Raw genomic sequence first — 40,514 nt, forward strand, 5'->3', positions numbered from 1 at the left:
CCGCGGGCAAGTGCGCTCATGAGGATGACAGTATTGGAACGGCAGTCGGTAAGCGCAGATCGGCGTGCTGACGGCGCCCACTCACCCCGCAGCTGCAGACTGTCTGCATGAAACCAGGCGAGCGCATTCCCCTGATTACCGCGTCGGCAGACGCTTTGCTTCCGAGGCTCGACGACGACGCTGCAATTGTTCTTCACCAGTTCGGAGCGGACCTCGGCGGCAGCTATACGAGCGAGCCGAGTACCAGGAAGGCCTGGCTGCGGTGGACTATCGGAGAACTTGATGACGAGAGTCTGCATGCTCTGCATGACTTTCTCGTCGGACGCGACCAGGCGCCGGTCTCAGTCTCAGTCGATGATGACCCCTGGGGCGACCAGCCGCTGCGAGTCTTCCTCTCGCACAAATGGGAGGACGCCGAGTGGGTCGCAAGCCTCCGGGATGTGCTCGCGAAGTACGGGACGACCGCCTTCGTGGCGCACAAAGACATCACGCCTTCAAGGCAGTGGCGCGAAGTCATCAAGGCAGGGCTCCGCTCGTGCCACATGCTCGTTGCAGTTCTTCACGAGGACTTCCATAAGAGTCAGTGGTGCGACCAGGAGGTGGGCTGGGCTCTCGGAAGAGGAATCCCCGTCGCGACCATCCGACGGACTCTGGATTTCGAGCGTGGCATCGATGGATTCATGGAGGAGGTGCAAGATATTCAACTCGACCCAAGCAAGGGAACGGGCGAGTGGCGCGCGGCACAGGAAGTGTTTCGTGCCGCCGTGCGCTCAGTCAAACCACCCGAGCTTGTGCGTCGCGCTCTGGCGGAAGCAATGGTGACCTCGCCCAACTTCGAGAACTCCCGTAACCTCTGGCCAAGGATTCAGCGGCAGGAGCAATGGGAGCAGGAAAGCCTAGATCGACTCAAGTTCGCCGTCCAAACCAATCGTCAAGTCTATGAAGCGAAGGTCGCCGAGCGTCGTCTCCCCGAACTAATAGCAGAGCTGGTCGAGCAGTTCGAGCCCCAGCCGACGACATGGAACTCAGACGATACCCCGTTCTAGCCGCACATCAGTGAAGGCTGTGGGACGACGCTCTCGGAGCGATGCCTCAGCTCGCGACCCGCAATGCGCGTCCTGCCTTGCAGTGCGCGTGCCTCTTACCCGCGCTCAGTCCAACACCGAGAAGAACTCGCTCGCGCTCACCCCGAGGGCACGAGCAATGCGCACCCACGTGGCCACCGTGCCCATCCGTTCCGCCCTTTCGAGCGAGATGACACCTCGTCGGCTGAGCCCGGAGGCCTCGGCCAGTTGCTCGTACGTGAGCCCGCGTTCCGCGCGAAGCCGCTTCATGTTTGCTGGAAGACGCGAGAGGTCGGGATCGGCTGTGGACACAGCCATCTACTCCACTAAAGTGATCCCCAAAGCACAGTGCACAGCTGTGCACTGTGGGAGATTCATGAAACGCTACGCAACGGCCAGCATTTCCATCGCTATCGTCGGCTCGATATCGCTCACGGGGTGCGGCGTGGTTCAACTGCGCGACGTGGAGGGTCAGGCGCCTACAACGTCCTCCCCTACGCCCACCGCCCAGGTGAGCCTGGACCCAAACGCACCCGTCTGCTACGCATTCACGGAACTCTCCGAGCAGCTAGAACCGGCGATCATGGCTGGAACAATGACGCAGGCCCAATGGAGCGACTTCGGTGCGGAGGTAGACCGCATCGGTCTCCTTGCCGAAGGCACTGTACGCGATCGCATCCTCGCCCTCACTGAGGATTGGCCGTCGCTTGGAGATCTGATCTACGGCGACAAAGCGACCGAATTCCTCGATGACTGGGCAGGGGCTCTACGTGCGTGTTCGGCTGATCTGGGCATCTGATCCCCGTCTGCCGCCCGAGCGCTTCGCCCGCACGGGCCGCCTCAACGATTCCGGAGCCTTTGTGCGGCGAGCGCGTCGGCTACGGTCGATTCGTGGCCGAGCCCAACGACTGGATACCTCTTCCCGATGCTGTCGCCGCATTGCTCGGTCGCGTCGTCTTCTACGCCACCTGGCTCGATGACATCCTCGGGGAAGCAGTTGTGCTCGCAACCCCGGACGCCGACCACCTCGCCGAGTCCACGCCAGATTGGGCAGCCAGCGGAGACCGCCTTGTGCGCGCGGTGCGGTCGATGCCCATTCCGGGGGATCTCACCGAGAAGATGGCCGACTACCTGGAAAGCCTGAACGGCTGGAGAAACCTTCTCGTGCATGGCGTCTGGCTGTGGCAGGACGATCACGTCATGGTCATGAAGCGCGCTCTCGGGAAGGGAGAGCGGCACGTCGATTACGGGACCCTCAGCTATGACCAAATCGAGAAGGTGGTATCGGACTACCAGCACATAGGCGGCATTGCAGATCGACTGGTGACAATCCTGAGGCGTCGGCAGCCGCCCTACCCGGAGCGCTACCGGTGTCCAGACGACGGCACCGTGTACGGAGCCACCATCGTGGACGACGAAATCATGCAGTTGTGTCCGGCGTGTGGACGTACGGCGAGTGCACGCCCGCCAACTAGCTGACCGTGTCCATTTCGTGTCCAACTCCATGGACACGAGGTAGCCTAAGCGACGAGGAAGCCGCCCCATTTTCTTGAAAGATCAGGCTCTCCCGGCGAAAACCGGGAACGAGTCTGATTCTCGCTTCCGGGACGTGTGTCAGAGCGCCGACAACAGCGGCGCGAGGGCGATGAACGCTTGGGCGCGGTGCGACGCTGCGGTCTTCTCCTCGGGGCTCCACTGGCCTACCGTGCGCTCCGCGCCCGCTTCCTGGCCGTCGGGGATGAAGATCGGGTCGTAACCGAACCCGCCGTCGCCGCGCGGTTCGGTGGCAAGGCGCCCGTGCCAGCGCCCCTCCACCACATGCTCCATGGCGAAGGCGGTCGACCCCGGTTCGGGGACGACCAGCGCGATGGTCGACACGAAGGATGCCTTCCGGTGCGGGTCCGCGATGTCGGAGAGCTGATCCAGCAGCAGACGCATGTTCGCGACGGCATCCTTCTTGTGGCCCGCCCAGTACGCCGAGAAAATCCCCGGCGCGCCGCCCATCACGCTGACGGCAATGCCGGAGTCATCGGCGAGCGCTGCAAGCCCGGTGTGGCGGGCAGCTGCCCGCGCCTTGATCAGGGCGTTCTCGGCGAAGTTGACGCCATCCTCGACGGGCTCGGGTCCGTCGTAGCCGATGACGTGCAGGTCGGGGCGGGTCGCCGCGACGATCCGGCCGAACTCGGCGACCTTGTGGGGATTGTGGGTTGCCAGGACGATCTGCTGCGGCATCCGGTCACTCACCCGAAGCGAGGGTGTCGGTCTGAATGTCACGCAGGGTCGCGCAGCCTGACAGCCCCAGCTCGAGAAGCGCATCGAGCTCCCGCTTGTCGAAGGGCGCACCCTCGGCAGTGCCCTGCACCTCGACGAACAACCCGCGCCCCGTCACCACGACGTTCATGTCGGTCTCGGCGCGGACGTCCTCGACGTAGGCCAGGTCGAGCATCGGCTCACCGTCGATGATGCCGACCGAGACGGCAGCCACCGAGTCGAGCAGCACCTGCGATTTCTGACCGATGAACTTCTTGCGCCGCCCCCATTCGATGGCATCGGCGAGCGCCACGTAGGCCCCCGTGATGGCGGCGGTTCGGGTTCCTCCGTCGGCCTGCAGCACGTCGCAGTCGATCACGATCGTGTTCTCACCGAGCGCCTTCGTATCGACCACTGCCCGCAGCGCCCGGCCGATCAGGCGAGAGATCTCGTGTGTGCGGCCACCGATCTTGCCCTTGACGCTTTCGCGGTCGTTGCGATCGTTGGTGGCCCGAGGCAGCATCGCGTACTCGGCGGTAACCCAGCCCTTGCCCTTGCCGGTGAGCCAGCGCGGCACACCGTTGGTGAAGGATGCCGTGCACAGCACGCGGGTTCCGCCGAAGCTGATCAGCGCTGATCCCTCTGCCTGGGCGGACCAGCCTCGTTCGATCGTGACAGGACGCAACTGGTCGATGGTGCGACCGTCAGCGCGGGTGATCTCGCTCATGCGGGTTCTCTTTCCGGGTCGGTGCTCCGCGTCGGGCGAAGCGGCGGTCAGTGCGGCAGGTCAGGGCCGCAGGTCGATGGCTCCGGTCTGCACGAGGCGCACGTCTCGCACCTCGCGGCCCATGAGCCGGTGGGCAAGGCGCACGAACTCGTCAGCCGAATCACCGGTTGCTTCGTACGTGTGGGTTGCAGCAGCATCCGTTGCCGCCAACAGATCCCGACTCACGAGCTGCCGGTACACGTCGTTGGCCGTCTCGGTGTCGCTGGAGACGAGTGAGACATCCGGTCCCATCACATAGCTGATGGCACCCTTCAGGAACGGGTAGTGCGTGCAACCGAGCACGAGCGTGTCGACGCCGGAGTGCCGCAGCGGCGCAAGGTATTCCTCGGCGACGGCCAGCACCTCGGGCGTGTCGGTTTCGCCAGCCTCGACGAACTCGACGAAGCGCGGACACGCCTGCGCGAACACCGTGAGGCGGTCATTTACCTCGAGCATGTCTTGGTACGCGCGCGAGCCGATCGTGCCGCTGGTGCCGATGACCCCGATCCGCCCCGACCGGGTCGTCGACATCGCCGTCCGGACGGCAGGCCCGATCACCTCGACGACGGGGACGTCGTAGCGTTCGCGCGCATCGCGCAGTACCGCGGCGGACGCGGTGTTGCAGGCGATCACGAGCATCTTCACGCCCTGCGCGACGAGGGTGTCGAGCACCTCGAGCGAGTACCGACGCACATCGGCGATGGGCTTGGGTCCGTAGGGCGAATGGGCAGTGTCACCGATGTATAGCAGCGACTCGCGAGGCAGCTGATCGGAGATGGCCCGTGCCACGGTGAGCCCGCCGACACCGGAGTCGAAGATCCCGATCGGCGCGTTGTTCACGGTGCACCAGCCTACGCCAGCGCTCGTCTCCCAGCCGCCGGGCGGCGGAGTGGGATGGATGCCGCGGCGGCCGCTTCACTAGGCTGACGCGCATGACAGCATCCGTCAGCACGGCACTGCTCACCGACCGGTACGAACTGACGATGCTCGATGCGGCCCTCCACGACGGCACCGCCTCGCGCCGCTGCGTGTTCGACGTCTTCGCGCGACGCCTGCCCGGCGGCCGCCGGTTCGGCGTCGTGGCGGGCACTGGGCGGCTGCTGAGCCTGTTGCGCGACTTCCGGTTCGGCGACGACGAGCTGCGTTTCCTGCGCGACGAGCGGGTCGTGGATGCCCAGACCCTGCGCTTTCTCGAGGAGTACCGCTTCACGGGGTCGATTCACGGGTACCGGGAGGGCGAGCTGTACTTCCCGGGGTCGCCGTTGCTGACGATCGAGGGCACCTTTGCTGAGGCGGTCATTCTGGAGACCCTTGCCCTGAGCGTCCTGAACTACGACTCCGCGGTAGCTGCCGCGGCGGCACGCATGAGCATCGCCGCCGGTGACCGGCCCCTCGCCGAGATGGGCTCACGGCGCACCGGCGAATGGTCGGCCGTCGCTGCCGCGCGGGCGGCATTCATTGCGGGATTCGGCGCGACGAGCAATCTGGAGGCCGGGCACCGGTGGGGCATCCCGACCATGGGTACTGCAGCGCACAGCTGGACGCTGCTCCACGACACCGAAGCCGACGCGTTCGCGGCGCAACTGCGGGCCCTCGGCGACCAGACCACACTTCTCATCGATACGTACGACATCGAGACGGGCGTGGACACAGCGATCAGGGTCGCCGGAACGGGGCTGGGCGGGGTACGGATCGATTCGGGGGACCTTCCGATCGTCGCGGCGCAGGTCCGGCGGCAACTCGATTCCCTGGGTGCTCACGACACGCGCATCACCGTCACAAGCGACCTTGACGAGTTTGCGATCGCCGCGCTGGCGGCATCCCCGGTGGACGCGTACGGCGTCGGTACGGCGCTGGCCACCGGTTCGGGCTCGCCGACGGCGGGCCTGGTCTACAAGCTCGTGGCACGCCAGGATGCCGGCGGTGCGTGGATCCCGGTGGCGAAGACCTCGACCGCCAAGGCGTCGCTGGGCGGGCGGAAGACGGCTTTCCGAATCCTCGAGCACGGAATCGCCCGCGAGGAACTCATCGTCGTCACCGAAGGCTTCGAGCACACCGAAACGCCGACGCCGCCGTCGAACGCCCGCGCCCTGCAGGTTCCGCTCGTCGCCCACGGCGAGATCGATGCAGCAGCCGAGGGACCCGGCGGAGTCAGCGCCGCCCGTGAACACCACGCACGCGTACGGGCCGAACTCCCTCTGACGGCTCTCGCGCTCAGCCGCTCGGAGCCCGCCCTCGAGACCGCCTACCAGACGGGCTGACTGCGTGAGCGGGTGGGCTCAGTTCTTCATCCGCTCGTAGATCTCTTTGCACGTCGGGCACACCGGAAACTTCTCGGGGTCGCGCCCGGGGGTCCACTTTTTGCCGCAGAGCGCCTTGACCGGCTTGCCGGTCAGAGCCGACTCGAGGATCTTGTCCTTCTTGACGTAGTGCGAGAACCGCTCGTGGTCCCCGGGTTCGACGGTCTCTTCGCGAAGGAGCTCTTCGAGCTCGCGATCGAGGGTCGCAAGTCCGCCCTGGTCGGGGCTGTCCAGCGGAGTGCTCATGGACAGTCAGTGTAGTCCGGGCATCCGGCCGCGGCTCGGGTTCTCGCGGCTCGAATGCCGCAGGAACAGCCGTTCAGAAGAGCCGTCAGGATGCCTCGGCGAACTCCATGATCCGCCCGGTTCGTCGGGTAAAGACCGCTGCCCCGATGGCGACGCCCAACACGAGCACGACAAGACCGGTAGCAACCCCCACCCACAGGGCAAGCGAGGCAGCCTCGATCGTGCGCGTGAGCGCGAGCCAGGTCCACCACAGGCTCGGTGCTGACACGGCGAGCGCGCCGATCATCACGAGGGCTTGGGGCACAGCTCCACTCGACCCGGTGCGCTGCGGCTGCTGGAACGGGCTCTCGCCCGGAGGTGTGACGGGGTAAGGCGACGCCGCCGAGGCGATACTCGACAGGCCGAGCCCCGAGAAGAACAGCGACGCGCACACGCCGACGATCGCCGGCGCGATCGCCCATCGCCCATGGAGGGCGACAGAGATCGGGATGCCGATGGCCAGCACGGGGATGGCGATGACCAGGATCGGAACGAGGCGCCCGACGCGGTCGGGCAAGCCCCGCAGGCCGCTCGCTACATGCATCCAGATCGCCGTCGAGTCGTACGCGAGATCGTTGTGGGGCAACCAGCCGAAGAAGAGCGCGACGAACAGGATCGGCACGAGCGCCGCGACGTTCGCGGGGACCCCCGCGATCAGGAGCGGCACGACAGTGGCCACCGCTGCGACGGGGATCACGAGTGTGTTCACGAGGTAGCGCCTGTCGCGCAGCCAATACACCAGGCTCCGAGCTGCGACGGCTCCCCCGGGGGTCCCCGGGACGACGCTGAACCAACCGAGTCCGCCCCGCTCGCGCGTGGTCAGGGGCTTTTCGATGCTCGAGAGGAAGTGACGCACTAGCGCGAGCCACGCAAACCCCAGCGCGACAACGGTTGCCAGAGCGATGATCAGGGCGAGAACGCCGGATGCGTCGCCCCGCGTGAACAACAGTGGGAACGCCCACGCAGCGCCGATGGGAGTGAAGCTCAGGATGTCGACGACCTGCTGCAACGGGCCAGGAACGGTGCCGCGCCAATCGAGGGACGCCAGGAAGACGCCCACCGGGACGACGATGACCAGTACCGCGACCAGAAGAAGGCCGGAAAGTTCTCGCGAGCGGCGATCACCGAAGATGATGCCGGCAACCCCGAGCGCGACGCGGGCAAACAGTACGCACGTCGCCACCCCAATCACAACGGCGATGATCGCCGCACCGACGGTGGCTCCGGCGGCGACCCAGACAACAGCCGCACACACCGCGAGGGCGGCCAGGCCCAGGACGGGGACGCTGAACAGCCCCGCGAGCGCGAGCGCTCCCGCGAGAGGCTCGGGAGCCAGGGCGAAGACACGGAATCGACGCGGATCGAGCGGATCGGTCACCGCGGAAACGATGGGCGCCACGGCGAAGGCGAGCGTGAGGGTCGCACCGCAGAAGATGGTGATGGCCCCGACAGCTGCGGTCGAGGACTCTTGTACGCGCAGCAGCGACCAGCAGGCGGCAACCGTCGCCGCCAGCAACAGCAGCGCACCGACGATTCCTCGCGTGACCTTCTGCGGATCTCCCCGGAAAGCACCCAGCAGCAGCGCGATCCTCAGTCGGAGAACGTGTGCAACCACTCGAGGCCCTCCAGCTCGCCCGCCCCGCCGACGAGTTCGACGAACCGCTCTTCCAAGCTGGCCTCGCCACGCACCTCGTCGATCGTGCCCTCTGCCACCAGGGAACCGGCGACGATCACGGCGACGCGCGAGCACACCCGCTCGACGAGCTCCATCCCGTGGCTGGAGAGGATCACTGTCCCGCCGTGCGCGACGTACGCCTGCAAGATGTCGAGAATCGCCGCGCTCGAGACCGGATCGACGGCTTCGAACGGTTCGTCGAGCACCAGGACGCGGGGCGAGTGGATGAGAGCACCGGCGAGCATGATCTTCTTGGACATGCCCGCCGAGTAATCCGACACGACCCGGCCGAGCGACTCTGTCAGATCGAACGCGCGGGCAAGGTCGATGGTGCGCCGCTCGACCTCGGCCGGCGGGAGGCCCCGCAGTGCGCCGTAGTAGTAGAGCAGCTGGCGGCCGGTCAGCCGGTCGAAGGTGCGGAACCGGTCAGGAAGCACACCCATGAGGCGCTTGGCTGCGACGGGCTTGGCCGCGGCATCCACGCCCGCGATCGTGATGTCGCCCGAATCGGCGCGGAGCAGGCCCGCGATGATCGACAGGGTCGTCGTTTTCCCCGCCCCGTTGGGCCCCACGATCCCATAGAAGCTGCCGACGGGGACCTCGAGGCTGATCCCGTCCAGCGCCTGCAGATCTCCGAATGACTTCCGGATGCCGCGCAGCACCAGCGCCGGCACCGGCGCCGCATCGTCTGCTTCGACGGGCACAAGGTCTGTCGACCCGGTGATCGTGGCTACTGCCTGCTCGGCAGCATCCACGGGGTCATCCGCCACAGCGTCATCTTCCGGGGCGGGCTCGTCTGCTGGGGCAGGCTCGTCTTGTTCCAGGGCTGCCTCGTCGGCGTCCGAACTGGAGATCTGGTCGACCTCATCCCGGGTCTCGCTCGCTGCGATGGATTCCAGCGCAGCCTCGAGCGCAGGATCGACCGGCGTGCCATCGACCGCGGCGTCCTCGGGCGCAGGGGGCGGCGTGCCCTCCGACTCAGAGGGCTTCGGTGCTGCGGCGGGGCGCTTCCGCGCAGTCGCGGGTCGCTGCGCCGCAGGGCGCCGTGGCGCGCGGGGACTGGAGCCCGACGTCTTCGAAGCGGGCGCGCGTGAACTGGAGGTCTTTCGCGGGGCGCGTGGCGCGCGCGGCGACGCGGGCTTCTTCGCGGATCCCTCCCCCGGGGTCTCGCCGGACTCGCCGGAGGACTCGTCGGGAAGATCCGTCGCCTCAGTCACCGCTCCAAACTATCAATCGACCTCCGCCTCAGCCCCCCGATGACACTCGATGCCAGGCGGATGCCCAGCCGGAGCGCTTAAGATCGCCCCATGGCCGACAAGGTCCATCAGATCCATTCGCTACCGGATGACGCCCCCTGGTCGGGTGGGCTCCCTCCGGAAGGGTCGGACGAGCACCCGATGTTCATCCGAGCGCTTGATCGCGTGCTGGCAATTCAGCGGCCCGTTGTTCTGGCTCATTTGCGCAGCATCCGCCTTCGCCAACCGAACGCGACCTCCGCGCAGATCATCCGCACTCTTGAGCGCCGGTACCTGGCCGCCGTGACCACCGGAGGCGCGGCAGTGGGGGCCACGGCTGTGGTTCCGGGCATCGGTACCGGCGTCACTCTCGCCCTCAGCGGGGTCGAGACCATCGGGTTCCTCGAGGCGACCACCCTCTTCGCGCAGTCAGTTGCGGAAGTGCACGGCATCCCGGTGTCCGATCCCAACCGCGCCCGTGCGCTCGTGCTGACACTGATGCTCGGCCAGGAAGGCGTCGACCTCGTCTCGCAGTTGGCGAACCAGGCGACCGGTCGCGGACCGACGCGCTCGACCTACTGGGGCGAGATGGTCACCAAGACGATCCCGAAGGCAGCGATGGGGCCGATCGTCGATCGCCTCAAGACCACCTTCGTCCGCCAGTTCGCCGCCCGGGGCGGCGCGTCCTGGATTGGCAAGGCTCTCCCGTTCGGCATCGGCGCGGCAATCGGCGGCGCCGGCAACCACATTCTCGGCCGGCGGGTCCTCACGGGATCCCGCCGAGCCTTCGGTATTCCGCCGCAAGCGTTACCCCCAGAAACCGAGCCGCTGCCGGGCGCCCGCCGTATCGAGCACTCGGCAGTTTCGGTCGCGCGCCGCGCCGGTTCTGCGGTGGGCACAGGCGTGGGGCGGGGCGCGAGCGCGATCGGCAGCAGTGTCTCGAAAGGAACGACAGCTATCGGCGGTGCAGCTCGAAGCATCACGCGTCGTCCCCGGAAAGGCGAAGACACACAAGCGACCGACGCCGCCCCGGAGTAGTCTGGGGCGGCGTCGGTCGGGCTCGCCAGGTCTGACGTGACCGAGCCTTAGGCCGTGCTCACGAACCGAGCTGTCCGAGCGTCACGTCCACCGTGCGGGTCTGACCGTCGCGAACGAAAGTCACTGTCGCGTCGCTTCCGGCCGCTGCAGCACGCACCTGGGCGGTGAGATCGGTCGCGTCCGAAATCGGCACACCGTTGAAGCCCGTCACGATGTCGCCGGCCTGCAGGCCGCCGCGCTGGGCCGCGCCACCGTCGGTCACGTCGGCGACGTAGGCACCGGTGATGGTGGAGCCCTGAATCATCGCGGCGTTCTGCACGCTCGCACCGAGCAGTCCGTGCGTTGCCGAACCGGTGTCGATGATCTCTTGCGTCACACGCTCGACGACGTTCGAGGGGATCGAGAAGCCGACGCCGATGGAGCCGGCCTGGCCCGAGGATCCGCCCGCGGAAGCGATCGCAACGTTGATGCCGATGAGCTTGCCGTCGGAATCGACCAGGGCGCCACCCGAGTTTCCGGGGTTGATGGCGGCATCCGTCTGAATCACCGCGATCGAAATCGTCTCGTTCGATCCCGTGCTGCCCTGGCGGCCCTGACCGAAGTCGAAGTAGAACGGCCCCTCGCCGCCCTGATCCTCGGAGTTGGGGTCGCTCTGGTCGGTGTCGGGCGCAGCAGCCGAGGAGATCTGGATCGAGCGGTTGAGTGCGCTCACGATACCCGTGGTCACCGTGTTCGACAGCCCCAGCGGAGCACCGATCGCGACGGTCTGGTCACCAACGTTCAGATTCGAGGAGTCGGCGAAATCAATCGGCGTCAGATCCTCGGCGCCCACGAGCTTGATGACGGCGAGGTCGTAGATGGGGTCGGTGCCGACGACGTCAGCATCGTAGACGCGCCCGTCTGACGTGGTGACGCGAACCGTCGCGTCTGCCGTCGCGCCGTCAAGGGTGACGACGTGCGTGTTCGTGACGACGTAGCCGTCAGAGGTCAGGACGACCCCGGAGCCCGTTCCGCCGCCGCTGGAGGAGCTGGCCTCGATGGTGACAACGCTCGGAAGCACCTTGGCCGCGATCCCGGTCGTCTGCGTCACAGAGGACGTGTCGTTCACCGTGACACTTGCAGGTCCGGATGCTGTCGTCACGGTGTCGGGAGCAAACAGCGAAACGCCGGCGTAGGCACCCCCCAGGCCGGCGGCACCGCCCACGAGGGCGGCGGCGATGATGATCCCGGCAACCTTGCCCGCGCCGACCTTTGCGCGCGGCGCCGCCGTCGTGGCGGGAGCGAAGGCGTAGTTCGGGGCAGCTGCAGGGGAAGTGTAGGGAGCCTGCGCGTAGGGGGACTGCGGGTGGTGGGTTCCAGCCGCGGGGGGAGCCCACGTCGGTGAGGCACTCGCAGCCGGGGACACCCCGGGGGTCGGCGGCAGCGGTTCCGTCGGCTGTGTGGACTGCGTCGACTCAACCGGTGTGGCGGCGGGGGCGGTCGCGTGCGCGGAGGCGTCAGCGCCCTGCGCGGCTTCCCTGTTCGCGGTCTCGGCGGCGCCCTGCGGGTCGACGGAATCTGCGGTGTTCTCGGTGCTCATGGATGCTCCTTCCAAGCACCATCAACGGTGCCGCCGGATGCTGTGTGAATCCTATGGCTCAGTCGGGAGCGAACTATGCAGTCGTGATGCTCTCGTTCGACGCCGCCCCGCGACACCGGTCACGGGCGCGGGATCACGTCGAACCGCCGCAGCCGAAGCGCCGGATTGACGCGCCGCACGCGATCTATGACATCCGGATCCACGTAGCCCACAGCGACATCCGTACCTGTGCCGACACCCGCGATCGCCACACCTTGGGGGTCGAGCACGACCGAGGCCCCGACCCCGAGCGGTGGCGGATGGTCGGCAGCCGCAACGAACACCGTGTTCTCGATCGCGCGGGCCGCCAACAGCGTCTGCCATTGGAACTCTTTGAGCGGACCTCGCACCCAGGCTGCGGGGACGACCATCCCCTCCGCCCCGGCATCCACCAGGGTTCGGGCGACCTCCGGAAACCGCAGGTCGTAACAGGTCATGAGACCCCAGCGCAGTCCGCCCACGTCGAAAGTCTGGGGTGGCACGAGCTCGCCGGCCTCGACCCAATCAGACTCCCGCTGCCCGAACGCATCGTAGAGATGAAGCTTGCGGTACACAGCGAGAACTCCCTCAGAGCCCACCGCAACTACCGCGTTGCGCACCTTCGCGGGGTTGGTCGCCGTTTCGATGAGTCCTGCCACGACCACCGTGCCGGTTCGCTGCGCTGACTGCTGAAGAGCCGCGATGAACGGTCCATCCACGGGCTGCGCGTGCCGGGCGAGCGTCTGGTCGAACGGGTCGACGAAGTAGCTGGAGTACTCGGGGAACACGACGAGGCTCGCACCGCGGTCAGCTGCCACATCGACCATTCGATCGATCTGACGCGCATTGGCCTCGCTGTCGGCAGACGGCGCGAACTGCGCAATTGCCACGGGGACTGCCGGTGCCGGCATCCGGGTCATGAGCGGTCCGCCTTTCGAGAATGGTGCCTGCGCAGATACCCCGGCACGACGAGCCACAGGATGACGACGGCGGCACCGAGGGCGGCCGCTGCGATCCAGGCCGGGTCGAAACCGAGCACGACGTCGAACACGAAAGCCACGACACCCACGAGAAGGAGACCGACGGTCCCCAGGGCACCGACGAGCGCGCGGTGTCCGAAGATCACGACGTCGGGCTTGGCGAGCCTGCGGAACAGGCTGCGGTGCATCGCGACCGGCGCCAACGCGATGATCGCGCTCAGAGCCGCGAGCACCAGAAGGCCGAGGTAGAAAGCGCGTTGCGGATCGGTGAGGTCACCGAATGCCGGCTGGAATGCGACGGCGAGGAGAAATCCCGTGAGGATCTGCGTGCCGGTCTGGAGCACGCGCAACTCCTGGAGCACATCATCCCAGTTGCGGTCGGCGCGCTCACTGGGCGTCTCGGATCGCCCGTCGGGCCCGGCGTCGGCGCCGGGCGCCGTCCGTAGGTCGCCTCGGGATGTCGTCATGCGGCAATCCTCCCCGGCCGGCATGAGTCGAGGCAACCGGGGCCCCACCTCGCTAACCCAAAGATGCGAGGCCGTGGGAACCGTGCTAAGGTTGATCCTTGTGCCGCGGGGTGGAGCAGTTCGGTAGCTCGCTGGGCTCATAACCCAGAGGTCGTAGGTTCAAATCCTGCCCCCGCAACCAAGAGAAGGTCCCGGATCGACAAGATCCGGGACCTTCTGCATTGCCAGAGACCCCCACCGCAGTGAGCTCAGGCGGGGTCGATCGCCTGGCTCACATCGGTCAAATACCGGCCGATGAGCCTCAGCTCATCCTCCGTGTACGGCTCGGTCACCCGACGCATCTGCTCGAGGTGCTCGGAGAAGTGTTTGAAGAAGGTCGCCCGCGAGTGCGCCGTCAACGTCAGGATGAGTGCACGGCGATCCCTCGGATGCGGGTGGCGCTCGATATAGCCGGCTCCCTCAAGTCGGTCCAGCAGTTTCGTCGTCGATGCCGTCGATATCCGCAGGTGCTTCGCGATGTCGTGCGGACTGACGGACTCGCCCCGCTGCTCTCGCACGATCATCATGCGCAGGGCCGCGAGATCCGTCGCGTTCATGTCCATGTCGTCTTTCATGCCGCCGTTCATGCGGTCCATGGCATCATTGAGCGCACGGATGCTCAGCAGAACGTCCAGCACAGCCTGCTGGTGTGGAGTCTGCGGAACCCACGGCGTGGTCATGATGGACACCCCTTTCCACTCCTTGTTATCATCGGACGGGAGATATTGCTAGCTAAGCTAGCGATATAGGAGGAGGAATAATGACGGATGGTGACCATGTGGTGTTGCTGGATGACGATGGCAACCCGGTAGGCACCGCCCCGAAGAGCAGTGTGCATGGCACCGAAACCGCACTCCATCTCGCTTTCTCGTGCCACATCCTCAACGCCGAGGGGCAGGTGCTCGTTACCCGACGAGCACTCGACAAGAAAACCTGGCCCGGCGTCTGGACCAATTCCTTCTGCGGTCACCCGAGGCCCGCAGAGCCACTCCTGTCGGCAGTGCAGCGACGCGGTGAGTTCGAGCTCGGCATCCACCTGACCGACATCGAGCTCGCGCTTCCGCTTTTCCGCTACCGCGCCGTCGACGCAGGCGGAATCGTCGAAAACGAGATCTGCCCGGTCTACATCGCACGCACCGATGACGAGGTCGCTCCGAATCCCCTCGAAGTCGTCGAAGCCCGCTGGGTAGACCCCGAAGAGCTCGGCTCGTCGCTGGCAACCACGCCCTGGGCCTTCAGCCCCTGGCTCGTGCTGCAGTCCCAGCAACTCCGCATCTTCGAATCCCCGCAACTGCAGCGACGAGCCTCATGATCCCAGACGCCGCCCGATTCGCCGTCGACACCGCGATCGACGAGGCACTGGCGCGACTGGCAGCCCGGGCGACGAAACAGGGAGAGTCGATGTCGGCGCTCACCGCCGCGGTGAGCACCGCGACAGCCGGCGGAAAGCGACTGAGACCACAGCTGGTCGTGGCATCCTTTCTCGCCGTCGGCGGTGACCTCGAGCGTGCCCCCGGCCTGTCGTCTGTGGCCGCAGCATTCGAGTTGCTACATAGCGCGTTCGTCATCCACGACGATGTCATCGACCACGACGTGACCAGGCGCGGCGTGCCCAACGTGGCGGGCCGTTTCCGCATCAGAGCAAAAACCCAGGGCGCAGATGCGAAAGGCGCGGCGCTGCTGGGGGATGCGGCCGCAATTCTCGCCGGTGACCTCCTTCTCCACGAGGCGACCCGGATGGTCGCGCTTGCCGACGTGCCCGACATGCAACGCACACGACTGCTCGACCTCCTGGACGATGCCGTCTTCGTCTCGGCGGCTGGTGAACTCGCCGACGTCGAAAACAGCGTGACGCCCGATCTCGCGGAACAGGCAGAGATCCTCGCCGCCACTTACAACAAGACAGCGGTGTACTCGTTCACCGCGCCGCTCTGCGCGGGCGCGATTCTGGCCGGCGCGCCCTCGACGTGGATAGCCGACCTTGAACGCATCGGCGGCTCACTCGGTCTCGCGTTTCAGCTTGTGGACGATCTCATCGGCGCGTTCGGCACGGCAGAGCAAGCTGGCAAGGATGCCGGAAGCGACCTGCGCGAGTCCAAGCGCACGCCTCTCATTGCGCTAGCCCGCGAGAGCGCGCAGTGGCCGCTGGTCACCAGCACCCTCGCCGTGGCACACACCGGACCGATCGCGGTGCGGCACGCCCAATCCGCACTCGAAGCCAGCGGAGCCCGCGAGCGACTGCATCAGCTCATCGCCGAGAACCTGTCGGATGTGCGCCGACGCGCCTCCCGTTCGACTCTCCCTCCCCGCGCGGTGACCTTGGCAGATACGCTCGCTGCGGCAGTGGAGGAGCGCATTCCGTGAGTCATCAGCCGACGGGCATCGCCCTGTACGACACGGCAGCCGACGACGCCGCGGCGGCCGTGATCGCGGCGTACTCGACCTCGTTCGGCATGGCCACACGCCTGCTCGGGCCGCGGGTGCGCACGCACGTGCGCAACATCTACGCCCTCGTCCGCGTCGCTGACGAGATCGTCGACGGCCCAGCCATCGAAGCGGGTTTGGATGCCGCATCCGCCGAGACGCTTCTCGATGAACTCCAACAAGAGACGATGACAGCGATCGGTCGCGGCTTCAGCAGCAACCTCATCGTGCACGCCTTTGCGCGAACAGCCCGCGAATGTCTCATCGGAGCAGACCTCACCGATCCGTTCTTCGCCTCGATGCGAACCGACCTCACGGTTGCCTCACACGACGACGCCTCCCACGACTCGTACGTCTACGGATCGGCCGAAGTCGTGGGGCTCATGTGTCTGCAGGTGTTCGTCAACGCCGGCCAAGCTTCCCCTTCGGGCCCCACTCCCGAACTGGTCGACGGAGCCCGGCGCCTCGGCGCTGCCTTTCAAGACGTGAACTTCCTACGCGATCTCGACCACGACGAGGCCGCGCTCGGACGCGACTACCTCGGAATCACGACCGGCGCCCACGACCGGGTCGCAATCCTCGACCGCATCGATGGGGATCTGGCCGCGGCAGCAGCCGTCATCCCCCATCTGCCCCCGGATTGCCGCCGAGCCGTGACCGCAGCGCACGACCTGTTCGCCGAGCTCTCGAGACGGCTCCGCGCCGACCCCGCACCGACCGCGCGGGTGCGGGTGCCCAATATCGTCAAGGCCGGACTCATCGCCCGCGCCCTCGTCGGAGTAGCACCACGCCGAACCAGCCCGTGAGCGCGGCCTTCCCGGTCACGTCGCCCCTGAATCCGCCCGCCCGAGGAATGAGGACTCCGCATGAGCGAAACAGCTAGCGCACGACCCGCAGCCCCCCGAACGGATGCCGACCGCGCGGTCGTCATCGGGGGTGGCATCGCGGGCCTGGCCACCGCGGCCCTCCTCGCGCGCGAGGGCTGGGCGGTAAGCCTGTTCGAGGCTCGCGAGCAGGTCGGCGGGCGCGCCGGCGTCTGGGAGGCTGACGGATTCCGTTTCGACACCGGACCGAGCTGGTACCTCATGCCCGAAGTGTTCGACCACTTCTTCCGGCTGATGGGCACGACCACCGCCGAACAGCTCAACCTCGTGCGCCTTGACCCCGCCTACCGCGTCTACAGCGAGCCGCCGGCCGGCACCGCAAGCGATCCGATTGACATCCGCTCGGGTCGGGAGCTTTCCACCCAGCTGTTCGAGAGCATCGAACCGGGTGCGGGCGCTGCCCTTGCCGAGTACCTCGACTCGGCGAAGGATGCCTACGATTTGGCGGTCACCCGGTTTCTGTACGACACGTATGAGACGACGGCGGGTCTTCGCGACCCGGCGCTGCTGCGCCGCGTGCCGCAGCTCGCTCCGCTCTTGACCACGACGCTTTCGCGTCACGTCGAACGCCGCTTCAGCGATAAGCGCCTCCAGCAGGTCCTCGGGTATCCCGCAGTGTTCCTCGGCGGGTCTCCGTACGGAGTGCCGAGCCTTTATCACCTCATGAGCCACCTCGACCTCGCGGACGGCGTGCTCTACCCGCAGGGAGGGCTCTATGAGGTCATCCGTGCCGTCGAGCGAGTCGCGCGAGGGGCAGGCGTGTCCATCGAAACGGGTGCCGAGGTCACCTCGATCGTCACGACGCCCACCGCAGGCGGACGCGCGCAGGCGACCGGAATCACGCTTGCCGATGGACGCCGCGTGGATGCCGACCTCGTCGTCTCGTCGGCAGATCTGCACTTCACGGAAACCCAGCTGCTTCCCGAGCCGCTCCGCACCTACCCCGAGCAGTGGTGGGAGAAGCGCACTCCCAGTCCCGGTGCACTCCTCCTGCTGTTGGGAGTCGAGGGCGACCTTCCGCAGCTCGCCCACCACACGCTGTTGTTCACCGAAGACTGGCGCTCGAATTTCGATGACATCTTCGGGGAGCACACCCGCATCCCCGACCCGGCATCGATCTACGTCTGCAAGCCCTCCGCGACCGACCCGACAGTCGCCCCCGAGGGCAGCGAGAACCTCTTCGTCCTGGTTCCCATTCCCGCGGACCCGAGCCTCGGACACGGCGGTGTCGACCGCGGGGGTTCGCCGCGGATCGAAGCCGCCGCCGATCGTGTCATCGCACAGATCTCCCAGTGGTGCAACATCCCCGATCTTGCCGAACGGATCACGGTCCGGCGCACTATCGCACCGGGCGACTTCGAACACGACTTCCACGCGTGGCGCGGTAACGCGTTGGGCCTTGCCCACACTCTGCGCCAGAGTGCGGTCTTCCGCCCGCGGAATGCATCCAAGAAGGTCGACTCCCTCGCTTACGCCGGGGCCTCGGCCCTGCCGGGGATCGGGCTGCCGATGTGTTTGATCTCAGCCGAGCTCGTCGTCAAGCGCCTCCGCGGTGACCGCTCCCCCGGGCCGATCGCTGAGCCGGCGGCTGTCTGAGATGCCGGGTCTGTATCTCCTGGCGATCCTGGTTTCTGCGGCGGGGATTGCGGTGATCGACGCGCGATGGCGGCTGGCAGCCTTCGCGGCGCCGGTACGGACGCTCGCGGCCGTCGGGATCGGAGTGATGTTCTTCCTCGCGTGGGATGCCGTCGGCATCCTCACCCGCGCGTTCATCAAGGGCGACAGCGGCCTGTTCATCGGGATTGATCTCGCACCCGAGCTTCCCCTGGAAGAGCCGTTCTTCCTCGCGTTCCTGTGTTACCTCGGGCTCGTGATCTATGCCGGTGCGCTCCGCTTTATCGACTCCCGCGCCACGCGGTCGAGCAAGGACAGGGCGGTGAACGAGCGATGACGTACGCACTCATCATCATTCCGTTCGCGCTGTTCACTCTTGTGGTGACGCTGCTGTCGGCGACCCAGCCCGGCATGAAACGGCGGATGCTGGCATCGACGATCAGCGCTGCTGTCCTCGTGGTCCTTACCGCAATCTTCGACAACGTGATCATCTCTGCCGGGCTGGTCGCCTATCCCGAGGGCACCTCGAGCGGCATCCGCATCGGGGTCGCACCGATCGAGGACTTCTCGTACGCGATCTGCGCCGCGTACCTCGTGCCTGCCGTCTACGTCCTGTTGCCCAAGGCTCGCGCGGGGGTCGACCGTGAACACCGCTGAACCGGCGCTCGGGCCCGGCAGAGTGATCCGCGAGCTCTTCGTCTCGTCGCGGCCGGTGAGCTGGATCAACACGGCCTATCCCTTCGCGGCGGCCTACCTCCTCACGACCCGCCAGGTCGACGCGACGTTCGTCATCGGCACCCTGTTCTTCCTCATCCCCTACAACCTGGCGATGTACGGGATCAACGACGTCTTCGACTACGAATCGGACCTTCGCAATCCACGCAAGGGCGGCGCGCACGGGGCAGTCCTCGATCGGCGGATGCACCCCATCACCCTGTGGGCTGCTGGGCTCTCGTGCGCCCCGTTCGTGGTCTACCTGGCCATCGTCGGGTCACCGCTGTCGTGGGTGATCCTCACGCTGAGCCTGTTCTTCGTGGTGTTCTACAGCGCTCCACCGCTGCGCCTGAAGGAGCGACCCTTCGCCGACTCGATCACCAGCAGCATCCACTTCTTCTCGCCCGCCGTCTACGGTCTCGTGCTCGCCGGAGCTACCTGGACGTGGCAGCTCGGACTCATCATCGTGGCTTTCGGCCTGTGGGGAGTCGCCTCACACGCCTTCGGTGCAGTGCAGGATGTCGTCGCCGATCGGGAGGCGGGGATTTCGTCGATCGCCACAGCCCGAGGTGCGCGATGGACGGTCTGGTTCGCTCTCGTCTGCTACGCCCTGTCGGGACTGGTCATGCTCGGCACGGCCTGGCCCGGCCCGCTGGCAGCGATCGCAGCAATCCCTTACCTCGTCGCAGTGTGGCCCTACCGGTCGATCCGTGACGCCGACGCCGAACGCGCAACCATCGGATGGCGCCGATTCCTGTGGATCAACCAGTTCGCCGGCTTCGTAGTGACGCTGCTGCTGATCTGGTGGTGGATTCTCACCGCCTGAGCGGGGCTTACTGCCCGCCCAGGGCGATGAGCTGCTCCACTGCCGCCGTCAACCGGGCGTCAGCCTCGGCGAATGCCGTGAGGTCACCGGCCTTCAGCGCCGCATCCCGGTCCAGCATGGCCTGCTGGGCCTCCTGCAGCGCCGCCTGGTAGGCGTCGGTCGGCTCGGTCGGCGTGCTCGGCGTCGTTTCAGTCGGCGTCGGCTCGGGCGTCGGCTGCGTTGTGGCGCCCGGCGTGGGCGTCACGTCGCTGTCGCCGCCGGTGGCACCGGCGTCACCGCCGAACAGGGCATCGAGAGCCTCAGACAGGGTGTCTTCGAACGCGATGTCGTTACCGAACGAGACGAGAACCTTCTGCAGGGTCGGAAGCTTTGTCGCTCCCGAGGACTGCACGAACACCGGCTGGACGTAGAGCAAACCGCCACCCACCGGCAGGGTGAGCAGGTTACCGTTCAGGACGTCGGACTGCCCCTGCTTCAGCAGGTTGATCTGCGACGAAACCAGCGGGTCGGCGTTGAACGTGTTCTGCACCTGGCCGGGGCCTGGCACCGTGGTATCGGCGGAGATGACCAGCATCCGCAGCTTTCCGTAGTCATCCCGCGGAGTCCCTGCGGCGTCGCCGGCGTTCGAATCCACGGCGAGGTATCCCATGAGCACGTTTCGTGCGTTGCCAGCCTCGGACGAGGGAATGAACGTCGTGAACATCGAGTATGTCGGAGAGGTCTGACCCGGCATCTGCATCGACAGGTAGTACGGGGGCTGGAGCTCGGAGTCGTTTTGCGGGTCGTTCGGCGTCTCCCAGGCGTTGTCGCGCTGGTAGAAGGACTGCGCATCACCGACGTGGTACACCCCGAGGATCGCGCGCTGCACCTTGAACAGATCGGTCGGGTACCGCACGTGGCTCATGAGATCTGCCGACATGTCGGAGACCGGCTTGAGCGTCGAGGGGTAGACCTTCTGCCACGTCTGCAGCACCGGATCTGTCTCGTCCCAGGCGTACAGCGTCACCTTTCCGTCGTAGGCATCGACGGTGGCCTTCACAGAGTTGCGAATGTAGTTGATGTTGTCGAGACCGAAGCGCTGCTGCGCCGTGTTGGAGTCCGAGATCGCCTCCTGCAGGCTCACCGTCGAGGAGTACGGGTAGTTCGCGCTGCGCGTGTAGCCGTCGATGATCCACACGATGCGACCGTCGACGACGCTCGGGTACGGGTCGGAGTCCAGCTGCAGATAGGGCGCGACCTTCTGAACGCGCGTCGCCGGGTCCCTGTCGTACAGGATCTGCGATTCCTCGTTGATGTCGTCCGAGAAGAGGATCTGCTCGGATTGGAACTTCAGCGCGTAGATCAGGCGGCTAAAGACGCTCCCGACGCTCGGGCCGCCGTTGCCTTCGAACGTTGTCTTGACGTCGCCAGAGCCTTCCGAGGAGCCCGTCGGATAGTCGAGCTCGATCGGCGCTGTGCCCTCCGGCGCACCGACGATCGAGTACTGCGGCGACATCTCACCGAAGTACACGCGCGGCTCGAAGTCTTCCTGGTCGGAGAGGAACCCCGAGGCAGGGATGCCGCGCTCGAGGAAGACCGGCTCGCCCTCGGTGGTGCGGTCGTTGCCCTTGGCGACGACGAGCCCGTACCCGTGCGTGTAGATGAGGCTGGTGTTCTGCCAGGTTTGTGCCGCGGCATCCAGCTGATCGACATCGAGCTCGCGCACCGAGACGATCGTGTCCTGGGATTGTCCGTCGATCTCGTACCGGTCGACGTCGAGCGGATTGTGGAACTGGTAGTACGCCCGGTACTGCTCGAGCTGTCGCACGGTCGGCGGGATGATGGCGGGATCCATGATCCGGATCTGCGCCGTCGTGGCGGCATCCGAACGCAACTGTCCGGCTTCGGCGTCAGTTGCCGCCGAGAACTCCATCTGCTCGAGACCACTGACACCGTACGCGGCCTTCGTGGCGTCGATGTTGTACTGGTAGTACTGCGCCTCGTAATTGATCTTGTTCGGGGTCACCTGGAACGTGTTGACCACCCAGGGATAGCCGATACCGACAACGACGGTGGCGACCACGAGCACCGCGGTGGCCACCAGCGGATAGCGCCACCGGCCGATGATGGCTGTCACGAAGAAGAGGATCGCGACGACGATCGCACTGATCGCGAGGATCGACAGACCCGGGATGACGGCGTTGGCGCTGGTATACGCGGGGCCGGTAATGCGGTCATCGTTCTGCACCATCAGCAGGTAGCGATCCAGCCACAGGCTCACGCCCTGCACCAAGACGTAGAGTCCCGCGATCACGGCGATCTGAATGCGGGCGGACTTCGAGATGCGCAGCTCGCGCTGCCCGACCCGGACGGCACCGTAGAGGTAGGACACGACGACGGTGACGAGCAGGCTCACCAGCAGGACCGCCGAAACGAAGCCCAGCAGTGCGCTGTAGAACGGCATCGCGAACATGTAGAAGCCGGTGTCGAGATTGAAGATCGGATCCGTCACGTCGGTAGTGACGCCGTTGAGCCACAACCACGTCGTCTGCCATTGCGTGGAAGCGGCGAAACCAGCGAAGAACCCGAAGAAGACAGGGATACCCCACATCGCCAGGCGACGCAGCGGCTCGACGACCTCCTGGTAGCGATCCAGCTGCGAACTCAATCGCACGTAGACCGGTCGCAACCGGTAGGCCAGCTGAATGGTGACCCACAGCGGAACGGCCATCCCGAGGAAACCGACGACGAACATGATCACGCGGGCCACCCACTGGGTGAGCAAGACTTCCTGGAATCCGAGCTGGTCGTACCACAGCCAGTCTGCGTAGAGGCTCGCAAAGATGAAGAAGCCGACGACGAGCGCGGCGATGATCGCGAGCGATATGGCGAGGATGCGGCGGGACGGCGAAGGCGTGGCCCTGTTCGGCGCTGAGGTCGTGGTCACCGTTTCATCCTAGGCGGCCGCTTCTGAGCGATCGCCGTACAGATGCCCTGATCCTGTTCGCTCTCAGCGACCCCGCCGACCGGTTCCCCGACTCACTGGCACGTCGGAAGCTGCGACAGGTCGCCGTCCGAGCTGATCGCGTCGAGGACGCTGAGCGCGTCATCGAGGGTCGCCACCGAGAAAACCTGCAGGTCACCGGGAATCTCATCGACGACCTCCGGACAGTTGGCAGCCGGAGCGAGGAAGTAGTCGGCATCGGCGCGCAACGCCCCCCACATCTTCTGTTGGATGCCGCCGATCGGTCCAACGGTCCCGTCAGCGGTGATCGTGCCGGTGCCCGCAATGTTCTGGCCACCGTTGAGGTTTCCCGGCGTCAGCATGTCCATGATCCCGAGCGCGAACATCATCCCGGCGCTCGGGCCACCGACATTGTTCAGCTGGATCGTCACGTCGATCGGGAAGTCGTAATCGGTGATGAGCGTGATCCCGATGATCCACACTGTCTCGTCGTTGACCGTGGTTGCAGCCGGCGTGACCTCGACCGTCAGTGGTTCACCATCCCTCAGGATGTCCAGGCTCAGCGGCGCCCCGCCGTCCTGCTGCACCTGCTCGCGCAAGGCAGCGGCGTCAGTCACGGGCTCACCGTCGGCGCGCAGCACGACATCGCCCTCTTCCAGGATGCCGTCCGCTGCAGCATCCTCGCCGACCGAGACGACAGTGACCTGCGTGCCGATGTCGTAGCCGAGCTCGGTCAGTGCCGCAGCCGTGGCTTCCTCTTGGGAGTCGACCATGAGAGCGGCTGATTGCTCGCTGCGCTGCTCGCTGGTTTGGCCCTCGGGAAAGACAGCCTCGATCGGGACGACGGCGCGGGAGGGGTCGAACCACGCAACAGCAAGGTCGAACCATGACGGCCGACGCTCCCGGCTTCCCGCGATCTGCACGGTCAGCAGGTCCAGGGCGCCGGAGGTCGGGTACGTCTCGGCTCCCGAGATCTCGATGAGCGGAACCTCTTCGCCGTCGCTCGTGCTGACGGTGCCGAGCGTGTTGTACACCGGACCGGGAAGCTCGATGACGTAGGCGGTGGGCAGGAACGACATCGCCAGCAGTGCCAGCAGCGCGACTACCAGCGCCCACAGTCCCACCCGCGTCCGGCGACTGATGGGTGCCCGCCGGGCAGGCGTCACCGATACGTTCTCGTCGAACAGCGCCACGTCATCCTCTCGGCCGTCGTTCGCGACCGGCGTAAGGCGATTCAGGTGGGGCCCGCGGGTGCGATCATTCGTGCGACTAGCGTAGATGCCATCCTCAAGAACCGGCTGAAAGGCGGCACCCGTGGCTGACGACGACCGGAACCCCGACGACGACCTTCCCGAGCTCTTCCGGCAGCTGTTCGGTCAGGCCGGCATGGGCGGCGACCAACTCGCCGAACTGCAGAAGATGGGGTTCGACCCCGCGATGATCCAGCGGGCCATGCAGCAATTGCAGGGCGCGATGGCCTCGGCCGGCGAGGGCGGGATCTCGTGGGATGCCGCGACCACGCAGGCGCTGCACATCGCGAACAAGGACGGCGCGGGCATCACAGCTGCCGACCGGTCGGCAGCCGACGATGCCTTCACCCTGGCATCCCTCTGGCTCGGCGAAGCGACGACGATCTCCGATCTCCCGGGTCCGGGAGTGACCATGACTCGCGGCGGATGGGTGGAAGCCACCCTGCCGGTGTGGCAGGAGCTGGCTGAGCCGGTAGCCACGAGCATCGCGGATGCCTTCACTGCTGCGCTGCAAGAGCAGTCCCCTCCCGAGATGCAGCAGATGATCGCCGGCGCGGGTCGCGTGATGCGCACGATCGGTGGTTCTCTGTTCGCCGCGCAGCTGGGGACCGTGGTCGGGAACCTTTCGACCGAGGTCGTCAGCGGCGGCGATGTCGGCATTCCGCTCCTGCCCGACGGTCAGGCCGCGGTGGTGCCCCAGAACTACGCTCAGCTCGCGAAGGATCTCGAGATCCCCGACGACCAGTTCGCGCTCTACATCGCCACCCGTGAGCTCGCGCACGCGCGGTTGTTCCGCCACGCCCGGTGGCTGCGACTGCACGTGCTCTCACAGGTATCGGACTTCGCGCGCGGCGTGCGCGTCGACACGGAGGCGCTGGAAGACCTCGCTGGCCGGTTCGACCCGCAGCACCCCGAGGAGCTGCGCGAGGCGCTGGAGAGCGGGGCGTTGCTGCCGGAGCGGTCCGAGTCGCAGCAGGCTGCCCTTGCGCGCCTGGAGACGATGCTGGCGACGATCGAGGGTTGGGTTGACGTCGTGACCGCGCAGGCCACGACGCGTCTTCCGGCTGCCGATCGTATCGCCGAGACCGTGCGACGCCGCCGTGCCGTGGGCGGTCCGGCCGAGCAGGCCCTCGGGACTCTGGTGGGACTCGAGCTCCGCCCCCGCCGCATCCGTGAAGCCGCCAGCATGTGGCGCGCGATCACGGATGCCGTCGGCATCGAGGCGCGAGACGAACTGTGGGACTCGCCCGACCTGGTTCCGACGGCAGCCGACATCGACGACCCGAGCGCCCTGATTACGCGGCTCGAGGCACGCGCGCGCGGTGAGGAGCCCACCCCCGACGAGTTCGACGACGCGCTGGCACGGCTGCTCTCCGGCGAAGACGGCAGCGGGTCCGCGGCGGACGAGAACTCCGATGAGAGCGGTCCGGCAGACGACGGTCCCGACGAGCGACCCGTCTGAGCCTGCGCCGCTCCTCCCCAGCGGCGCTGCCAGACGCGCGCGGAGATTTCTGTGGACAGCGACACCGCCGTGGCGAGCTCAGCCCAGACAATCGGGGAATGCTGCGCATCGACCCCGCCTATCCGCCCCTGTGGCGCACGCCGACGATGCTCCAGTTCGGAAGGAGCGATCGCGCACGGCTGGACGAGCCGGCGCTGTGGCAACTCCAGGTGATCCGCGAGCTGGGCAAGGGCATACCGGAGGTCGGAGTGAGCGCGCTCGCCCGATCCCTCGGGGTCGCGGCCGCCGATGTCGACACACTGCTCGATCGCTTGAGCTCGGTCATCGTGAGCACCGGCACCGCCCTGCGCGTCGGGGTGGAGCTCGCCGATGATCCGGCTGCCCAATACGGGCCGCAGATCCGCGACGGACTGCAGGACCTCGGAATCGACGCGGCGCTCGGCACCTCGCGGGAGCAGGATGCCGTCGTGATGGTAGCTGCGCACGGCCTGCATCCTCGGCGAGCCGCCGCCTGGATGCGCGAGGACATCCCGCATGTCGCGATCGTGCTGGGTGCTGGAGAGGCAGAGGTCGGCCCGCTCGTTCTGCCGGGCCAGAGCGCGTGCCTGGGCTGTGTGTCAGCTCACGAACGAGACCGAGATCCTGCGTGGCCACTGGTGGCTGCGCAGCTGATCGGACGCGGCGATCCGGCGGGCCCGGCAACGCTCGCCGCCGAGGCGACGCTCCACACGGGCAGGATGCTGCTGGCAGGTCGCAGCGGGCTCAGTCTGCGGCTGACGCTTGCTGCCGACGCCGAGCACCGGCTGTGGGAGCAGCATCCCGAGTGCTCGTGCGAATCTCCTGGAGAAATCGCGACGGTGAACGCCCCCGTGAGCCGGCCGGCCACGAGAGCGAGAGCGATCGCCGTGCCCGCGTGATGCCGACGTAGGCAAGGCGTCGCTCCTCGTCGATCTGATCGAAGTGGGTAGCGTATGCGATCGGTAGCAATCCTTCGGCAAGACCGACCAGGTACACGTGGTCCCATTCCAGGCCCTTCGCGGCGTGCAGGGTCGCGAGGGTTACGGCGCGAAGGGTGGGCTCGTCCTGTGCCCGGGCTCGGGACATCAGGTCGTCGGTGAAGGAGCGCATGGTAGTTCCGGCTGGCGCCTCTTCAGCCAGACGCAGGATCGCTGTGCGCGCCTCCCATGATTCGCGCACGGCGCCGCCCGCGGGGGGCGCCTCGTCGGTCATGCCCAGTGAGCGGAGGATGTCACGGACTGCGTCGACGAAACCTCTCTCCAGCGGAGCCACTGAGGCGCCGCGTAACGCCAGCACAGCCTGGCGCACCTCGGGGAGGTCGAAGAACCGCCGACCTCCCAGCACCGTCGTGGCGATCCCCGCGTCTGCCAGCGCCGCCGCGAGCTCCGCTGACTGCGCTCCGGTTCGATAGAGGACGGCGATGGATGCCGGGTCGGCGCCCGCCCGGAGCCGATCGGCGATACGGCCAGCCACGCCGCGCGCTTCGTCGGCCTCGTCGCGATACGCAGACACGGTCGGCGGCGATGGCGGTACTGTTTCCGCCGCCGCGGCAGTCAGGTGCACGGCCCCCGGGCGTTCTCGCATCAGCTCGTTCGCGACGGCCAGGACCGCGGCATCCGACCGATAGTTGCGATGCAGTTCGACGACGCGGGCACCCTCCCAGCGCCGCGGGAAATCGATGAGAAACCGCGGGTCCGCGCCCGCGAACGAATAGATGGTCTGGCTCGCGTCGCCGACCACGCAGAGATCGCGTCTGTCCCCTACCCACAGTTCGAGCAGGTGCTGTTGGAGAGGAGACACGTCCTGATACTCGTCGACGGTGAAGTGCCGGTACTGCTCCCGGACGGCGGCTACCACGTGAGCCTCGGTCTCGAGCATCCCGGCGCACGCGAGGAGCACGTCCTCGAAATCCATCTGTCGACGCTCGTCCTTGAGCGCCTCGTAGGCGCGGTGAAGCTCAACTGCCGTCGAGGCCGGCAGTCTCCCAACGGTGCCTCCCGCGCGGACGCGCGCGTAGTCGTCGATCGTGCGCAACGTGACCTTGCGCCACTCGATGTCGGCGGCGACGTCGCGCAGCGTCGGTGTGTCGAGCTCCAGCCCGATGCCATCGGCGGCGTGCGCGAGAACCCGCACCTTGTTGTCGATGATCGCCGGTGGCCGGTCGCCGGCGAGGGTAGGCCAGAAATAGTTGAGCTGGGCCAGCGCCGCGCTATGGAAGGTGCGGGCGGCCACCCCGTCGACACCGAGCGTCCGCAGTCTGCCCCGCAACTCACCGGCGGCCTTGCTGGTGAAGGTGAGCGCCATGACACGACCCGGCGAATAGGCGCCGGTGTCGACGCCGTGCGCGATCCGCCGGGTGATCACCCGGGTCTTACCGGTACCAGCTCCGGCGAGCACGCATACCGGCCCCCGCAGCGCCGTCACCGCCTCGCGCTGCTGCTCGTCTAGACCGTCGAGCGCGTTCACTGCCGCGCCGATCGGTACCACTGCTCGATGAGGGCCCGCGCGATGGAACTGGGCCCGGGAAGCTGCACATCAGACTCCCCGGCCAAGGCTGCGCCGATCTCGGCCCGATCAAACCAGCGGACCTCGACGATCTCCTCCCCATCGGCAACGGGGATCTCGGTGCTGGTCACCGCGCTGAAGCCCACCATGAGAGAGCGCGGATAGGGCCACGCTTGCGACGCCACGTACGTCATGTCCTCGATATGAACGCCGGCCTCCTCGAGAATCTCGCGCGTGACCGTGGCCTCGAGAGACTCGCCGGCCTCGACGAACCCGGCAAAGCACGAAAACCTCCCCATCCCCCAGGCCACGTGGGATCCGAGCAACAGCCGGGTTCCAGCGGGATCAGTCACAGCGACGATCACGGCGGGGTCGGTGCGGGGAAAAAGATCCTGTTCACAGAAGGAGCACCGCCTCGACCACCCGCCGGACTGCAGAGCGCTCAGCGAGCCGCAGCGGGGGCAATGGGCAGAGTCCAATAACCAGCGCCCGAGGCTCACCGCCGCCACGAAAGCTCCGCCGTCGGCGTCGCCGAGCTCTCCGCCGATGACTCGCAGCGGCGCCCACGAAACCCCGTCATCGAGGCTTGCCGGAACCTCGCGGAGGGCGAGAACCCAGCGGTCCGTGCCGTCGGGTCCGGCGCCGAGGAAGCCGTACTCGCCGTCGGCTTCTGCCAGCGCGGGGTCGGTGCTCGGCCACCAGTGCAAGGCGGTGCCGGATCCGGCCTCAGCTGTCACCGGAGCGCTGTCGCGGTGCACCGGAAGCACGAGGGCGGCGTCATCCGGCGCGGAGCCGATCGTCGTTCTGCGGTGCTCAGCACGGTCGAAACCGCTCCGGGCCAGCGGCGGGACGGCGGAGGAGCGCATGGGAACGAGGACCTCCCTCAAGGGCGTGGCGCGACGGCTGCGGCGCTTGCCAGACCTACCCTGGGCACATGGCGCGCACCCTGTTCACTCTAGCCGCGGCGGTCTCAGCCGTCGCGCCGGATGCCGACATCGTCGCCGTCGCCCCGCTGACCGAGAACTCGACGGGTCGCGTGGATGCCGTGCAGGCGACGCTCGACACCGGGGCTCAGGTCGTCATCCGTGTGGCAACGGACCCGGAGGCGGGCGACGACCTTCGCGCCGACGCGAGGGCCTTGCGCGCGCTCACGCCCGGCGTGCGCGCGTTGCTGCCGTACTCGGCACCGGAGCTGCTCGGCGAAGTGCCCCTGGCAGATGACACGGCCGTGATCACGAGCTTCATCGCCGGCTACCGCGTCGACCCTGGCGAGGTACCCGCCGGCCCGGGCGTGGCTCCGGCACTTGCCGAAGCTCTGGCCGCAACGCATGCCCTCCCCGTGTCCTGGGCTCGCGAGGCGGGACTGGTGGTCCGGTCTGCGGAGCAGGTCAGAGACGAAGCGTCGCGTCTTGTCGACCGGGCAGAGCACACCAAACGGATGCCGCGCGCTCTCGTGTCGCGGTGGCGTCGCGCAATCGCCGACGATGACCTTTGGCGCTTCGAACCGACAGTGGTCTTGGGCGGCGCTTCCTCCTCGAGTTTCTTTCTGGACGACCACGGCGGGGTTCCCACCGTTGTCGGCGTCGTCGATTGGCACGCCGTTGCGGTCGGCGACCCGGCAGTAGACCTGCAATGGCTGGCTTCGGCACCCGCCGCCGCAGGCGATGTCCTGAACGCATACGTCGCCGCGAGCAGCCGAGCCCCCGACGGGCTGCTGCGGTCCCGAGCTCGACTGCACGCCGAGCTCGAGTTCGCGGCCTGGCTGGTGCACGGTCACGACGCTGACGATCGCTCGATCGTTGCCGACGCCGAAGTGCTGCTCTCGTCGCTCGCGGACACCGTGGGCGCCGACGATCTGGTCGTTCGTACGTCCTCGGGCATGGACGATGCCATGGCGGTACTGGGGAGCGTGCCCGATACCTCTGCTGCGCTCGCTGATGCCGATGCGCAGCCGGCGGACACCTCGATGCACACAGACGCCTACGATCCTGAAGAGTTGGCGATGTGGCTCCCCGCCCAGGACGATGGTCAGCTCGACGAGTCGTCTGATACACCCGACGCAGAAGACGACTCTCCCGCTGCGGATGACGAGGCAGTGCCCGCGCCGGAGAGCGAGGGCGAGAGTGCCGCCGCCTCCGAGCTCGTCACGGCCCCCATCATCCTTCCTGCATCGAGTTCTCCGGCACTGTTCACGTCAGAGGACGGTTCTGACGCGGACGAGCCCGCGCGAGCCGCACGCGCGGCATTCCAGAGGTGGGCAAGCTCCGCTTCGGAGTAAACCCGGTCGGAGCGGATCGTGAGGTCGTCGGCGACGTAGTAGAGCACGACATCGATGTCTTCCAGGGGCACGCCAGAGCGCTTGTGATAGGCGAGACGATACAGCGCGAGCTGCAGCATCCGATTGCTCCGATCGGCCGCCGTTCGCGGCGGGGCGCCGGTCTTCCAGTCGACGATCTCGATCCTTCCGCCCCGATCCTCGCGTCGGTAGACGGCATCGAGCTTGCAGATGATCTGCTCCACACCCGCCGCGCCGCGCAATGACATATCGATCTCGGTTTCGACCTCGATCGGAGCGAGCTCGGCCCATTCAGATCGCAGGAACGTCTCCTGCAGTCGCCGCAGGGCGGCGTCCTCCGACTCTCCCGTCGCGGCCCCTGCATCCCCGCCGAGGTCGGCGCCGTCGTCGTCGCCGAGGTCGAGCTCCCACAGCGCATCATCCAGGGATGATCCGCGGCCGGTCCGACCCGACCGGGACTCGACCCACGCGTGGAAGCGTGTCCCGAGGGTCGTCGCGCGGTAAGGCCGCTCGGGCATGGGGCGGACGAACTCGTCGAGCGCCGCGCCGGTGTCGACGACGAAGTCCTTGAATCGTGAGGCAGCAACCCGGCGGGGGCCGTCGCCGACGGCACGGCGCAGCGCGGCACGCTCGTCGCGTTCTGCCAGCAGCTGCACGATCTCGGGATCGATGTCCGGCTCGACGGGCGGCTCTGTCTGCCACCGATCCAGAATGTGTCGCACCTGCCGCGCCGCGCGATGAACCCGGTCGGCGCGTGTCCCGAGCGGGTCCATGGGCCAGATCACGGCGGGTCCACGGCGGTCCTCATAGGGATTCGCACTGTCGTCAGTCGAGCCGGTGGATTCCCACCCCAGGGCAGCACCGATCTCGTCGAGGAAGACGCTGGGCGCGCGCTGGTCGCGCTGCCCTCCCCACCGCGAACCGGTCAACAGCAGGTCGCTGCGCGCCCGGGTGACTGCGACGTAGGCGAGCCGCCGCTCTTCACCGGCAAGGTGCTCTTTGACGGATGCCTTGAACTGCGTGATCGCGCTCCGTAGCGCCTTGCGGTCGGTCGCTTCCTCCCACGCAAGCACCGGAAGCGCCGCCCGGTCACCGCGGAACCGGTAGGGCAACGTGCCATACCCCATCCAGCCCTGCGTCGACCGAGGCCTTGCCGGCAGTTCGTCCTGCACCATCCGCACAACCGCGACGGCGTCCCACTCCAGCCCCTTGGCTCCGTGGATGGTGAGCAGCTGAACGACGCCCGGTTCGGGTGGCTCGGTCCGCGGCATGAGCTCGTCTGTCTCTTCGGCGTGGTCCAGCCAAGCGAGCAGGCTCGACAGCGACCCACGCTCGTCGACGGCGAGGAACCCCTGGATCTCGTCGAGGAACGATCGCAGCTGCGCGGCGGCGAGACCTGCCGGGCCTCGGGTTTCGTTGGCCGCGAGCTCGATATCGAGCAGCAGTTCGCGCTCGATTGCTCGGATGACTTCGGGTATGGGGCCTCCGAGCACCCCGCGCAAGCGGTGGAACATGCCGGACGCGCCCCGAAGCCGCTCGACGCCGTCAGGACTGAAATCCGAGAGCAGTCCGCTGTCGGGTCGCAGCGAACGGATCCTGTCGAGCGCGTCGACGATCGATGGCTGCTCGTCGGGTCCGACCGAATCCCGCATCCGTGCCAGAACCTCCGGTGCCAGCGGAGTGAGGTCGGCCCCGCGCCGCGCGAGGGTGTCGGCAAGCCGGCGCAGCGCCGCAAGGTCCGACAGCCCGACCCCGAAGCGCGGACCCGAGAGGATGCGGATCAGCGCGGATCCTTGGCGCGGGTCATCGAGCACGCGGAGGACGGCGACGACATCGACGACCTCGGGGGTCCAAAGCAGTCCACCGAGTCCCAGGATGCGGTGAGGGATCCCCCGCTCGGCAAGCGCGTCAGCGAAGACCGTCATATGGCGCTTGGTGCGGAAGAGAATCGCACCCGAATGCGCAGCGCCGCCGCCGTGCGCCGACTCATGCTCAGAACGCAACCGCGCGAAGAAAGCGGCGACCTCTGCAGCTTCGTCATCAATCGTGTTCGCGTACACGTGCCCCACGTGACCGGCGGGGGCCCCCGGCCTGGACTCGAGGGGCGGGATGTGAATGCCGCGAGCGCCGTGGTCGGCAATAAGCGCGTTGGCGGCATCCAGAATGAGGGAGTCATTGCGCCAACTGGTCATGAGTGCCACGTGCGTGCAGGCGCTGGTGCGGGCGAAGGCTGCAGGGAAGGACGCGAGGTTGTCTGCGCTGGCGCCTCGCCATCCATAGATCGACTGATGCGGGTCGCCTACCGCCATGACCGCACCGTCGGCGAACAGCTCGGCCAGGAGTTGGGTCTGCTGGACCGAGGTGTCTTGATATTCATCGAGCAGCACCACTCGGTACTGACCGCGAACCTCGTCGGCGACCGATGGTGCGGCCGTCACGATCTGGAGCGCGCCCGATACCTGGTCTGCGAAGTCCACGGTTCCCTGGGCAGCCTTTGCCCGCGTGTAGTCGCGAACGAGCTCGGCAAGAAGCGGAAGCGCGCTCATCGCGGTGTGGAACTTCTCGATGTCGCCGGGGGATGCCAGCGCCGGGTTGCAGGCAGGTTCGATGCTGCGCGCGAGGCGGTCGCCGAACGCCGAGAGCTCGTCGAGGTCGACGCCGTGGTCCAAGACCTCGCCGGCGAGGCGCTGCAGGCTGTCGACGACAGTTCCGAACCGGTCCTCGCGGTGTGCGAGCCGAGGATCGCGCGAGGAGATCACGATCCGCCGCGCAAGCAGCCAGGATGCTGACGGGCTCAGCAGCGCCGCATCAGGGTCGCGTCCGATCCTGGCGCTGTGCTCGCGCACGAGCGAGTCGGCGAACGCGTTGTAGGTCGATACGCGCGGGCGCAGGAGTAGATGCTCCGCATCGGTTTGGGCAATCGCCTCGATCCGGCCCTCGCGGGTCAGGGCATCGATGCGGGCGAGGCGCCGGTCGATCCGCTCGGCAAGCTCGCCGGCGGCCTTACGCGTGAAGGTCAGACCCAGGATCTCGTCGCGGCGGACGATGCCGTTGACGACGAGCCACACGACCCGTGCCGCCATCGTCTCGGTCTTGCCGCTGCCGGCCCCCGCCACCACCAGGACAGGAGACAGCGGCGCCTCGATGACGCGCTGCTGCGGCTCGGTGGGCGCGGGCAGCTCGAGAAGGTCGGCGATCTGCAGCGACGACAACCGCGCCACGGGAAGCGGGCCGCCCGATCCAGGTCCAGTCACGGCGCGCTCACCGGTTTGACCGTATGCAGCCGGCACACCGCGAAGTGATCATCGTTGCAATGAACGTCGGGGTATGCCGTGAAGCTGTGGGCAGCCATCGCCTCGGCATCCGCGACGATGCGCTCAAGCAGCGCGGACCGGGTGTCGGCATCTAGCGGCATCTGTTGCGCCATCCGGTAATCCGTGCCCTTGAGAGTTTTCGAGAGCACCAGCAGGCGGGCCCCCACGAGCTGCCCCTGCTCAGCGCCGGGTACCGCTCCCGCTCCCACCGCGAGTTGATACGCCGCCAGCTGCGCATCAGTGGCCACCTTGTCATCGGACACGCGGGCCTCGGATCTCCCCGTCTTCAAATCGATCACGGCAACCCGTGGGTCGGCGTTCTCCACCCACCGCTCGACCCGATCGATCGACCCACTGATGATCGCCACAGTGCCGGCCGGGGGCGATCCGGGCGCGGTGATCGCAACGACGTTCGGGCCGTCGCTACCGGCAACGATCGCGATGCGAAAACGCGCTTCGGCGCCGGCCACCTCTCCCCCGCGGGCGGCGAACTCGCGCAGGTAGCTCGCCAGCCGGCGCGTGAGGGTCGTGGCCCACTGGCGTTCCTGCTTGGAAAGCCAGTCAGCTTCGAAGTCGAGCTCACCCCATCGCTCTTCGACGATGGCATCGAGCAGCTCGAACGTTCCGTCGGGAGCCGTCTCCATTGCGGCGTGCAAGATCGTCCCGAGGCCCGCCGAGAAGGTGCGGGAATCGCCGCCGAGCTCGCGGATCGCCCAGTCCAGCCCGCACTCCTCGAAAGCCTCTACGCGCGACGGCGAGATCGACACCGGCGCGCGATGCAAATCGTGGATGCCGCCCTCACCCGTGCGCTCTCTCACGCCGTACCACGAGGCCGGATCGGCGCCCGGCACGCCCGCCCGAGCGAGCGCGGCAAGCTGCGTGGCGGCGTGCTCGGCAACAGCGGGGTCTGCCGTCTCGGTAAGTTTTCTGCGGTAACCGGCAACGGCGCCGCGCAGCGTGAGCGGATGCCGGTCCGAGCGACGTGGCGGCGGCTCGGGGAGATAGGAGAACAGCGCACTGGGCGACTGATCCTCGTCGTCAACGGCCGTAACGAGGAGGCGCGTACCGGCCCGCGTCAGCGCACGCTCGAACAACCGCAGCTCCTCGTGCAAGACGCTCCGTCGGCGATCGAGAACATCGAGGGCGACGGGGGTCCCACCGTGGCGCCATGCTTCAGCCTCGTCTGCCAGCCGCCAGCCATCGAGGAGGCTCCCGCGCAGCCGCGTGTTCGGCCAGACGCCCTCCTGGACACCGGCGATCACGACTGCCTCGAACTCGCGACCCAGCGACCCCGCCGGGGTGAGAATCTCGACCACATCGCGACGCTGCGCCGCCGCGAGAGAGTCCTCCGGCACCTCACTGCCAAGGATGTCGGCAAGGAAGCGGGCCGGATCCTCATCCTCACGCTCAGCCGATCGCTTGGCTGCGGCGAAGAGGGCGACCAAGGCATCCAGAGATCGAGTGGCCTCCGCCCCCTCCGCCCCACCCAGGCGCGCCCGCTCCCGCCACGGACCCGCCACCTGCGACCTGTCCCACGCCAGCCAGAGCAGCTCGTGGGCGGAGTCGCCATGGGCTGCGCCGGCACGGATCTGCGCGAGCGTCTGCGCGAGCCGATAGGCAGTTCGCGCCTGTGGCGTGTCTATCAGCAGCAGCGCCGCCGGTTCAGCCATCGCCTCGGTGAGCAGCTCCGAGGCCGCACGTCGGGTCTCCCCCTCGAACTCCTGCGTCCGCAGCACGGCGCGCAGACGGCGCAGTCCGATCGCATCGAGGCCGCCAAAGGGCGAAGTCAGCGCCGCCGCCAGCTCCTCCGCGGGGCGCTCGACGGCCGGCATCATCCCCAGGCGCACCAGGTGCAGCAAGCCCCGCACCGCGGGCTCTTCCCCGAGCGGTCTTGCCGCACTGGCTGCGCGCGTCGGAACCTCGCGCGCAGCCAGCTCAGCCGTCAGCCTCGCGACCTGGCGCGTGTCATGCGCAATGACGGCGATCTCGCGCCACGGCAGGCCCTCGGCGACGTGCCAGGAGCGCAGCGTCCGCGCAATCCCGTCGAGCTCTTCGTGCGGCGACGCTGCCCACATCGTCGTGATCTCGCCGGCTCCGCCCGAGGCGACGGGTTCAGCAGCAGGCTCGACCGGGGCAGGTTCGGCATCCGGAGCAAGGCGGTGCTCTACCGCGCCCGCGGTTCCGATCGATCCGGCGACAGTGCGGGCAACCCGCACGAGGGCGGGACGGGCGCGGTACGGATGCCGCAGCACGAACCGATCGGTGAACATCGATGCCAGCCGTGCGAAGGTTTCGGGACCGGCACCGCGGAATGCGCCGGAGCCGACGTCGGGATCCCCGAACGCGAGCACGGCGATTCCCCGCACGCGCGCAGCTTCCAGGAGCGCCACCGCACCCCAGCTGAGCTCCTGCGCATCATCGACCATGAGGAGGCTCGGCATCGTGGTGACACCATCGAGCAGCAACGCCTCGGTGGCCTCACGGAGCACCTCAGCGGGGTCGCGATGGGCCGGGCGCAGTCGGTCGAGCACGTATCGGTACTCACGCCAGAACGAGCCAGCCGCTGACCACACCGGGTTGGCGCGGTCGGCTCCCAGGCGTTCGAGGTCTTGCGGCGCGAGCCCCAGTTCGGTGGCGAGCGCGAACAGAGCTCGAAGCTCCGACCGAAACCCCCGGGACCGTCGCACCGCCGTGCCCAAAGACTCGGGCCACCGGGATGCCCCCTCAGCGGCATCCGCTTCGTCGCCCTCCAGAAGATCGGCGATGACGGCATCCTGATCGGGAGCGGTGAGAAGCTGCGGAAGCGGATCGCCCGCCGTGACGGCGCGTGATCGCACGATCTGGAAGGCGAACGACGCGACCGAGCGCGCCAAGGGTCCCGGGGTCGCGATATCCAGGTCGGCGGTGACCCGGTCGCGCAGGTCGGTCGCGGTCTGGCGCGTGGGCGTCAGGATCAGCACGTCGTCGGCGCGAACATCGCCAGCGCGCAAGAGGCGGGCCGTTCGCGCGAGGATCGCCGATGTCTTGCCGGTGCCGGCCGCGCCGACGACCAAGCCGCTCGCATCTGCGGGCAGCGCGACGACCTGTGCCTGCGAGCGATCCATAACGACGACGCTACCCAGCCCCGACGACATCACTGTGTCGTAGAGTTGCCATGCACCTACGGCACCGGCCGCACGGCGGCATGAGAAAGGCAGGAACGTGGAGATTCGCATCGGCATCACGAATTCGGGTCGCGAGCTGAACTTCGAGACGAACGATTCCGCCGCTGACGTTCGCCAGTCCGTCGCCCAGGCGCTGGATTCCGGCGCAACGCACGTCACCTTCACCGACGTCCGCGGAAACGCCTACATCGTCCCGACTGCAGGACTTGCCTACGTCGAGGTCGGCACCGAAGAGGCGCGTCGCGTCGGGTTCGTCGCCTGATCTGAGCCGCGCCGATTAGGCAGCCAGTCCCAGGTCGTCCATCCGGCGCGAGTGCGCTGCCATCAGCTGCGTGAAGACCGGCTCGACCTTCTGCTCGTCCTGCAGCTGAAGGTGCTTGGGTCGAAGGGCTGCGCGCGCAACCAGGAGCGTGTCGCCCACCAAGCGTCGCCCCCACATCGCCAGCAGTGAGCGCCACTCGTCGTCGCTGTCGATCGTTTCGGTCAGGATCTCCACGACCGCCTGGCGATCGGCATCCGCACCGAGGATGCGCGCCACACGACGACCGGTGTCTCCGTAGCTGGCAGCCAGCGCAAGGTAGAAGTCATCGAGCATGCCGGCGATGATGTGCACCGAGAGCATCGTCTCTTGCGGACGCACGCCGTGGGTGGCGCGGCGGAAATGATCGAGCGGTTCCCGGAAGGGCAGCATCAGCGCCGTCGGGTCGTCTCCGCGATCACGGATGACGCCAACGAGAGCCTCGTGCTTGGTCAGCGCCGCGCCCGCAGCCCGCGACAGCGCTTCCTTCTTCTCGAGCGACGGCGTCATAGCGATGAGTTCACTCAGCGTCTCGAAGAACCCGAGCTGCAGATAGGCGGCCTGCCCGAGGAAGACATCGATGTCGGGGGCGAGCTCTTCGAAATCAACGCGGTGGGCGTCGCCGAAATCGCCCCGGGACCGCAACGACAGCGTCGCGGCCAGCGGACGGCTCTTGCGCCAGAACTTCCAGTCGACCACGCACACAGCCTAGGGCCAGCATGGGCCGACCCGCCGAGCGAGGCCGCTCCGAGGGGTCATCCAGCGCCCGCCGGTAGACTGGGGCGGTCTCCGGCGTAGGCCCGGAGCCCCGCGCCTGCGGCTGAGTGAAGGGCGTGGATCCGACACCAGCGGCAGCACAGGCTGCCAGACAGGCTTCTATCGTGACGACTTTCGCCGATCTCGGCGTGGATCAAGACATCGTCGATGCGCTCGCCGAGCGCGGCATCGTGGATGCGTTTCCGATCCAGGAACAGACCATTCCGCTGGGGCTTCCCGGCCAGGACATCATCGGCCAGGCGAAGACCGGAACCGGCAAGACCTTCGGATTCGGCATCCCTGTGGTGCAGCGCCTCGGGCTCCATCCCGAGCCCGGCGTGAAGGCGCTGATCGTCGTCCCCACCCGCGAACTTGCGGTTCAGGTCTACGAAGACATCGACATGCTGACCAAGAACCGGCCGACCTCGGTCGTCGCCATCTACGGCGGAAAGGCCTACGAGGGTCAGATCGAGCAGCTCAAGGCCGGCGCGCAGATCGTCGTCGGTACCCCGGGTCGACTCATCGACCTGGCCGGCCAGCGCCTCCTGGATCTCTCGAACGCGACCGAGGTCGTGCTCGACGAGGCCGACAAGATGCTCGACCTCGGGTTCCTTCCCGACATCGAGAAGATCTTCCAGCGCGTTCCCGCCGTTCGCCATACACAGCTGTTCTCGGCGACGATGCCCGGGCAGATCGTGACCCTCGCGCGCCGGTTCATGAGCAACCCGATCCACATCCGGGCAAGCGACCCGGATGAGGGACTCACGCAGGCCAACATCCGGCACCTGGTCTACCGCGCCCATTCGCTTGACAAGGACGAGGTCATCGCCCGCATCCTGCAGGCCGAGGGGCGCGGCAAGACGGTGATCTTCACGCGGACCAAGCGAGCGGCGCAGAAGCTCGTCGACGAGCTGCAAGACCGCGGCTTCTCAGCCGCCTCCGTGCACGGCGACATGAGCCAGGAAGCGCGCGAGCGCTCGATGGCAGCGTTCAAGGCCGGCAAGAAGGATGTGCTGATCGCCACGGATGTCGCGGCGCGCGGCATCGACGTCGACGACGTGACACACGTGATCAACCACACCATCCCGGATGACGAGAAAACGTACCTGCACCGGGCAGGTCGTACCGGGCGCGCTGGGCGCACCGGTATCGCCGTGACCTTCGTCGACTGGGATGACCTGCACAAGTGGGCCCTGATCAACCGCGCGCTGGAGTTCGGTCAGCCGGAGCCGATCGAGACGTATTCGTCGAGCCCTCACCTGTACACCGATCTCGACATCCCCGAGGGGACGAAGGGTCGCATCGTGACAGCGCCGCGCACCGAGACCGTCTCCACGGCGGAGGGCGGGTCGTCGAACGGACGGTCCGGGTCGCGTCGGCGTCGCTCGCGCGGCGGCTCGTCGGGCTCAAGCGGATCGCAGGGCTCGTCGGGAACGCCGCCGCGCACAGCCGACGGTGCCGGCACGCACGACGGTGGGGGCGCCGAGCACCGCGACGGCACGACGACGCCGCGCCGTCGCCGCCGGCGCCGCGGCCCGCGCCCCGACGCAGCCTGATCTCCGCGTGATCGCGCGGGCGTTGCTCTCGAAACGGGACACCCGACAGCGCTAAGGTGATGGCTGCGGCATCGCGCCGCACAAACCCCGAAAGGCTGTCATGCGATTTCTTGAAGCTGTGACGACGGGATACGAGTACCAGGGATTCTGGGGCTCGTTCTGGGACATCATCTGGTGGTTCCTGTGGATCTTCGTCTTCGTTGCGTACCTGTTCGTGCTGTTCGCGATCATCGGCGACCTCTTCCGTGACCACAAGCTGAACGGTTGGTGGAAGGCCGTTTGGATCATCTTCCTGCTCTTCCTCCCCTTCATCACGGCGCTGGTCTACCTCATCGCCCGCGGACGCGGCATGAGCGAGCGCTCGATGAAGGAAGCCGAGCAGATCAAGCAGGCCCAGGATGCCTACATCCAGTCGGTCGCCGGCGGCGGGGCCAAGCACAGCCCGGCCGAGGAGATCGCCCGCGCCAAGGCTCTCCTGGACGCTGGCACCATCTCGCAGGCCGAGTACGACCAGCTGAAGGCCAAGGCCCTCGGCTGATCCGACACTCAAGCGAAGCGCCCCCGTCTCTTCTCGAGGCGGGGGCGCTGCCGTTCTGCGCGGGGGTTCGAGGCCGGCATCCGAACTTCGCAGAATCGCGCGAACCTCGCAGGATCCTGAGCCGAAAGTGCGGAGTTCGCGCGATTCTGCGACGCTGGCGTGGCGCGCGCCACGCCATCAGAGGCAGGCTCGGCTCACGGGTAGACCGGCGCACTGCCTCGCCCGGCGGCGAGGATGCGCTCGACCATGGCGGGG

35 protein-coding genes, 1 tRNA gene and 1 pseudogene (1 of these 37 cut by a window edge) are annotated in these 40,514 nt (G+C 67.3%); 18 read left to right on the top strand and 19 right to left on the bottom strand.

The window, feature by feature from the left end; translation table 11 throughout:
- On the bottom strand, positions 1 to 20 hold the start of the coding sequence (locus tag B4F19_RS14235) for a Fic family protein (RefSeq protein WP_292735810.1). Its footprint begins 1,348 nt before the window's first position; the window shows 20 of its 1,368 coding nt (coding positions 1-20); its start codon is at positions 18 to 20; its stop codon lies beyond the left edge, outside the window.
- 87 nt (positions 21 to 107) lie between these two features.
- Here B4F19_RS14235 and B4F19_RS14240 point away from each other — a divergent pair, with 87 nt between their 5' ends.
- Positions 108 to 1,046 (top strand): toll/interleukin-1 receptor domain-containing protein, encoded by a 939-nt coding sequence (locus B4F19_RS14240; protein ID WP_292735813.1) that lies wholly within the window; start codon positions 108 to 110, stop codon positions 1,044 to 1,046.
- A 105-nt stretch (positions 1,047 to 1,151) separates the two neighbouring features.
- Here the strand turns inward: B4F19_RS14240 and B4F19_RS14245 are convergent, their stop codons facing one another.
- Positions 1,152 to 1,382: a helix-turn-helix transcriptional regulator gene (locus tag B4F19_RS14245; RefSeq protein ID WP_292735816.1), complete on the bottom strand. Its 231-nt coding sequence runs from the start codon at positions 1,380 to 1,382 to the stop codon at positions 1,152 to 1,154.
- Positions 1,383 to 1,440: 58 nt separating this feature from the next.
- Between B4F19_RS14245 and B4F19_RS14250 the strand changes: the two genes are divergently transcribed.
- A complete protein-coding gene (locus B4F19_RS14250) occupies positions 1,441 to 1,863 on the top strand; it encodes a hypothetical protein (RefSeq protein WP_292735818.1) in 423 nt (140 codons plus the stop codon).
- Positions 1,864 to 1,955: 92 nt separating this feature from the next.
- Entirely contained in the window at positions 1,956 to 2,543 is a 588-nt protein-coding gene (locus B4F19_RS14255) for a hypothetical protein (RefSeq protein WP_292735821.1), read from the top strand.
- A 135-nt stretch (positions 2,544 to 2,678) separates the two neighbouring features.
- On the opposite strand, the gene B4F19_RS14260 is transcribed toward B4F19_RS14255, so the two are convergent.
- Genes B4F19_RS14260 through murI form a run of 3 tightly spaced genes read right to left on the bottom strand, consistent with a single transcriptional unit; the run spans position 2,679 to position 4,920 of the window.
- Positions 2,679 to 3,296: a non-canonical purine NTP pyrophosphatase gene (locus B4F19_RS14260; RefSeq protein ID WP_292728833.1), complete on the bottom strand. Its 618-nt coding sequence runs from the start codon at positions 3,294 to 3,296 to the stop codon at positions 2,679 to 2,681.
- Between the two features lie 4 nt (positions 3,297 to 3,300).
- Positions 3,301 to 4,041, bottom strand: a complete 741-nt coding sequence (gene rph, locus B4F19_RS14265; protein ID WP_228177139.1) for a ribonuclease PH — start codon at positions 4,039 to 4,041, stop codon at positions 3,301 to 3,303.
- Positions 4,042 to 4,101: 60 nt separating this feature from the next.
- The gene (gene murI / locus B4F19_RS14270; RefSeq protein WP_228177138.1) at positions 4,102 to 4,920 is read right to left on the bottom strand and encodes a glutamate racemase; all 819 of its coding nucleotides are present in this window, start codon (positions 4,918 to 4,920) and stop codon (positions 4,102 to 4,104) included.
- Between the two features lie 92 nt (positions 4,921 to 5,012).
- Here murI and B4F19_RS14275 point away from each other — a divergent pair, with 92 nt between their 5' ends.
- Entirely contained in the window at positions 5,013 to 6,341 is a 1,329-nt protein-coding gene (locus tag B4F19_RS14275; RefSeq protein WP_292735824.1) for a nicotinate phosphoribosyltransferase, read from the top strand.
- Between the two features lie 18 nt (positions 6,342 to 6,359).
- Here B4F19_RS14275 and B4F19_RS14280 read toward each other — a convergent pair whose 3' ends face one another.
- From B4F19_RS14280 to B4F19_RS14290, 3 genes are all read right to left on the bottom strand, one after another.
- Entirely contained in the window at positions 6,360 to 6,626 is a 267-nt protein-coding gene (locus B4F19_RS14280; RefSeq protein WP_228177136.1) for a DUF3039 domain-containing protein, read from the bottom strand.
- An 85-nt stretch (positions 6,627 to 6,711) separates the two neighbouring features.
- On the bottom strand, positions 6,712 to 8,280 hold the full coding sequence (locus tag B4F19_RS14285; protein WP_228177135.1) for a hypothetical protein: 1,569 nt from the start codon (positions 8,278 to 8,280) through the stop codon (positions 6,712 to 6,714).
- Positions 8,256 to 9,557, bottom strand: a complete 1,302-nt coding sequence (locus B4F19_RS14290; RefSeq protein ID WP_292735827.1) for an ABC transporter ATP-binding protein — start codon at positions 9,555 to 9,557, stop codon at positions 8,256 to 8,258. The genes B4F19_RS14285 and B4F19_RS14290 overlap by 25 nt, the downstream gene beginning before the upstream one ends.
- 90 nt (positions 9,558 to 9,647) lie before the next feature.
- Between B4F19_RS14290 and B4F19_RS14295 the strand changes: the two genes are divergently transcribed.
- Complete coding sequence (locus B4F19_RS14295; protein ID WP_292728814.1) at positions 9,648 to 10,613, top strand: hypothetical protein; 966 nt, start codon at positions 9,648 to 9,650, stop codon at positions 10,611 to 10,613.
- Between the two features lie 58 nt (positions 10,614 to 10,671).
- On the opposite strand, the gene B4F19_RS14300 is transcribed toward B4F19_RS14295, so the two are convergent.
- The 3 genes from B4F19_RS14300 to B4F19_RS14310 all read right to left on the bottom strand — a co-directional run bounded on the left by B4F19_RS14300 (position 10,672) and on the right by B4F19_RS14310 (position 13,657).
- Positions 10,672 to 12,192, bottom strand: coding sequence for a trypsin-like peptidase domain-containing protein (locus B4F19_RS14300; protein ID WP_228177133.1), 1,521 nt, complete (start codon positions 12,190 to 12,192; stop codon positions 10,672 to 10,674).
- 119 nt (positions 12,193 to 12,311) lie between these two features.
- Positions 12,312 to 13,121 (bottom strand): carbon-nitrogen hydrolase family protein, encoded by an 810-nt coding sequence (locus B4F19_RS14305; RefSeq protein ID WP_228177186.1) that lies wholly within the window; start codon positions 13,119 to 13,121, stop codon positions 12,312 to 12,314.
- A gap of 5 nt (positions 13,122 to 13,126) precedes the next feature.
- Entirely contained in the window at positions 13,127 to 13,657 is a 531-nt protein-coding gene (locus B4F19_RS14310) for a DUF6328 family protein (RefSeq protein WP_292728811.1), read from the bottom strand.
- Between the two features lie 104 nt (positions 13,658 to 13,761).
- Between B4F19_RS14310 and B4F19_RS14315 the strand changes: the two genes are divergently transcribed.
- Positions 13,762 to 13,838: transfer RNA gene (locus tag B4F19_RS14315), tRNA-Met, on the top strand.
- Positions 13,839 to 13,905: 67 nt separating this feature from the next.
- On the opposite strand, the gene B4F19_RS14320 is transcribed toward B4F19_RS14315, so the two are convergent.
- Positions 13,906 to 14,376: a MarR family winged helix-turn-helix transcriptional regulator gene (locus B4F19_RS14320; protein WP_292728808.1), complete on the bottom strand. Its 471-nt coding sequence runs from the start codon at positions 14,374 to 14,376 to the stop codon at positions 13,906 to 13,908.
- An 80-nt stretch (positions 14,377 to 14,456) separates the two neighbouring features.
- Here B4F19_RS14320 and idi point away from each other — a divergent pair, with 80 nt between their 5' ends.
- The 7 genes from idi to B4F19_RS14355 are packed head-to-tail and all read left to right on the top strand — an operon-like array spanning position 14,457 to position 20,158.
- The gene (gene idi, locus B4F19_RS14325) at positions 14,457 to 15,008 is read left to right on the top strand and encodes an isopentenyl-diphosphate Delta-isomerase (RefSeq protein WP_292735829.1); all 552 of its coding nucleotides are present in this window, start codon (positions 14,457 to 14,459) and stop codon (positions 15,006 to 15,008) included.
- Positions 15,005 to 16,060, top strand: a complete 1,056-nt coding sequence (locus tag B4F19_RS14330) for a polyprenyl synthetase family protein (protein ID WP_292735832.1) — start codon at positions 15,005 to 15,007, stop codon at positions 16,058 to 16,060. The genes idi and B4F19_RS14330 overlap by 4 nt, the downstream gene beginning before the upstream one ends.
- On the top strand, positions 16,057 to 16,926 hold the full coding sequence (locus B4F19_RS14335) for a phytoene/squalene synthase family protein (protein WP_292735835.1): 870 nt from the start codon (positions 16,057 to 16,059) through the stop codon (positions 16,924 to 16,926). The genes B4F19_RS14330 and B4F19_RS14335 overlap by 4 nt, the downstream gene beginning before the upstream one ends.
- 60 nt (positions 16,927 to 16,986) lie before the next feature.
- A complete protein-coding gene (gene crtI, locus B4F19_RS14340; protein WP_292735837.1) occupies positions 16,987 to 18,600 on the top strand; it encodes a phytoene desaturase family protein in 1,614 nt (537 codons plus the stop codon).
- A gap of 1 nt (position 18,601) precedes the next feature.
- Entirely contained in the window at positions 18,602 to 18,955 is a 354-nt protein-coding gene (locus B4F19_RS14345; protein ID WP_228177126.1) for a lycopene cyclase domain-containing protein, read from the top strand.
- Complete coding sequence (locus B4F19_RS14350) at positions 18,952 to 19,275, top strand: lycopene cyclase domain-containing protein (RefSeq protein WP_228177125.1); 324 nt, start codon at positions 18,952 to 18,954, stop codon at positions 19,273 to 19,275. The genes B4F19_RS14345 and B4F19_RS14350 overlap by 4 nt, the downstream gene beginning before the upstream one ends.
- A complete protein-coding gene (locus B4F19_RS14355) occupies positions 19,262 to 20,158 on the top strand; it encodes a prenyltransferase (RefSeq protein WP_228177124.1) in 897 nt (298 codons plus the stop codon). Before B4F19_RS14350 ends, B4F19_RS14355 begins: the two co-directional genes overlap by 14 nt.
- 7 nt (positions 20,159 to 20,165) lie before the next feature.
- Here B4F19_RS14355 and B4F19_RS14360 read toward each other — a convergent pair whose 3' ends face one another.
- Both B4F19_RS14360 and B4F19_RS14365 read right to left on the bottom strand, forming a co-directional pair.
- The gene (locus B4F19_RS14360; RefSeq protein WP_292735841.1) at positions 20,166 to 23,084 is read right to left on the bottom strand and encodes a UPF0182 family protein; all 2,919 of its coding nucleotides are present in this window, start codon (positions 23,082 to 23,084) and stop codon (positions 20,166 to 20,168) included.
- A 92-nt stretch (positions 23,085 to 23,176) separates the two neighbouring features.
- On the bottom strand, positions 23,177 to 24,295 hold the full coding sequence (locus B4F19_RS14365) for a YlbL family protein (RefSeq protein WP_292735843.1): 1,119 nt from the start codon (positions 24,293 to 24,295) through the stop codon (positions 23,177 to 23,179).
- A gap of 121 nt (positions 24,296 to 24,416) precedes the next feature.
- Between B4F19_RS14365 and B4F19_RS14370 the strand changes: the two genes are divergently transcribed.
- Positions 24,417 to 25,814: a zinc-dependent metalloprotease gene (locus B4F19_RS14370; RefSeq protein WP_292735846.1), complete on the top strand. Its 1,398-nt coding sequence runs from the start codon at positions 24,417 to 24,419 to the stop codon at positions 25,812 to 25,814.
- A gap of 762 nt (positions 25,815 to 26,576) precedes the next feature.
- Here the strand turns inward: B4F19_RS14370 and B4F19_RS14375 are convergent.
- Positions 26,577 to 28,319, bottom strand: a complete 1,743-nt coding sequence (locus B4F19_RS14375) for an ATP-dependent helicase (RefSeq protein ID WP_292728789.1) — start codon at positions 28,317 to 28,319, stop codon at positions 26,577 to 26,579.
- Complete coding sequence (nudC, locus tag B4F19_RS14380) at positions 28,295 to 29,203, bottom strand: NAD(+) diphosphatase (protein WP_292735848.1); 909 nt, start codon at positions 29,201 to 29,203, stop codon at positions 28,295 to 28,297. The genes B4F19_RS14375 and nudC overlap by 25 nt, the downstream gene beginning before the upstream one ends.
- Positions 29,204 to 29,271: 68 nt before the next feature.
- Here nudC and B4F19_RS14385 point away from each other — a divergent pair.
- Positions 29,272 to 30,021, top strand: a pseudogene (locus B4F19_RS14385) (phosphotransferase); the annotation flags it as partial.
- A gap of 344 nt (positions 30,022 to 30,365) precedes the next feature.
- On the opposite strand, the gene B4F19_RS14390 reads toward B4F19_RS14385, so the two are convergent.
- Together B4F19_RS14390 and B4F19_RS14395 are read right to left on the bottom strand one after the other, a co-directional pair.
- Positions 30,366 to 33,887, bottom strand: a complete 3,522-nt coding sequence (locus B4F19_RS14390) for an ATP-dependent DNA helicase (RefSeq protein ID WP_292735851.1) — start codon at positions 33,885 to 33,887, stop codon at positions 30,366 to 30,368.
- Positions 33,884 to 37,051, bottom strand: coding sequence for an ATP-dependent helicase (locus B4F19_RS14395; protein ID WP_292735853.1), 3,168 nt, complete (start codon positions 37,049 to 37,051; stop codon positions 33,884 to 33,886). Before B4F19_RS14395 ends, B4F19_RS14390 begins: the two co-directional genes overlap by 4 nt.
- Before the next feature lie 97 nt (positions 37,052 to 37,148).
- On the opposite strand from B4F19_RS14395, the gene B4F19_RS14400 reads away from it, so the two are divergent.
- On the top strand, positions 37,149 to 37,373 hold the full coding sequence (locus B4F19_RS14400; protein ID WP_195691794.1) for a DUF3107 domain-containing protein: 225 nt from the start codon (positions 37,149 to 37,151) through the stop codon (positions 37,371 to 37,373).
- A gap of 15 nt (positions 37,374 to 37,388) precedes the next feature.
- Here the strand turns inward: B4F19_RS14400 and B4F19_RS14405 are convergent, their stop codons facing one another.
- Positions 37,389 to 38,108 (bottom strand): ferritin-like fold-containing protein, encoded by a 720-nt coding sequence (locus tag B4F19_RS14405; protein WP_228177116.1) that lies wholly within the window; start codon positions 38,106 to 38,108, stop codon positions 37,389 to 37,391.
- A gap of 182 nt (positions 38,109 to 38,290) precedes the next feature.
- Between B4F19_RS14405 and B4F19_RS14410 the strand changes: the two genes are divergently transcribed.
- Together B4F19_RS14410 and B4F19_RS14415 are read left to right on the top strand one after the other, a co-directional pair.
- Entirely contained in the window at positions 38,291 to 39,721 is a 1,431-nt protein-coding gene (locus tag B4F19_RS14410; RefSeq protein WP_228177115.1) for a DEAD/DEAH box helicase, read from the top strand.
- Positions 39,722 to 39,821: 100 nt separating this feature from the next.
- Complete coding sequence (locus tag B4F19_RS14415) at positions 39,822 to 40,259, top strand: SHOCT domain-containing protein (RefSeq protein ID WP_292735855.1); 438 nt, start codon at positions 39,822 to 39,824, stop codon at positions 40,257 to 40,259.
- Positions 40,260 to 40,514 lie beyond the last annotated feature (255 nt).

Source organism: Microbacterium sp. UBA1097 (assembly GCF_002313585.1).
GTDB lineage: Bacteria > Actinomycetota > Actinomycetes > Actinomycetales > Microbacteriaceae > Microbacterium.

What these genes read in the sequence shown, in the direction of transcription:
- B4F19_RS14250 (WP_292735818.1), top strand. Translation starts at nt 1,441, where the DNA reads ATGAAACGCTACGCAACGGCCAGCATTTCCATCGCTATCGTCGGCTCG.
- crtI (WP_292735837.1), top strand. Translation starts at nt 16,987, where the DNA reads ATGAGCGAAACAGCTAGCGCACGACCCGCAGCCCCCCGAACGGATGCC.
- B4F19_RS14300 (WP_228177133.1), bottom strand. Translation starts at nt 12,192, where the DNA reads ATGAGCACCGAGAACACCGCAGATTCCGTCGACCCGCAGGGCGCCGCC.
- B4F19_RS14330 (WP_292735832.1), top strand. Translation starts at nt 15,005, where the DNA reads ATGATCCCAGACGCCGCCCGATTCGCCGTCGACACCGCGATCGACGAG.
- B4F19_RS14320 (WP_292728808.1), bottom strand. Translation starts at nt 14,376, where the DNA reads ATGACCACGCCGTGGGTTCCGCAGACTCCACACCAGCAGGCTGTGCTG.
- B4F19_RS14310 (WP_292728811.1), bottom strand. Translation starts at nt 13,657, where the DNA reads ATGACGACATCCCGAGGCGACCTACGGACGGCGCCCGGCGCCGACGCC.
- B4F19_RS14345 (WP_228177126.1), top strand. Translation starts at nt 18,602, where the DNA reads ATGCCGGGTCTGTATCTCCTGGCGATCCTGGTTTCTGCGGCGGGGATT.
- B4F19_RS14350 (WP_228177125.1), top strand. Translation starts at nt 18,952, where the DNA reads ATGACGTACGCACTCATCATCATTCCGTTCGCGCTGTTCACTCTTGTG.
- B4F19_RS14415 (WP_292735855.1), top strand. Translation starts at nt 39,822, where the DNA reads ATGCGATTTCTTGAAGCTGTGACGACGGGATACGAGTACCAGGGATTC.
- B4F19_RS14260 (WP_292728833.1), bottom strand. Translation starts at nt 3,296, where the DNA reads ATGCCGCAGCAGATCGTCCTGGCAACCCACAATCCCCACAAGGTCGCC.
- B4F19_RS14275 (WP_292735824.1), top strand. Translation starts at nt 5,013, where the DNA reads ATGACAGCATCCGTCAGCACGGCACTGCTCACCGACCGGTACGAACTG.
- B4F19_RS14240 (WP_292735813.1), top strand. Translation starts at nt 108, where the DNA reads ATGAAACCAGGCGAGCGCATTCCCCTGATTACCGCGTCGGCAGACGCT.
- B4F19_RS14295 (WP_292728814.1), top strand. Translation starts at nt 9,648, where the DNA reads ATGGCCGACAAGGTCCATCAGATCCATTCGCTACCGGATGACGCCCCC.
- B4F19_RS14395 (WP_292735853.1), bottom strand. Translation starts at nt 37,051, where the DNA reads ATGGATCGCTCGCAGGCACAGGTCGTCGCGCTGCCCGCAGATGCGAGC.
- B4F19_RS14245 (WP_292735816.1), bottom strand. Translation starts at nt 1,382, where the DNA reads ATGGCTGTGTCCACAGCCGATCCCGACCTCTCGCGTCTTCCAGCAAAC.
- nudC (WP_292735848.1), bottom strand. Translation starts at nt 29,203, where the DNA reads ATGCGCTCCTCCGCCGTCCCGCCGCTGGCCCGGAGCGGTTTCGACCGT.
- idi (WP_292735829.1), top strand. Translation starts at nt 14,457, where the DNA reads ATGACGGATGGTGACCATGTGGTGTTGCTGGATGACGATGGCAACCCG.
- rph (WP_228177139.1), bottom strand. Translation starts at nt 4,041, where the DNA reads ATGAGCGAGATCACCCGCGCTGACGGTCGCACCATCGACCAGTTGCGT.
- B4F19_RS14280 (WP_228177136.1), bottom strand. Translation starts at nt 6,626, where the DNA reads ATGAGCACTCCGCTGGACAGCCCCGACCAGGGCGGACTTGCGACCCTC.
- B4F19_RS14305 (WP_228177186.1), bottom strand. Translation starts at nt 13,121, where the DNA reads ATGCCGGCACCGGCAGTCCCCGTGGCAATTGCGCAGTTCGCGCCGTCT.